Here is a 57,410-nt window from a genome sequence, read left to right on the forward strand (position 1 = left end):
TTGTCGGGTAACCTCATGATTCGTCGTGGAATGATCCCTCGCAGTGAGGGCTTGAGGTTACATTCTATAAATAATCGGGCGCTGGGGCTTTTTCTCCGCGTTAGCGGCTTCGTCCAACACTAAAGTTAAGTAGAATGGCCGCAAGCGGTGCAAAAATGCCGCTTGAGGTTGGTCCACCGAATGATTACCTCCAAAAGAGAGGCATGCATTACGCTTCATTGGGTGGATAATTTTAACTCTAGCAGTGCAGTAAAATTCAAGACAATCGTTTTGATGAACGTTTAATGCAGTTTTGATGTGTATTCTAGTTAGCAAAATGATTGCTTTTTTGAGCAGACTATTTTGAATCCTCGAACTTCTGGATCAAACGCTTTGCCATTTCATAGAAACGGAAGGCGATGCTTCAAGCATTGTTGAGTCTTTTGCTAATATTGCCGAACGCTGGCGGGACGAGGAGAGCAGGGTAAACTCGACGCGAATGTATAAATTGCAATGTCCCATAAGATGCTTTTCGCAATGCCTTTATGGGACACGGGGATCAATAAGAGGACTTAATCGTCTTCTGTTTTTTCTTCAGTTTTCAAAATATTTCCGTTGGCATCCAGCTCAAGCTCGACTTTCTTGTCATCCATTTCGATTTCCACTTCGTACCCGGCGACTGTGCCATCCGGCTTCATTAATTTTTCCGCCTCCTCGATTTTGCCTTGGGGGTACTTTTTGCTGGCAGCCTGAGTGACGGGTTCAGGCAGTGATGAGACCTCGATTTCCTCTTCCTTTTGTACAAGTGTGCCGTCTTCGCTATACAGGATGTCGTATTCTTTACCATTCTCCTTGTATTCCACTTCATAGACCATTTTGCCTTCAAACGTCTCTTTTTCGAATTTCACATCCTTGGCGTTGGGATAGCCTTTTTCAAAGGCGGAGACGACTGCTTTGGGCACCTGGTCCTTGCTTAATTTGTCTTCGCCGGCGTTCGCTTGGCCGAGTACCAATAAAGCGCTGAAAGTCGCTATCATCAGGCATTGATTTTTCATAAATCCTCCTCTGGTTGTGAGTGAAAGTTTTGATTCAATTTCATTAACCGCGTTCCTACGCGAGTTTCATTTAATCAATTTCCATTTGTTTCCTTAGATAATTTCGTCGAAGGATCGACAATGCATAAAAAGTGTTGAGGGCGGAAGGTCTCGAACATGGTAAGCCGTTTTACAATGTCCTCAGCACTGCTGTCGCCTATTGGGCCGGCAGTGATTCGGCCAGTTGCAGCGCTCACCAGATGCACGTAACTTTTATGCGGCCCATCAGCCAAGGTTGAGTTGATCAAAAACTCGGTTTCATCCGGCTCTCGTATTTTTTCCGGCGCCGCGCTGCCCGGATTGCAGGCGCCGAAAAAAATCAGGCCGTCCGCCGCTGCCAGGGAGCTCAGGGACTTTGTGAAATGAAAAAATCGCTCCGGCGATATTTCTGTGGAGGTCTTGAATTCGAACAGCGGTTCTCGGCAGACGAGTTCGCAGAGCTTGAACCTGGCTCCTCGCTGATCCTCCGGAATCGCCGCCAATTGGTTGGGCGAACAGTAGCTGTTATAGCAAGCCCGCCCCAGCGGCTGTATCTGTTTTTCCAGCCCTTTGAGCAGATCCCAGGTGTCGCTCGACTTCATCGGCCCCAGCTCCTGCCAGTGCGAAGCCATGTAATCGCTGAATTTGCGGTTTTTTTCGGTATTGTAGGTAATGGACAATACCCTTTTGAGTCCGGGCTGCGCCTCGGAGAACTTGATAAATTCGCCTTTGCCGCCTGCTGTCTTGAAGTCCTGCCAAAACACGGCGTTTTTGAGTACCGGCCCATCGAAACCGCCATGACTGATAAAAATAACCCGGTCAAAAGGAGGGGACTGCTGAACGAGTTGTTCGACCTGATCATAGTAGTCGCTCCAGCTCCAGATATCCCGCATCTGAGTAACGGCCGCCTTAAAGCGGTTGCGATAAAAGGCTTCCACAATGCGAGCGGGCTGCTCGGACCACCTCGGACTCTCATTGGTATGCGGGTCCCTGCTCAGTAAAGGCACAAGCAATACTCGCTTCGGCGGTTGCTGCACATTCAAGTCCTTCAATTTGCTGTAAAAGGACCGGCACGATTTTAAGTGATTTGCATCGCCGTAAACATTGGCAGCACAGATCCCCATTAACAATGAAACCAGTAACCGGATGCGCATAACAGTGTCTCCGAAAAGTTATGTCGTTAAAGTATGCCCGCAAAATATAACTAAAAGCCATGCCTGATCCATTCTGGCCACGGATGCGCGCCGCATAGCATTACCCTGGTATAGCAACAGCTTCAGGATTTTAAAACAACATCCAATATTGTCCATTTTCGGCTTCAAATTTTTACCAGGCAGAAAAATAAGTTATTGATGGGAACAAGGTCGTGTATATTATGGCTGTTAATTCTTGATACCTCTTACTGGTAAATATTCAATGCCGTTTCACAACTTATGGACATCTTAAACGCAGCAAATTGTTCCTTGAGTTTTAAAAAAACGCATATTTTCACGGCCTCGCGCCCTACTGTAGGGCATTGGCCCATCCTGATATTCAGATGAAATTTGGTTGTTTTTCTAGCAAGTTCCTACCCATGATTGCCTTGCGCTCGCTTTGTTTGCTCACTTTCTTGTTTTTTACGGCGGTGCCGTCCCATGCCGCAGTCGCGCCAGACACGCATATTCATGTCATTGTGTCCCTGGTCGACAACGTAGCTCAAGGCATAGTGCCTGTTCCTGCAAAAATCGGCAATGGCGATGATCCGCGCAGCAATCTTTACTGGGGCGCGGCTTACGGCGTGAAAACCTTTCTGAGTAAAGCGGAAGGTTGGCGTAAGCTGGGGTGCGAGAATAATATTAACGATACCATTTTGGAACGCTGCCAGTTTGCCTGGAAGGATAGACTGACCGTTACCGCCGATGCCTACCGCGGCAGCCGGATTGACCAGGCAATGCTTGATTTTATGCAGGAAGCAGCCAATCCGCCCAATGCGGCAGAGCGTGAAATGGTGGCGTTCATCGGTCATGATGGCTTGATGGACGAACAAAACCAGCCCATCATAGAACGCTTTCCAAAACATGCCGGGCACGATAAACAAGCGGTTGTCCTGGCCTGTATGAGCGATGAGTTTTTTACCGGTCATTTGCTTGCCGCAGGCTCAAAGCCGGTGGTAACCACTTTCAGCTTCATGGCGCCGGAAGCCTATGTATTGGAAGCAATTGCCAGGGGATTTGCCGATCAGGCGAGTGAAGCGGAATTGCGCAGTTCTGCCGGTATTGCTTATGCCAAATACCAGCGTATATCAGCCAAAGCGGGAAAGGCGGTTTTTGGCGTAAAAAATTCAAACTAGCCTATAAATATAGAATCCCGCCTCATCCTGACCAAGCTTCCTGTTTCTGAAAATTTTCAATAGCGGCACTGACAAAAATTGGACAGTGATTGGCAAACATTAAGCGCTAATATACGTTTTCGTACTACTGGACTTCATATCCCTATATTGTCATCCTTGTCATCTCATAACCGGTTAAATCTCTTGCTCCTCTAATCACTCAAACGATAGGCAAAGGAGGCGATATGGTACCGAACTGTTCACTACATGTGACGTTTGTCAACTTCAGCAGACTATTCGTAGGAATTCTTCTAGGCAGTTGGTTCACGGTTGTCCAGGCTCAGGAAGCCGCCGCGCGCAACGATGCGGTGGCTGCAGCGCAGACACCGGAATCAGTGCCCATCGAGCGGCCCGAGCAGAAGAAGACCCAGCACGACCTCTCGGATATTTTTAATGCGACACGTGCCAATCCCTCTTCGCCTGCCGTTGGGGAGCAACCCAAGCAAGGCAAAATCTCAGGTTTCGATTTTTACAGGGATCCACTGAATGCCGATCAGCCGTTTCAACAGCCTACGGCCATCATGAAGAAGGAGATTGAGAATAAGCCGGCTGTGATGTCGGCCCAGCGTCAATTGCTGGAGCGCCGGTATGACCTCAAGCCGAAGTTTGATCCGGAGGTCAAGATGTCGCGGGGCAAGCCCGTTCTAGTGGGGCCTACCGCCAGACTGGCTGACGGCGTGAGCTGGGATGAGCTTGCGTCAATGAATCCTGACGAGATCAAGGAACGCGGAATTTTTCCCTATCCCTCACTGCCGCATCCGCTGCATTCCAATGGCGGACAGGTCTTCCCGAAGATGCAGATCAAGATGTTTCCGCGGCTTGAACGCTTCGATGTGGAATTTGATTTGCCGGAGGCGTTTCTGCCCGAGTTCCCGCCGGCCATCTTCCTGCATAACCGCCCCGAGCTGGGCGATGTATCTCGCGGGGAAGTGGTCTCCATCAATAATTTCTACCGATTGTTCAAGGACATCCTGACTCCTGTGCAGCTCAACGGCCTGCAGTTTCTGCTAACGCCGTTTCCGCAGGAGGAATTCAATCCGACCGATGACCGCAAGAGCGCTCAGCCCAGCCTCGGCGTCGCCTGCTTCGATTGCCATGTCAACGGCCATACCACGGGGCAGTTTCACCTGAATCCGGACGACCGGCCGCAGGAGCGGCGCTTCCGGCTGGACACTACGAGCCTGCGGGGGATGTTCAACCAGCAGATCCACGGCTCCAAGCGCAGTTTGCGCTCGGTCGAGGATTTCACCGAGTTCGAGTTCCGCACCGCTTATTTCAACGGCGATCCGATCCACGCGATGAAAAAAGGCTTTCCGATTCTGGACCGCATCCATGTCAGCCACATGGCGCAGTTGCAGAATATGCTCGATTTTCCTCCTGCGCCTAAGCTCAATCCTTCAACTGGCCGGCTCGATCCCGCCAAAGCAACGGAAAGTGAATTGCGGGGCGAAAAAGTTTTCTTCGGCAAGGGCCAGTGCAGCAACTGCCATACGCCGCCGGCCTATCTTGATCACCAGATGCACGACCTGCATCTTGAACGCTTTTTGAAAAACGAGCCCGGCGACGGCCAGATGAAGACCTTTACCTTGCGCGGCATCAAGGAAAGCCCGCCTTATCTGCACGACGGCCGGGCATTGACGCTTGAAGATACGGTGGAGTTTTTTAATCTCGTGCTGCAGCTTAAACTCGAGCCCCAGGAGAAGCAGGATCTGGTCGCTTTTATGCGGCAACTGTAGCTGATAGCGGAAGCCGGCTAATCCACCGATGTGATAAGGCTGAGCGTTTTCCCGAAGCATTTTCTGCGCAGGGAAGACGCTCAGCTATTGCCGATGCCTTTGCACGTGCGGGTCGAAGGCATGCAAAACAGGCCATCCATTTCATACAGGTATACGATTGGATACCTCAATCAGATTCATATCCGGATCACGAAAATAGACCGATAGAATAGGCCCTGTTGCGCCTGTACGTTGTACCGGCCCTTCTATTATCCTCACTGCGCAGGCATCGAGATGATTTATCACGTCAGGCAGAGGCACCGAAGTGATAAAGCATAAATCGGCAGAGCCCGGCGCCGGTAGTTGAGCTTTGGGTTCAAACTCGCTGCCATGCTCGTGCAGATTAATCTTTTGTGAACCGAATGACAGCGCCTTGCGTCCTTCGCCGAAGTTGATGATCTCCATTCCCAAGGCTTTCCAATAAAAGGCGCAGGTGGTCTCAATGTTTTTGACGGTCAGCACCAGGTGATCAAGGCTGTCTATTTTCATAAGGGCTAGTTTACCGTTAATGCTTGCTTCGCAGGGCAGTACATATTCAGTCTGGAGCTAGCGGCTGCGTTTGATGATGAAACCGTTTTCAACTTTCTCGAAGCCGACTTTGGGGTAATAAGCCATGGCATCAGGCGCCGACAAGAGGATAAGCGCTACTTCATCACTGATAGCGGCGCGGATACGGGCGATAAGCTCACGCCCGATGCCATGTTTCTGGTAAGCCTTAGCCACGGCAAGGTCGGACAAATAGCAACAATAACTGAAGTCGGTCAGAGCGCGGCATACTCCGATAAGTTTGCCGTCGTGCCAGGCAGACAGGCAGAGGTCGGCATTGGCAAACATACGCTCGATCCGAGCCAGATCGTTGGTGGGACGGCGAATGCCGGAGGCGTCAAAAACCGCAGCTACGTCAGCGGCAGCCAGAGGGAAATTGTGGCGGTATTCAATTACAGACATAGAAGCATAACTTTAAGGTTGATCCATATAGCATGGCGGCTTCGGCCAGCCCATAACCGGACGTCCTGAAAGAGCCATAAATTACATTCAATTTGAGGTAAAAACGGAGTCGAACTCTAACACCGCCTTAACGTCCAGGACAAGCGTTTTTTGCCGTGTATTTAGTCAATCGATTGCCATGGCCCGGTATACAGATAGCATTAATCTTCTTATAAATCTGTTTGGCCGATATGGGCACCGTAGATCGACTAATGCTGGTTGCTGGTATTTTCGGTTTGCGTCTGGCTTGCCGATATCGCCATTTTCGGTCGAATTTTACAGAGCAAAATCACCTGTCTCGATGATCGGTTTCAAAGGGCTTTTTGAGCTATTGGAGCAGCTGTGGATGGCCGTAAAATTCGATAGAAATTTCATGATAAATGATTAAAATTATTGTATTTTTCTGTTAAAATATGAATATATTCATAATGATGGGTATCAATATCTGCTTGTTTTTCTCTACAGTCAGAGAGCCTAAAAAACGGTAGAAAACAAGGGCAATTTTTTCGAATTAGTGGGCTTACAAATGTGATTCAATCCATAGATAAGGAATCGGTTCAAATTATGAGTATTTTCATGATTTGAGGTTTCTAATCTTCCTTTGAGAAATTTCATGCCAGTTGAATTAGCGGATAAACAACGGCGGGCGGTCAGCGTCGTAGAAACCGCTTTGCTTAATGTCGGCATTAGCGGGCGTTCGGTGTGTGTCGTTGTCGATAAATGGGCGTTTAGCTATAGCTGTTACAGCGGCGAAAACGCTAACGTTGGCGTATTTGTGTCTGCTCCGGTCGGGGCGGATGTCGAGCCGTACTTTGTGACGGGTAAAACCATTGTGGAGGCCGTAAAAAATATGATTGATTCAATCAAGGGCAGGGCGAATGGCGCCAAATCGGAAGTGTTCGAGTCAGCGCCATTCTAGTAGGTGTTTCCTATGTGGCTCAGGGTAGCCGCCCTGGCTCACATTTTCCTAAATTCGCACATTAGGAGCTGAAAGATTATGTCAACTCAATCAATAAATCAAGTTAAGCCATTGTTTTGCTTCGAGTCAATCATTGCCAAAACAAGGCGGAATGACGATTGGACCGCAATCGGAAATTTCGCCGTCGGCATTGTCAAGCCGTCATCAGTGCGGCGATTGGGTTTGGGGATATACCAAAGCCGATCGTTCGGCAGCGGCCATTTTTAATCGAGGAATACCAAGCAAATTGGCGGGGCTTGTAGCCGCTCGCACCGCCGTATTATTTATTTCGCACTTAGGAATTGTATTTTATGTATTCATCAACCCAATTAGTCGACCAGGCAAAGCCGGTCAAAAATGAACATAACCCATTGCCGGTCATTTCCGCGAACCCGCTGGATCTGCCGGCCGATACTTTCAGAGAAGGTCTGGACCGGCGCAGAGCCAATCGCGCCGTGCTTATGGCATGGGTGCACGATGCGCTGGTGGAAGGCATTGATTACGGCAGAGTTCATGTTGTCAGCCGCAGCAAATGCCATGCCGGCAAGGATTGCAGAAATCCGGCGCATTTCAGCAAACCCAGCCTGTTCAAGCCCGGCGCCGAGAAAATCTGCGGCATGCTGGGATTGACGGTTCGGTATCCGACCTTGCCGGATTATGAAAAGGCCGCGCTCACGGGCGCGAAACTGAGCCAGATCATTATCCGTTGCGAGATTCTGGACCCTTCCGGCCGCGTGGTGGCCGATGGGGTCGGGGCCCGTCTTCTTGCCCAGGATTACGGTGACATCAATAAGGCATTGAAAATGGCCGAGAAATCGGCCCACATCGATGCAACGCTGAGGATGGCGGGCTTATCCGAAGTCTTCACGCAGGACATCGAAGATATGATGCAGCGCCGCGCAGAAGAAAACGCCCAACTGCCTGAGATTGAGCCGGACAGCAGTGTTCAGCGCATTACCGAGGATCAGCATCGGCAGCTTGAAGCCAGGATTGAAGAGCTGGGCCTGGACCGGGACAGAGTTAAAAACTGGATGATCAAGGCTTCGAAGAAACGCTTCGCCGACTTTGAAGAACTTGACCCGGAATTTTACCAGGTCCTTTACCGCAAGCTTGATCAGTTCTCGAGGTCGGCACAGTGAGCCGTTTGACTCTCTATCAGTTGAGCGCCAATTACCTTGAAGCGCTGGACGCCTTGACCGATCCGGAGGCCGATCTTCCGGCTGAAGTCGTTAACGGCACGCTGGAAGCCTTAAGCGGCGAACTGGAAGATAAGGCGATCAACGTGGCCAAATTCCTGCGCAATATGGAAGCCACGGCCGAGGCGATTAAAAATGCCGAAGCGGATATGAACAAGCGCCGGAGAATCTTGGAAAGCCGCGCTAAATGGCTGAAGGATTACCTGAAAGGCAATATGGAGCACACCGGCATCAGTACGATTGAATGCCCGTATTTCAAGCTGTCGATCCAGGATAATCCATCGGCCATTCATATCGTGGATGAAAACGCGATTCCGGACCAGTTCAAGGAACCGGTCACTACCTGGAGAATCAATAAAGCCGCGATCAGGGATGCAATCAAAGCAGGCGAAACGGTGCCCGGCGCTGAACTGGTCAACAGCACGCGCCTGGCTATCCGATAATCTTTTTCCATCGATATCAGAGCCGCTTCGGCGGCTTTTTTTTGCCTTCCTTATGAATATATTCATATAATGTCGCGTTTCACTTAGGGCTGGCTATCCGATGCAAATTGGCGACATTATAAAGCGCAAGCGACTTGAACTGGGCTTGGTCCAAAAAGAGCTCGAGGTTCGTTCGGGCGTAACCCAATCGATGATCAGCAAGGTTGAAGGCGGCAGCGCCGAAAATGTGTCCATTGATGTGCTCAGGCGATTGGCCAAAGCCTTAAACTGCACCTTGGTGGATTTGCTCCCCGAAACCGATAAAAAGCAAAGATGATTTCCCAAAAATGGAGATAAAGGCCAATATCTTCCGCATATCGTTTATTTCCCCTTCAAAAGATACAGGCGAACTCTCATTGCCAAGGTTTTAATTCCCTCGTTCAGGGCTCAATATCGAAGAGCGTATTTGCAGAATGCCGCTGGCAAGGATTAGAACGCAGCCTGTCGTTTGAAACCATGACAGGGATTCATCGTAAATCAAATACCCTGCTGTGGTTGCGATAATCGGCTCCAGATAAGAAACCGTCGCGTATTCATAAGCCTGTAGATGGCGCAATGACAGAATCATTAACGTAAGCGCGATAAATCCCTGCAGAAAGCCGATCGCGAGCAGCCAATACCCATCACGATACAAGGTCTGCAAGTCAATTTTCCCCGTAAATAAAAGTAAAACCGAAGAACTGATCAAAAGCTGATAAAAAGCCCGGCTAAAGCCCGATATCGTTGGAGCTATTTTGCGGTTGGCAATGATAAAAAATGCGTAACAAAGAGCGGCGGCTAATCCGAACAATTGACCGTTGGATATGGTTTTGCCAAGAGAAAAGTCAAAATCGAGCAGAAACAATGAGCCGAAGAAAGTGCATATAATCAATATCGCCTTGAAGCCGCTGATTTTTTCCCTTAGAAAGAAATATCCCAGCACGGACGCAATCAGAGGAGCGAGATAGAGCAGGAACACCGCATTGGCCAATGTCGTTGTTTTGATCGCTTTGCAATAAAACAGAACGCAAAGCGCTAAAAAGACGCCACTTGAAAAAAGAGCAGCAGAGATCCTGATATTAAACGTCTGCCAGCGCTTGCTCAGCAGCAAATAAACCATCAGGCATAAGAAGCCCAGGCCAAAACGCGAAAAAGCAATAACATCCCCTTCGGCAGAGACATTGCGGACCAGCACTCCGAAACATCCCGTGATAATAGCCGAGATAATGGCCGAAACAAATCCTAGGTACTGGGTATTCATTTTGTTTTTTGTATGCATCGTTATTCTAAGTGATCACGCAAAATTGATTTTATACATTAAATCGCTGTTTGCGTGGATTCAGGCCCCTACAGATCTTTACGGCAGCTTATTCAGGCTTGTGTAAAACACATCGAATAATTTGATTAATACACCTGCTTAATCGAAATTGTGCGAAAACACATTGCGCGAATATATCTCACCCTAAAGTTTAAAACTTATCAATATTGGATAAAAGTTCGGCCGGGGCAAATGCCCCGGCCGGCATGGTCCAGACAGTCTCGACTGCTTGACCTTTGGTTATCATATAAAGTTTAGGGAACCACACGCCAGTTCATTATGCGCAGTAGCGATTGACCTGATGCCAGATTTTTTAGGCGAATGGTCACGCCTTTATTATTTTCAGGATAAAGTTGTAACTTGGCAGCATCCAAGTCCCGGCAAAGGAACTTGATTTCAGATTGTCCGTAAGAAGCTGGCACAATTTCACAGGGGACAGCCAATGGTTCCGGCATCGAATTATTGAAGAACTCTATGACATCAGAGCCTGCCGGTGCGGTAACAAGCACATCAAATTGCTGGGCTGGGTGCATAGCGCCATGTTCCGGCCAGACGGCAAATGGTATATTTACAATCGAAGTGACATCCGCGATAAATGAATAGCCATTCGTATTGACATGCAGGTGTTTCATTGAAAATTTGCTTAAATCAGGCGTTAACCATGGTGTATAGGTTTGATACTGAGAGTCGCCACCGCCAAGTTCAAAATTAATGAAATACACATCCGGAGCAGGATTGCCGTTGTTTTCAAAAGGGCCAGAGCTCATCACACTGTAAAATTGGACACGGTTACCATTATCGGCATCAACGCCAATATAATGATCAATCATCGATTGAGATGCTGAGGTTTTTAGCGTTACATTCGGCCAGCCAACCTCCATACTGCCTTCGTTTTGATTGAAACTGTAGTGAATTGACCAATTGTCCTGATAGTCAGGGGATTTTTGGTTATTTAGAAAATAGGTCATGGTGACTTCATCGCCGGCTCTGGGCGGTGTGGGTAAAGCGCCACTGAAGTTTTCATACACATCTGTAACTCTTGCCGTGACTTTAAAGTTCTGCGGAACAACCCAGGCCGATGGTTGATCGCCTTCCCTCACTATAGAAATCACATCCGCATCAAATGAGTATCCATTCGCACCGACAAACAGCTTTTTGAATGTAAACTTGTTTAAATCAGGCGTTAAAAACTTTAGCCATGGCATATAAGTTTGATACTGAGAGCCATCACTGATCAGGTCAAGGCCAATAAAATTGATATCCGGAGCAGGATTGCCATTGCTTTCAAAAGGACCGGAGCTACCCATGTGATAGAACTGAATGCCACTTCCATTATTAACATCTATACCAATGTGATGATCAATCATCGACTGCGAGGCCGAGGTTTTAAGCGTTACATTTGACCAACTGATCTCCATGCTGCCTTCATTTTGATTAAAGCTGTAGTGAATTGACCCATTGTCCTGATAATCGGGGGATTTTGCGTCATCCATGACATAAGTCATGACGACCTCATCACCGACATTCAGTGAGGCAGGTAAAGTGCCCGCTGTGTATTCAGATACAGATGAAACTCTTGCCGTGACTTTATAGGTCTGTAGCGCAGCCCAGGCGGGAAGCGAAGTGATAAAAATGATGAATGAGATAATGAAATTTTTGAACATATTTAACTCCCTCTTTTGTCTTCTTGCTTTAATAAAAATATAAATTGATAACTAACCTATATCCTCAGTCACATCATTATGGTGGCGCCAAATGTGCCAGATAGGTGATCATCGCAAATTCTATTTCTGCGCCGGTTTTAAAAAGGATGGTCCTGGCTTAATCGAAGTCGCTGGAAGTGTTCCGATTGATTGAGACTGATATGGAAAGCAACAGAGCAAATGGAATATAGGAAAAATTAAAAAAGCCTTGCATTCCTTTATCATAAAATTCCTTGTCCCTTAAGCAGATCCAGAAAGCTACCTTTTGGCAGCTTGCTTTTTTAAGATATATTTAAGATATATTTAAGATTAAAAACTATAGGGAGTTGTGTTTTGCGTCAAATCGGGTTTAGAAGAGTGTGATAGATTTCTCATGCCGAAGCTCTGGAAAGTGGCTCTTAAATTAATTGCATTCGAAGGGGGGGCAATATGACGTCGTTAGTGCTCTTGTTTACTATTTCATGGCGTCTCTGCCGGGTAAGATGCTTTGACCCATCAAGGGGGCGTTTCGATTACAGTTGAATAGTTAGGAAGCCTGTCTTTCAAATTTTAAGAAGACAGGCTGTGCGCGAGATTGCGAGAAAATTAGGGAACACGGCAAAAAAGCATTATGTGTCACAAAGAATACGAGAAAAATAGCAGGTTTAATCAAAATCTTAAAGCTTCTTGTCCTTCGTAGTTAAATCTCTTGCAATGAATACTTTCAAACTTCCGTTCTCTACTTGGTTTCAGAAATACTGGACTTTAGCGGCCAGCGTTCCTGGAAATAAACGTCAAAGACTTTGCAATTCTATTGTAAGCGCTGCCCGAACCGCTCAAGGCGTAGAATCCAGCTTCCCTTGATATCGGCAGACACCAGTATTCGCTGGGCCTGTCCGATCAGCAGATGGCGAGGCACAAAGCCAAAATAGCGAGAATCTGCACTGTTGTCGCGGTTGTCGCCAAGCATCAAAAAATTTCCTTCGGGAACTTCCATTGGGCCGAAAGTGCTTTTAGCAAACAGGCCTGCAAGCAGCTGAATTTGCCGCTTGTTCTGGCCAGAGGTTTCGGTTAAACGTAATGCCTTGATGCCGCCGCTTTCACTTGGCTCCCACAAGGCTTCCGGTTCACTGTATTCGGCGGCCTTGCCATTGATGAACAGAATCTCGTCCCGCATTTCAACCCGGTCGCCCGGCAGGGCGATAATGCGTTTGATTAGTCGCTTGCCATCTTTGGGCGATGAAAAAGTAGCAATATCCCCGCGCCTTGGCTCACCAATGTGCGCAACGACGATATCCGTCAGCGGGAGCTTGAAATCATAGGCAAGACGGTTAACAAAAACAACGTCTCCTTCAAGCAAATTGGGACGCATTGAACCCGATGGAATTGTATTCCAATCCGCAATTGCTGTGCGGAAAAAAACGAAGCAGAGTAAGAAGGCGATGAAGCCTCCATTGTCTTTGATCCAGTTTCGCATAATGCTCCTGATTAATGAAATTGTATGAGCGGCTAGCTCTTAAATTCAGTTGCCTTGCCCCGCGCCGGCCGCATTAAGATGCGGCAATAAAATTATATTCCATAGGCTGCATTGGGTCTGGACTCTATCACTGCCAGAGGTCTGAGACAAGCGTTTTTATCAACCCTTTTCATTTAGTGAGCGCCGCATTAATGGGATATTTTCCGGCCGGAGGGCGGCTATGCAATTAAAAGCCTTAAGTACCGGCCAAGCCCGCCGACTCTGAACGTTATAGTTGGTAGTGGAACTTTTAGCGGTTATTCGGAACTTTATGGTTCCCGGGAAAATCTTTGTCTGTAATTACAGAGACTGATTCTGCCCAGTTAAGTTCTTAATGAAAATCGATAAACTTCAGAAAAGACCGTGTTCTGATTTTCGAAAAAATAGCGATACAAAAAGTTAATAGTTGATACAATCGAATATTGGGATTCTTGGCCCAAAGCTGAGATTCACCGTTTTATCAGGGTTAAAAACAATAATAAAATCATTAACTATGGGACAGCACTTATCAAGTAATTCTCTTGATATTTGTGCTTTCCATTGATAAGCGTTGTACTTTTAAAAACTAGCAGATTTTGGATTTATAGTCTTAATAGAGGTGTTTATATGTGTCAAGCTAGTCATCAGGTTTCATTTGGTTTCAATGAGCAGACATTTCCGGCAGGATTGCACATCTGTTATTTGTACAATAATGAAAATGAGCGGCGGCGCACTATTGCGGAATTTGTCCAAAGCGGACTGGCTGCCGGTGAAAAAGTCACCTATTTTGCAGATATTCCCTCCACACCTTCCTCAAATGAAATGGGTGAATGTCTTTCCCAGCTAGGAATTACGCCTCCCGGCAATATCAAACCGGAACAACTGATTCTGGCTCAGGCGGAGACATCTTATTGTCCCGATGGCACCTTTATGCCGGAACGCGTGATTGATCATTGGCGTGCGCTTTATAGGCAAGCCCAGCATGAAAGATTTGCAGGAGTACGCATGACTGGAGACACGAGCTGGCTGCGCAAGGGCATGCCCGGCGCTGAACGCTGGGTCGAATACGAAGCGATGCTTAACACTCTGGTGGAAGAATATCCTGTCCACGGTGTTATCTGCCAGTATGACGTTAACAAAATAGACGGTGCGACTCTTTTTGATGTGCTGAATGTTCATCCCATGATGATCGTAGCCGGACAAGTTGTGCATAACCCCTATTATCAACGACCTGAAAAACATAATGTGTTAGCTTCCGCATCATAAGAACGGATTTTTTTGGGTTTCGGTTAGCAGACGGTATTTCTACATGCCAAATCATTGTTTTATAGCCAGCTTTATCCATGATGACTACTCAATGTAAAGCCGAAGTTCTTGGCAAATTATTTGTTATTCCCGGCACCTTGTGCATTCTTCCGGACCAAAAGACCATTGTTGATTTTGTCAATAAGGCGCTGAACCGGATAGTGCCGGGGCTTGCGGCGGTATATTTCTGTTTGGAAGGCACCGTGAAGTCGACAATTTCGGAGCCCCTCATAAACTGCTCCATGTGTGCCAACAATTGGGACATGCCGTTTGATATTGTCGGACTTTGCTCGACGGAGCAGGTGAGCTTGCGTCGCTTGCCGCTACGCACCTCATCAAAACTGTATGGTTTTTTGATCTACTCGATTGAGAACTTTGATGAGTTTTTGCCTTACGAGCCTTATATAGCGAATCTTGCCAATATCGTCGCTGTGGAACTGGAAAGGCGCTCACTGGAATTGACAAGGCGAGCTGTCCAGGATCAGCTTCATCAGGTATTGCAGGAACTGGAATCTGAAGTCGTTGATCGTACGGCTGAGCTGGCTCAGCGCAATGCTGAACTTGAGAGGGAAATTCAGTCCCGGAACAGCCTGGAAAAAGCGTTGCGGCTCAGCGAGGAGCGATACCGGTCCTTGGCTATTGCTACCACCCAAATTGTATGGACCACTAATCCCCTGGGCGAAATTGTTGAAGATATACCTAGCTGGCGGGCATTTACAGGCCAAAACGAGGCCGAAGTCAAAGGCCATGGATGGATCAATGCCGTTCATCCGGAAGACCGCGATAATACTATGATGCGTTGGTTGCAGGCTGTGAGGACATGCTCCATGCACAACGCAGAGTATCGCCTGTACAGGCATGACGGCGAGTATCGCCATATCTCTGAGCGCGGGGTGCCGGTATTGGAAGCGGATGGAACGGTCCGGGAATGGATAGGAACCTGCACGGATATCACTGAGCAAAAGTTGGCGGAAGAAGCGCTTCAGAAGTCTCACGAAGAGTTGGAAATTCGTGTGCGGGAGAGAACTTCTGAGCTTGCGCATACCAATGAAGTGTTGAGCAACGAGATTGCCGAAAGAAAACGGATGGAACAGGCGCTACGCGAAACCGACCGCCACAAGGACGAGTTTCTGGCCATGCTGGCCCATGAGTTGCGCAATCCGCTGGCGCCCATCCGTCATGCGCTGCATGTGTTAAAAAAGCAGAATCATCCGGATGCTACGCTTGAATGGGGGCATACGTTGATTGACCGACAAGTCACCCATATGGCGCGACTGCTCGATGACCTGCTCGATGTGGCACGCATCATTCAGAACAAGATCCGCCTGCAAATGGAACGCTGCGATTTAACCGATATCATCGTGCACGCAGTGGAAGATTGCCTGCCTTTGATTGAAGAGCGAAAACATCAACTCGTGGTTTCCCTGCCGGATGAACCTCAATGGGTGGAAGGCGATGCGACGCGGCTGGAACAGATCATAACCAATCTGCTGAACAACGCTGCAAAATATACAGAGGAAAACGGCAAAATCACGATCAGCGTTGTACGGACCGGCATTTACGCGCTGATACGCGTGGAAGATACCGGCATCGGCATTGCCCCGGATCTTCTTGCGCATGTTTTTGATCTCTTTACCCAGGCCGACCGTTCCCTGGCCCACTCACAGGGAGGGCTTGGGCTTGGGCTGACACTGGTGCGCCGGCTGGTAGAGAAGCACGGCGGCACCGTCACGGCCTCGAGCGCCGGCATCGGCCAGGGCAGCACCTTTACGGTGCGGCTGCCGCTCTTGCCGGCCAGTCAATCCGCCATCGAATCAATGGGCACGTCTATGGGCAATACATCAGCTTCTTTATTATCCGAACGCCGCATTCTGGTGGTCGATGACTATGCCGATGCGGCCGAAAGCCTGACGATGCTGCTGCAAGCGGAAGGGCACGCGGTGGAAACCGCCGACTGCGGCCTGAAGGCGCTCGAGCGGGCGCAGGCGTTCCGGCCGCAGGTGGTGCTGCTGGACATCGGCCTGCCCGACCTGGACGGTTACGAAGTGGCCCGGCGGCTGCGCGCCCTGCCCGAAACGCATGATGCGATCCTGGTCGCCCTGACCGGCTACGGCCAGACCGAAGACCGCGAACGCTCGCGCTCGGCCGGCTTCAACCACCATCTGCTCAAGCCGGTAAATTTCGAAAAATTATCGGATCTGCTGGCCTCTGCATAACTGGCTGGTATTGCCGTTATTGATTAACTGATGTTACGCAAAGGCCGTTTCATCCCGTTTGCCGCGCCGAGCACTGCAGCTTTTAGCGGCGGTAGGCTGGGTTGCTAAACCCAGCATTTGGAGTCTCCCTATCTTCGTAGGGTACGCATCGCGTACCTTTCCGGACTTGTGATGTGCCGAAAAGCCCTGAACAGGTACGCGATGCGTACCCTACAGTGGATTTCGCCTTGATTTTGGCAGGGCAGCGGGGTAGGCCAGACTGCTAAACCCAGCATTTCGGCCGCCCTACACAGGCTGTTAAAAGAAAGTAACTCGCCTTCGGGTGCGATGAACCCGATTAACATAACCGTCGCGCTAGCGATACTTTAGTTATTAATGCACATATCTTGGGAAAGCGTTTCAGGCCGAATGAATTCGACCCTACAGAGTGCGTTTGACGAATGCTTCAGCTCACCGCATAGCCTCAGTTAAGCAGAGGAGCCTTCAGATTAGAGCAAGGTATTTATAGAGTGCTCGCCGCTTGTAGTAATAACAAATTTCTATGAGGCTGTCAGTAAGGCCGATAATTTTTCGAAATTTACCGGCTTGAGCAGATGGTGGTTGAAGCCGGCCGAGCGCGAGCGTTCGCGGTCTTCGGTCTGGCCGTAGCCGGTCAGGGCGACCAGGACCGCATCATGCGTTTCGGGCAGGGCGCGTAGCCGCCGGGCCACCTCGTAACCGTCCAGGTCGGGCAGGCCGATGTCCAGCAGCACCACTTGCGGCCGGAACGCCTGCGCCCGCTCGAGCGCCTTCAGGCCGCAGTCGGCGGTTTCCACTGCATGCCCTTCCGCCTGCAGCAGCAGGGTCAGGCTCTCGGCCGCGTCGGCATAGTCATCGACCACCAGAATGCGGAATTTGGGCATCGGCAACACGGATTTTGCCTGCACGGATTTAATAGCGGAGGATGGCGCCGGTAATGCTGGCAATCGCACCGTAAAGGTGCTGCCCTGGCCGATGCCGGCGCTCGAGGCCGTGACCGTGCCTCCGTGTATTTCGATCAGCTCCCGCACCAGCGTCAGCCCGATGCCCAGTCCGCCTTGGGCATGGGCCAGAGAATGGTCGGCCTGGGTGAAGAGGTCGAATATCTGCGGCAGGATATCGGGAGAGATGCCTATGCCCGTGTCCCGTACCTCGATGACGGCAGAGGAATCTTCCCGCATTACGCTGAGCGTGATTTTTCCGCCTTCGCTGGTGTATTTGGCGGCATTGTTCAGCAAATTGGACAATACCTGCGCCAGCCGAATACGGTCGCCTTCGATCCATGGCGGCGTCGTAGTCTGTGAGATGATCAATTCCTGGCCGCGTGATTCGATCAGAGGGCGGCTGGTTTCAATCGCATTATTCAAAATCTCGGTAAGCTCGAACCTCTCCATATTCAGCCGGATTTTGCCTTGCATGATGCGCGCCACATCGAGCAGGTCATCAAGCAGCCGGGCCATATGAGTCACTTGGCGATCAATGACATTGCGGCTCCATGCCAGCTTGGGATCAGTCGGTTCCAGCATTTTCAGCAACTGCACGGCATTGCGGATGGGCGCCAGCGGATTGCGCAGCTCGTGGGCCAGCATCGCCAGAAACTCGTCTTTACGTCGGTCCGCCAGGCGTAGCGCTTCTTCGGCGCGTTTGCGCTCGGTAATATCGGAGGCTACGCCCAGCAGCTTATTACAGCTATTGTCGTCCTCAAATAGCGGAATCTTGACGGTGCTGTACCAGCGGATGACGCCATCCCGACAGGTGACTTTCTCTTCAGGAATAATTTTGGGCTTGCGGTTGTGTATCACATCGAGGTCATCTTGACGGAAATGAGTTACTTCGTCACCATCGAAATTGAAGTCCGCATCAGTCAAACCGATCAAGCCTTCCGGATCTGTACCATAGCAGTGAGCCAAGCTATTATTGGCTAAGATGAACCGTCCTTCTTTATCTTTGACGAAAATCATGCTAGGGGCCGCGTCGATGACTTGTCTGAGGAAGGCGCGTTCATGATGCAGTGCTTCTTGAGCCCCTTTGATATCGGTAATATCTTCAGTTGTGCCGAAGGCGCCTAGCAGCGAGCCATGCTCGTCGAATTCCAGTTCAGCCAGTTCACGTACCCATTTGATTTTTTTTCCCACTATCAGCCGGTGCTCAAGGTCGTAGTGCTTGCCGGCAAGCGCCTCTTTCCAGGTTTTGTCGACCAATTCCCTGTCTGCGGGATGGACAGCGTCAAGAAAAGACTCATAGGTCAAAGGCGTGCCTTTGGAGACACCAAAAATTCGATAATTTTCGTCTGACCATTCCAGTATGTTTTTGTGAATGTCCATGCGCCAACTGCCAACATGAGCAACTGCCTGGGCGCGATTCAGATCGATTTGGCTTTCTCGCAAAGCTTCCTCGACTCGCTTGCGGTCAGTGATGTCCATGCTTACTGTGGCCAGGCTAGCTATTTTGCCGTTTAAGTCCTTTAGCGTGAAGACATTGTAGATAATCCATACAGCTTCGCCGGTTTTAAAGTGCCGCAGGCGGATTTCACTAACATTACGGCCGTTCTTCAATACCATGGGGAAGAACTCATTCATGACGAATTCCTGATCTTCCGGAAAAAAGAATTCTTTGACCGGTGTTTTTAGCCCTTGCTCGAGACTATCCAGACCTACGAGGCGCAAGCCGGCATTGTTGATAAAAAAAGGCATAAATTCCATATCGCACATGCCGATAAATTCGGTGCTGCTTTTGGCGAGTTCGACATATAAGTCGCGCTCCGCTTTTGCCTTGTTGCGCTCAGTGATTTCCTTTTTAAGCTGTTCCTCTCGCTCCATGACCTTATGCAATACCTGCTTTTCCCGCTTGTATAAGATTGAAACTATCAGGCTGAATATTGCGCCTATACTTACTAAAAGGGCAATGCGCAGTTCTTCGCTGGCTTTGGCGATATAAAACGATTCGTAAGGCTCGATTAAAAAATAAACGCTTGCCGCCGCGCTCAACAGTGTAGTGAAAAGCCCCGCGATCAATCCACCTTGCCAGGCGGCGAAAGCAATTACAACTAAAAAGAGCAGCAGCGGCGGTGAGCCTCCGAAAGTGAATTGGAGGTCCTTCAAGATAATCAGGATAGCTGTCACAGCTAATATCGAGATTATATAGACGTTACTGAGAAAAGATTTAATATGAATCATTTTTATCTGTAGCGATCTATATCGTTGTTCATGGGCTTAATCCATTGCATGAGAGCTCCAAAAAATAAGATAGACGAAGTTTAAGTCAATAGGCTTTTAATGTTAATGATGAAAATACTTATAAATTAATCGATGAAGGCGGATGATCATCTTTTCCTTCCATAGTAAAGCCTATGGAAACATGCGATGATAGTCTAACTTGTTTTTACGATCACATTTTTTAAAGTAGAGAATTTTTTAAAGCCCAGGTTCAATGATAAAAAGCATAATCATTGACCAATACAGAAATTGCGGAGAAATTGATGCTCAATAAAGTGATGTTGATAGGCAACTTAGGGGCAGACCCCGAAGTTCGGTATATGCCTTCAGGTGGTGCCGTCACCAGTATTAGATTGGCGACTACTTTTAGATGGAAAGATAAACAGACGAATGAAAGACGCGAAGCCACTGAATGGCATCGGGTTGTATTTTTTAATCGTTTAGCTGAAGTAGCGGGCGAATATCTTAAGAAAGGCAGTCAGGTTTATGTTGAAGGCCGCTTGCAAACCAGAAAATGGCAAGGCCAGGATGGGCAGGATCGTTATACGACTGAAATCATAGCGGAAGAAATGCATATGCTGGGCAGCCGTAGCGGAGGCACTTCCAGTTTTGGAATGGATCAGCCTCAGTCCGGTCACGCCGCACCGCCTTCAAGACCCCAACCGTCCCAGGGCAACGCTCCGTCGATGCCGCCGCCGCCAGATTATGATGATTTTGATGACGATATTCCGTTCTAGCGGGTACCTGAAGCTAGTTTTGTAAATGTCAGCCACATGGTAATGCTAGGAGAATGTGGTGCAGGGTGGTTTCGCCGAACCTTTAGAATGGGGGGAGAGCCAGTGATTCCTGATGGATGACTAACCATATGAAGTCAGGACAGAAACTCGGGGTATTGAGGATGGGATGTGCAGAAAGAACTGAGTGGAACGAACGAGACCTCTACCCGTCATGGTTTAATCTGCCATGTAATCAAAGAAATAAAAAACTTGCTATAAACTAACTTCTTGTTAAGCACTATGAGCCTGTTTCCATCGTGCCCAAGTCTTATTCAGAAGATTTATGCAGCCAAGTGGCTGAAGCCGTTGCTTCAGGCAATACTGTGCGGGCCGTGGCTTTGCAGTACAAGGTCAGCTAGGCCTTTGCCTTTACCATCAGATGTCGTATTGTTTCAACGAATAGTAAATAAAGATGCGTGAAAAAAAAGAAACAATAACACAGGGTCTACCGAGGCCATCCCTAGCCAAAACGCCGACCGGCATCCGGGGGTTGGATGAGATTGTACAGGGCGGTCTGCCCAAAGGCCGCGTTGTCCTGGTAGCAGGAGGGCCCGGCTCGGGCAAGACGTTGCTGGCCATGGAGTTCCTGGTACGCGGCGCCATCGATTACGGCGAGCCTGGCGTCTTCGTAGCTTTCGAGGAAACCGTTGAGGAGTTGAGCTGCAACTTCGTTTCTCTCGGCTTCAACTTGGAGCAGTTGGTGCAAGAGGGAAAGCTGATCATTGATTACGTGCACCTGGATCGTAGCGAGATGGAGGCGACGGGCGAGCATAACCTGGACGGCCTCTTTGTCCGCCTGGGGTATGCCATTGATTCGATCGGCGCGAAACGGGTCGTGCTGGATACCCTCGAAATGCTCTTTGCCGGCCTGCCTAATGAAGGGATTGTACGTGCAGAGCTTCAGCGTTTGTTTCGCTGGCTGAAAACCCGAGGCGTCACAGCCATTATGACTGCCGAGCGCGGCAATGAGACACTCACCCGCTATGGCATGGAAGAGTACGTCTCCGACTGTGTCATCACGCTCGACCATCGCGTTCACGAGCAGATTTCCACCCGCCGCCTGCACGTACTGAAGTACCGCGGTTCCACGCATGGCACGAACGAATATCCCTTCCTCATTGACGAAGACGGCATTTCCGTGCTGCCGGTCACCTCGATGCGCCTTGATCATGCAGTCTGTACCGATCGCATCTCTACCGGCATCGCAGGTCTTGACAGTATGCTCGGCGGCAAGGGCATCTTTCGGGGCAGCAGCGTGCTGCTCAGCGGCACGGCGGGCATGGGCAAGACCACTTTTGCGGCCTCTTTCGCAGACGGCGCGTGCCGCCGAGGGGAACGCGTCCTCTACCTGCCGTTCGAGGAGGCGCCCCAGCAGATCATTCGCAATATGCATGCCGTGGGTCTTGACTTGGCGCCATGGGTACAGCAGGGCCTTCTGAATTTACATGCAGTGCGGCCTACGCTCTACGGTCTGGAAATGCACTTGGCTAAAATCCATAGGCTGGTGGAAGATTTCCGGCCCAGCCTGGTGATAGTTGACCCGGTGACCAACCTGATAGCCGCAGGGACTCTCGCCGAGTCCGAGGCCATGCTGGCGCGCTTAATCGATTGGCTGAAAAGTCAGCAGATCAGTGCTGTTTTTACCAGTCTGACCCCGGGCGGAGCAGCATTGGAGCGCTCCCAAGTAGGCATCTCCTCATTAATGGACACTTGGCTGATGCTCACTGCCATCGAAAGCAGTGGCGAGCGCAATCGAGGCATTCAGATTGTAAAGTCGAGAGGGATGGCCCATTCCAACCAGATCCGCGAATTCCTTATTGGTGATCACGGTATCGAACTGTGCGACGTCTATACTGGCCCGATGGGCGTTCTGACGGGTGCTGCCCGTTTTACCCAGGAGGCGCGGGAAGAGGCGGAGCGCGTTTTACGCGAGCAGGAGATCAAGCACCATCGCAATCAATTGAAGCGCAAGCAAGCAGTTCTTGAAGCGCAGATTGCTGCCCTGCATGCCCAGTTCGAGGCAGAGCGGTCAGAGATCGATCTGGCAATCGCGCAGGCGCAACATCTGGAAACCACGTTAGCAAGTGATCGTGACGAAATGGGCCGTCTGCGTCACGGTGATGCCGCATCAGGCCCTCAGCAGAGCGAAAACTGAACCATGTCAGGCCATCACGAGCATATAGTAAACGAGCCATCTGAAGATGAAGACATATGGCAACTGCGGCTTTATGTGGCAGGACAGACGCCCAAGTCACTGACAGCCTGCGCCAATCTGAATCGGATCTGCGAAGAATATCTCAAAGGCCGCTATAGCGTTGAAGTGATCGACCTACTGGAAAAACCGCAATTAGCTGCAGGTGATCAAATCCTGGCCATCCCGACACTGGTGCGCCAGTTGCCTGCGCCGGTACGCAAGATTATTGGAGACTTGTCCAATACCGAGCGGGTACTGGTAGGTTTGGATCTGCGTCATCCGGAAATGCCCAAATGAAACTGCACCCTACAGAACAGGCGAACGCAAACTTAGCACGGGCCAACCGTGATCACGAAGGCGCCCCCCGTGCATTGACCCATTGCGGAGGCCGCTACAGGCAGCGCCACTGTGCAGGGGAGGGCGCCCTGTTGTTCTCGGCTCGGGCTCTCTTTAATAGCCACCGCGTAGTTGGACCAGCGTTAGCTGGCCGCCATGATTCGGCCGTTATCGATAGCGGCCACTGCCAGGCACCGGAACGATCAAAGAACACGCATAGCATTGCCGTTCATGCCCATGCTAAGCAAGCCGGCCGACACGCTCTCTGGCCAAGAGCGCACTCTCATGAAGCTGTATCGCCGCCCGAAACCGGTCCTGGAAAAGGAGGCGCACAGTGAATCCTGACAATAAAAAGAATCAGGAGCTGCTGCTCAAAATCCACGACCTGACGTTGCGCCTGGAGGAAGCGCAAGACACCCTGAACGCCATTCGTGCCGCTAACGTGGATGCCGTAGTCGTCTACAATGACGGTCAACATCGTGTTTATACCCTGGAAGGGACGGATACCATCTATAAACGTCTTTTTGATACGCTGAACGAAGGGATACTGGTCGTTTCTGCCGACCGGACAATTCTCTATGCCAACCGATGGTTTGCAGACCTGATAGGCGTTGCAATGGCTAAAATGACTGGTGCAGACATCGAGCGCTTTGTGCATCCGCTCCATGCAGCAGATTTTGCGGCATTGCTTGAAAGCGCTGAGGAGAAACCTCACCGCGACGATCTGTCCATGATCCGCGCCGATGGTAGTTCGATACCCGTAATGTTGGCGATCAGTCCTGCCCCTATCGGAGGAGTTGAAGCGGGTTATGCCATTGTGGTTAACGATCTAACAGAGTTGCGCCAGGCGCAGGATGCTCTGAGCAAGGCCAATGAGGAACTGGAGGCACGCATTGAGGCACGGACTATGGAACTGCAATCTGCCAATATTGCGCTTGAAGCCGAGATTGCCAAGCGCATGCACATTGAGGAAGCGCTTCGGAACGAGGATCGACGAAAGGATGAGTTCCTGGGCATGCTGGCTCACGAGCTGCGCAATCCCTTGGCCCCGATCCGCAACGCCGCGCAGATCCTGAAACGTCCGGATCTGGACGAAACGCGGCTGGCCTGGTGCCGCAATGTCATCGACCGTCAAGTCGAACATTTAGCGCGTCTGGTGGATGACCTGCTGGATGTCTCGCGCATCAGTCGTGGCAAAATCGAGCTCAAGAAGGAGTCTCTTGCAGTATCGGCTATTGTGCAGCGGGCCATGGAAATCACTCAGCCCTTGATCGAAACTCGCCGTCATGAACTTACGGTACAACTGCCGCCTGAACCGGTCATCGTTGAAGGCGATCTGGTCCGGCTGGCGCAGGTCGTCTCGAACCTGCTCAATAATGCGGCCAAGTATACCGATGAAGGCGGGTCCATCTGGCTGACCGTTGAGCATGTCGGCAATGATGTCTTCATCCGAGTCCGTGACAACGGCCGGGGCATTGTACCTTCGGCGCTGCCGAACCTGTTTCAACTGTTCTACCAGGTGGACCGTACCCTCGACCGTTCCGAAGGCGGGCTGGGCATTGGCCTGTCGCTGGTCAAAAGCCTAGTGACCATGCATGGGGGTGACGTCTGGGCTACCAGCGCAGGCCGGGGCCAAGGCAGTGTATTCATCATTCGCCTGCCTTGCCTGCCGCAAGCCTCAGTCGTTTCGGTTTCCTCTCCGACAGCACTGAAGCCGGCGGAAGGGCCTCTGCGCATTCTCGTCGTCGATGATAACCGCGATGCTGCTCAGAGCCTGTCTGTGCTGCTGACTGGCGAAGGGCATACTGTAAGTTTGGCCTATAGCGGACCTGCGGGCTTGGTCGCCGCACTGACTGAGCGGCCGCAGGTCATACTGCTCGATATCGGCCTGCCGGGCATGGATGGCTATGCGGTGGCTCGAGCCCTTAGAGAACATCCCGAGCTGAGAACGACGCAGTTGATCGCGTTGACCGGCTATGGACGGCTGGTTGATCGCGAACAGGCACGGGCGGCCGGTTTCAATGGTTATCTGACCAAACCGGTTGATTTTGAGGCATTACAGCGCGCTCTGGCTCAGCCATTATTTCCCGGTCCGATACTACCCGGCTAAGCTCGTTTTTCTACGCTGTAGCTGTCTATAAAAACGCTACTCAACCTATATCCGCTCCTAAGCAAGTAGGGCGGTTTCGCGCAGCAAACCGCCATTTCAAACAAGCCGGTTCATAGCGGGACATTACGGTTTTAAGGCTCCGTTTGTTGGTGGATTGCCAAGGCAAATCCACCATACGAAATACGAAACATCCGCCATACGGCCATATGACCGTCGCAGTGAAGAGGAGTCCATATCATCCTATGGCTCTATGCATAAGTTATGTCAACAATTGTTTCACTATCTTTTCCGTTTTTCCCATTTCATTAAGGAAATCTTGTTGATAGTTACTAGACGTTTCCATATAACCTCTCGCGCAATTTAATAGTTTATTTGCGAGTTTATGAACATCGCTTTCAGAAGAACCATTTTCTATAGCTTTTAGAACATCTTTATATTTCTTAAGATATTCATCAATCACTGGTTCGCTAGATGACTGACGTTTTAACTCTAATGCCTTTATTGTTACTTCTACTTGGCCTTTCAAATTAGCAATATTTGACATAAATGTATTTTTCTCGGTTTATCATGGTTTTACATCTCTTACACTCTGAATCCACTCTTTCGGCCAATTTTGTGGCATTAGGGCCGTAGGATGCGCTGAGGCACGAAGCGCATCGTTCGAGTCATTCCACTTACATGGTTATCGAAATTGCCGGAATGTCCCCAATTCATCGGATAAACGCCCTGATCAACGTATCGATGAAAACTCGAATGCGGCCAGTCGACAACTTTTCGTACATAGCCATGCTTGACAGGATTCCAATGGATGTAATCCATGTGGTTGTTAAAATCGGCTTGGTTGCATAATAAACGCGCCCAGAATCGGCGCTGCCACAAACCGCGTTCCCGGCGCTTGCTCCGGCTTGAGGAAATTCTTTCGCCTTGCGGTATGGCACGAGAAAAATGACCTTTGAGCAGATTCCAGCGCATGGAAAAATCCCCATCCCCAGGTGGCAATGTCCAGATGCAGTGCAGATGGTCAGGCAGGATAACGACGGCATTGATCCGGTAAGGTTTGCGTTCCTTGACGTAACGAAAGGCGGCTCTCAGCCGATCGATCTTTTCCACCAGCAGATAATTATTCCGGCGTTCGGCAAGATTAACAGTGAAGAACCAGGTTGAGCCAGGGATGTAGATCCGGCGGTAGTCTGTCATTGGTTTGTCTGATGATGCTCGAACGATGCGCTACAAGACCTGACCCCGTTCTTCTCATACGAAACATCCGCCATACGACCATACACTTTTCATGACGTGGTTAAGTCGGATACGTTGAAAAATATCAGACGAATGTAAATTGTACAGCTTGACCCTATAGCCCTTACAGTTGATAAATTAACCTAGTAAATCAGGCCGCAAACCAGGAACTGAAGTGGTTCCTGTTTTTAAAACAAATTCATAGCCTAATATGCGATCATCAAGAACAAAACATGTTCCAAGGTATTGAGTGTTTTCTAAATTGAAAAATGTAACTTTTTGAGTTTGATCGTATTTAGAGAGTGCGCTTATTAAGTCTTCAAGACCAAATGTTTTTTTTCCAGCTTTTTTTGCTGATTCCAGCCTAAACTTAGCTCGATTAAGCGCAAAACTAATTGCAAAATTTTCCGGGCTTCCAACCTTTTCATAAGCGCTATCAGAGTTCAAAAAATTCTCTAAAAACTCTATACAAAAAGGAACATCATCTTTTCGTACATCTGTAAGTAAATTTTTTAAGTAATCTATTGAATCTGTATTCATTTGCTTGTCACCTCTGTGACGTTTACACCTGTTCTGGTTCCAGTCTGAAGCATTTCAGCTTCTCCCCACTCATTGATATGAGTCCAGCCCCAAGCCCAAGATTCATTTGGGCCGGGAGCTCCAACAGGTACAGAAAGTGGTAATGGGTCAAATATGTGATTTGCTCATATAATATGGAGCATGACCTGTTATCAAGAAATTACCTGCCCGGATTGTGGCAGCAACCAAATTATGAAGTCCGGCCGTAGTGCATCGGGTACACAGCGTTACCGTTGTCAAAATCCGGATTGCGGAACTAAAACGTTCATGTTGGCATACCGCTATAAGGCTTGTAGCCCCGGTATCAAAGAGCAAGTTGTAGAGATGTCCATCAATGGTAGCGGTATCCGTGATACAGCCCGGGTTCTCAAGATCAACAAAAATACCGTGATTAGCACTTTAAAAAAAAGTCGAGCCGCATCGTCCAAGTCAATCCGAACTTTCAGACTTTAAAAGTAGAAGCCAATTTAACGGTGAGATTGGAATTGGCTTGTGAACAGGCTGAAATGGATGAACAGTGGTCCTATGTCGGTAACAAATCCAATCAACGCTGGCTGTGGTATGCCATTGATCATGCCACGAACACGGTATTGGCTTATGTATTTGGCAAACGCAAGGATGAGGTGTTCAAAAAGCTGAAAGCCTTGCTTGAGCCCTTTGGCATTAGCCGTTATTACACCGATGATTGGGGCGCTTATGAACGTCATATTGAAGTCGATATGCATCAGGTGGGCAAGCGCAACACTCAAAAGATTGAACGCAAAAATTTGAATTTCAGAACCTGGATTAAGCGACTTACACGAAAAACAATCTGCTTCTCAAAGTTGGAAACCCTGCATGATACGGTCATCGGATTACTGATTAACAAGGTTGAATTTGGCTTGGATATTCATGCCAAATTACAGATTTAACCCACTACCGATTTACGGAGCTGATCAAAACCTTATCAATCCGCGTTCCGTCGATGTCCACCACTTCAAAACGCCAGCCATCGTACTCAAAGCTGTCCGCCACGTGCGGAACTCTTTCCAGATGGAACAGAATGAATCCCCCGATAGTATTGTAGACATTGTCAGTCTCGCCAGGGAATTCGATGTCCATATCAAGGACCGACTTCAGCTTCGCTATCGACACGCCGCCGTCAATGAGCCATGAACCGTCATCCCGCTGGACGACATCAGGCTCGAGCTCGGACTCCTCAGTCGGAAAATCGCCGACGATGGCCGTCAAGACGTCGCTGAGCGCCACAAGGCCCTCCATTTCGCCGTACTCATCGACAATCAAAGCAAAATTGGCATGCTCTTCCCGGAAAAGCTCCAGAAGATGCGTAAGCGTTATGGAATCGGGAACGTAGAGCGCCGGCCGCACGGTTTTCTCAATATCAAACACGCCCTCCATCATCGACTTCAATAAATCGCCGCGGTGCAGAATGCCCAGCACGTTTTCCAGGCCATCCCGGCAAACCACTAAGCGCGTACACCGGCAGTCGGCGATTTTACGCCTAATCTCATCCTCCGGAGCCATCAAATCGATGGCGATAATCTCTTTGCGCGGCGTCATAATCGCGCCGACGCGCAGCTCGTCCAGTCTCAGCACATTGGCAACCAGCCTTTCTTCGCTGGCATGGAAAACGCCGGCTTCGGAGCCCATTTCCATTAGCAGCTTGATCTCTTCATTGGTGACTGAAGTCTCCCGAGGACGGTGAGCGCCTGCGATTCGAAGCAGCAGATTTCCGGAAGAAGACAGCAGCCAGACCAATGGGCTGGCAATTTTGGCCAGGCCTCTCATCGGGCGGGCGATAACAACCGCGATGTTTTCCGGATGCAGTAAAGCCAATCTTTTGGGGAAAAGTTCGCCGATCACCACGGAAAAATAAGTGATTAAAACCACCGTCATTGTCAGGGCAATGCCTTCGGCGTGAGGCGCGAGCATCGGAATTTTCAAAAGCTGCTCATGAATAGGCGCTTTCAGCGCATCTTCACCCAAGGCGCCGCTCAAAATGCCGACGGATGTAATGCCTACCTGAATGGTAGACAGAAAATGCGAGGGCTCTTCATGCAGTTTCAGCGCCGCATTGGCGCCTGGCCGCCGCTCGGAAGCCAACTTCTGCAGGCGGGCTTTTCTGGAAGAAACAACCGACATTTCCGACATTGCGAAAACGCCATTGATAAGAATCAAAATAAGGATTAGACCAATGTCCATTATATAGGCCGCTCTTACCGTTACCGGCGCGGCGGAGTAGTTAAATTGACTGGATAATACCACATAATCTCATGTTAATGGTGGAACTGCCGGGAAAATAACCTTTCGAATCAAATAACTAAATAATTTATAAAGGCAATTTCATGAAAGCGATGCTATTAAGACAGCTCTGCGATTTAAAAGACAATCAGGCGCCGCTTGAATGGGTAGAACTTCCCGTTCCCGAGCCCGGCGACAGAGAAATTCTGCTCAAGGTTTCTGCCTGCGGTGTTTGCCACACCGAACTCGATGAGATCGAAGGCAGAACACCGCCGCCGCATTTGCCTATCATCCCGGGGCATCAGGTCGTGGGCCGCGTTGAAGCAATTGGCAACAAGGTCAAGCGCATCAAAGAGGGCGACCGGGTCGGTGTCGCCTGGATCTTTTCCGCTTGCGGGACATGCAAGTTCTGCTTGAGCGGTCATGAGAATCTGTGCCCTGTCTTCGAGGCCACCGGCCGCGATGCCAATGGCGGCTATGCGCAATATATGACCGTCAGCGAGAATTTCGCTTATCGGATTCCCGAGGCTTTTTCCGACCTTCAGGCCGCCCCTTTGCTGTGCGCCGGCGCCATCGGCTACCGGTCCTTACGGCTGACAGGGATCAAAGACGGGCAGCGTTTGGGCTTGACGGGATTTGGCGCGTCCGGCCATCTGGTCCTGAAGATGGCGAAGCACCGTTATCCGAATACCGAGGTGTTCGTGTTTGCCAGAAGCGCCGAAGAACGCGCGTTCGCACTGGAACTGGGCGCCGTGTGGGCCGGCGAAACTGTTGATCGGGCGCCCAGAAAGCTGGACAGCATCATTGATACGACACCGGCCTGGCAGCCCGTCGTGGAAGCATTGGCGAACCTGGAGCCGGGCGGCCGGCTCGTGATAAACGCGATCCGCAAGGAAGGCGACAAGCAGAGCTTGCTGCAACTGGATTATCCGCAGCATCTCTGGCAGGAAAAAGAAATCAAGAGTGTCGCCAACATTACCCGAACCGATGTACAGGAATTCCTGAGCCTGGCCGCCGAAATAAACTTGAATCCCGAGATTCAGGTATTTGCCCTGGAACAGGCGAACGAAGCCCTGGTCGAGCTGAAAACGGGAAGAATCCGCGGCGCCAAGGTCCTGAAAATTGATTGATAACTTTTATAAGCTGCCGTAGGGTATGCGTTGCGTACCTTTACCAAAGTCGCAATGAATCGGCAAACGCTGAAAATGGTATGCGATGCATACCCAGAGCTTAAATTTTCAATTGTAAAACTTTAACTCACGATAAGGACACAGTCATGCCAAGAGTCGACAGCAGCATAGCGACAACCACTTACACCTGTCCCATGCATCCCGAAGTGCAGTCGGCCCATCCAGGAAGTTGCCCGAAATGCGGCATGGCGCTTGAGCCTGTCGAAACGCCCCGCCCTGTCTCCCGGACGGAGTGGGTTTGCCCGATGCACCCCGAGATCGTCCGCAACGAGCCGGGAAACTGCCCGATCTGCGGCATGGCGCTTGAGCCCAGGACCATTGAGGCCGAGCAGGCTGAGCAGAATCCCGAACTGAAGGACATGAGCCGCCGGTTCTGGTTTGCCGCCGCGTTGACCGTGCCGCTGGTCCTTGTCGCCATGGGCGATATGCTGCCTGGGCGGCCTGTCTCGCAGCTATTCTCGCAACGTACCCGCTTGCTCATCGAACTCGCGCTGGCGACGCCAGTCTGTCTGTGGTCGGCATGGCCTTTTTACGTCCGCGCCATGCAATCGGTGAAGAACCGCAGCCTCAACATGTTTACACTGATCGGGCTCGGTGTGAGCGTGGCCTATTTGTACAGTCTGATCGCGGCACTGTTTCCCGACATTTTTCCCGCTTCGTTTCGGGAAGACGGTAAGGTTGGCGTCTACTTCGAAGCCGCCGCCGTGATCGTGACCCTTATCCTGCTCGGCCAGGTCATCGAACTGCGCGCCCGCAGCCGGACGAGCCAGGCCGTCAAGCAACTGCTCGGCATGCAGGCCAAAACGGCGCGCCGTCTGAGCGACGATGGCACCGAGACAGATGTACCGCTGGATGCGGTGCAAATCGGCGACAGGCTGCGCGTGCGGCCGGGCGAGAAAATACCCGTGGACGGCGTCGTGCTGGAAGGCGCCAGCGCGGTGGATGAGTCGATGGTCACCGGCGAGTCGATCCCGGCCGAGAAGCACGAAGGCGACCGCGTCATCGGCTCGACCATCAACAGCACCGGCAGTCTGGTCATGCGTGCCGAGAAAATCGGCGCTGAGACGCTGCTGTCGCGTATCGTGGCGCTGGTGGCCGAGGCGCAGCGTACCCGCGCGCCGATTCAGAAGCTGGCCGACATTATCGCCGGTTATTTCGTTCCCATCGTAGTGGTTATTGCGATTGTCACGTTTATCGTCTGGTCTCTCGTCGGCCCCGAGCCGCGCATGGCTTACGCGCTCATCAACGCCATCGCCGTGCTGATCATTGCCTGCCCGTGCGCTCTTGGCCTGGCAACGCCCATGTCCATCATGGTGGCGACGGGCAAAGGCGCCGGCGCCGGCATATTGTTCAGGAACGCCGAAGCCATCGAACTGATGCGCAAAATCGATACATTGGTCGTAGACAAGACCGGGACGCTGACCGAAGGAAAGCCGAAACTCGTCAGTATCATAGCTGCCGACGGTATTCAGGAAAACGATCTCCTGCGCTTCGCGGCCAGCATCGAACGCGGCAGCGAGCATCCGCTGGCCGAAGCCATAGTTAAAGGCGCTGAGCAGCGAGGCATTGATCTGGCCCATGCCGAAGATTTCGAGTCGATCACCGGCCAGGGCGTCAAGGGCCGTGTCGATGGCCGGGAAGTTGCGCTTGGCAACCGCGCCCTGATGGACAGCCTGGGCGTCGACCCGGGCCAGCTTGCAGCCCGGGCCGAAGAACTGCGCGGCGACGGCCAAACCGTCATGTTTGTTTCGGTCGACGGCAAACCGGCAGGGCTCGTCGGCGTGGCCGACCCGATCAAGGACAGCACGCCCGAAGCCATCCGGTCTCTGCATAGCGAGCACATCCGCATCGTCATGCTCACAGGCGACAGCCGGACCACCGCCCAAGCCGTCGCAAGAAAGCTGGGCATTGATGAGGTCATGGCCGAAATCCTGCCCGACCAGAAGGCCGACATCATCAAGCGCCTGCAAGGCGAAGGCCGCATTGTGGCCATGGCCGGCGACGGCATCAACGATGCGCCGGCGCTGGCTCAGGCGCACGTCGGCATCGCGATGGGCACGGGCACGGACGTTGCCATGGAAAGCGCCGGCGTCACGCTCGTGAAAGGCGACCTGCGCGGGATCGCCCGCGCCTGGCGGTTGAGCCGGCATACGATGGCCAACATCAAACAGAACCTGTTCTTTGCTTTTATTTACAATTTTGCCGGCATTCCGATCGCCGCCGGCGCCCTGTATCCGTTCTTCGGCCTGCTGCTCAGCCCGATGATTGCCGCAGCCGCCATGAGCTTCAGCTCCGTTTCCGTGATCGGCAATGCCCTCAGATTGCGTGGCGTAAAATTGTAAAAAAACACCATTCCACTTTCCGCAAGCGCAAGGAACAAGATAGCCATGCGCGTAATTCTGGAAATTAACTATCAATGATAAGTACCGTATTTTCTATTGAAAAACCGGTCTCAATCTCCTATGCTCAGCAATAAGGTTTCGATTGTTATTCAAAATCTTGCTATTCAATTACTCCTAAATAACTCAAACAACAAAGGGGACTGTATGAAGATCGGTATACCCAGAGAGATCCATGAAGGTGAAAAACGTGTAGCTACAACGCCTGAAGCCGCTGAAAAAATCATTAAAATGGGCTTCGAAGTCAGTGTGGAAAGCGGTGCCGGCGACGGCGCCGATATTTCTGATGAGGCTTATAAAGAAGTTGGTGTCCAAATCGTCAAATCGGCCCAAACGTTATGGAATGACTCTGACATCATCATGAAAGTCAGGCCGCCAGAACGCCATCCTGAACTCGCCATCGATGAAGTTGAACTGCTGCCTGAAGGCGGCCATCTGATCAGCTTCATCTGGCCGGCGCAAAATGAAGACCTGCTGCAGAAACTGGCCGCCAAAAAAGCGACCGTGCTGGCTATGGACAGCGTGCCGCGCATATCCCGGGCGCAGAAACTCGATGCGCTCAGTTCCATGGCCAATATCGCCGGCTACAGGGCCGTCATTGAGGCCGCGCAGCATTTCGGCCGATTCTTTACCGGCCAGATTACCGCCGCCGGCAAAATCCCGCCCGCCAAAGTACTGGTAATCGGCGCCGGCGTTGCAGGCCTTGCCGCCATCGGCGCTGCCAAGGGCATGGGCGCGATTGTCAGGGCTTTCGACACGCGGCCCGAAGTCAAGGAACAAATTGAAAGCATGGATGCCGAGTTCCTGATGCTGGATTTCAAAGAAGAAGGCTCCGGAACCGGCGGTTATGCCAAAACCATGTCCAAGGAGTTCATTGAAGCCGAGATGGCGCTGTTCGCGCGCCAAGCCATGGAAGTCGACATCATCATCACGACCGCCCTGATCCCCGGCAAGCCTGCGCCCGAGCTGATCACGCAAGGCATGGTCGAATCGATGAAGCCGGGCAGCGTCATCGTCGATCTGGCGGCCGAGCAAGGCGGCAACTGCGCCCTGACCGAGAAGGATAAAGTCGTAGTCAGGCACGGCGTCACGATTATCGGCTATACCAATCTGCCCAGCCGTCTGGCCAACCAGTCCAGTCAACTGTACGCCACCAATCTCAGGCATTTATTGACGGAGCTGTGCCCCGAAAAGAACGGGGTGCTCAACGTCAACATGGACGATGAAGTGATACGCGGCGCGACGGTCATCAAGGAAGGCAAGATAACCTGGCCGCCGCCACCGCCCAAATTATCGGTCGCCCCTCCCCCGCAAACAGAAGCCCCCGCCTACCCCGCCGTCCAGGCACAAGAAAAAAAATACGCCATCCCCGATGGCATCAAGCCTTTTATACCGCTGATCATCGGCGGACTTGCCCTGTTTGGCATCGGCGCGGTCGCACCGGCTTCTTTCATGTCGCACTTTACCGTCTTCGTGCTGGCCTGTTTTATCGGCTATCAGGTGATCTGGAATGTGACGCCGGCGCTGCATACGCCACTGATGAGCGTCACCAATGCCATCAGCGGCATCATCGTGATCGGCGCGTTGGTGCAGATTTCGGCGCCGGGAAAAATCGCCATGATTCTGGCCGGTCTGGCCATACTCATCGCATCCATCAATATTGCCGGCGGCTTTTTAGTCACGCGCCGCATGCTTGAAATGTTCAGAAAATAAGGGGAAGAAGATGTCTCAAAGCTTAATTACGATGTCTTATCTGGCCGCCACGATTCTGTTCATTTTGAGTCTGAGCGGCTTAAGCCACCAGGAAACCGCCCGACGCGGCAATTATTACGGCATGATAGGCATGGCCATCGCCATCATCGCTACTGCTTTAACGCTAAGCGGCGCGGTTAACGCCTATGTCGTTTTGATCCTGGCATTGCTGATCGGCGGCGCGATCGGTGCTGTGGCGGCCTTAAAGGTTGAAATGACGCAAATGCCCGAACTGGTCGCCATCATGCACAGCTTGGTCGGCATGGCCGCAGTGCTGGTCGGTTACGCCAACTTCATGGAAACCGGCTCCACGCTTGTGGGTGCCGAGAAAACGATCCATGAACTGGAAATTTACATCGGCATTTTAATCGGCGCCGTTACCTTCTCGGGCTCGGTAATCGCCTTCGGCAAGCTCAGCGGTAAAATCAACGGCAAGCCGGTCCTGATACCGTTGCGGCACTGGCTGAATCTGGGCCTGTTGATTTTCGTCATCGGTTTGGGCCAGGTGTTTCTGGAACAGGCTAAAACTGGCGGCGGCCTCTACCCCTTATTAATCATGACTTTCATCGCGCTGGTATTCGGAATACACATGGTCATGGCCATCGGCGGGGCTGACATGCCTGTCGTTGTATCGATGCTGAACAGCTACTCCGGATGGGCCGCCGCGGCCACGGGATTCATGCTCAGCAACGATTTACTGATCGTGACCGGCGCCCTGGTCGGCAGCAGCGGCGCTATCCTCAGTTACATCATGTGCCGCGCCATGAACCGCAATTTCATCAGCGTCATCGCCGGCGGTTTCGGCACCGGCACGGGCGGCGAGGCGGCGGCCGTTGAAGGCGAGGTCTACCCTATCGATGCCGAGGAAACCGCGCAATTGCTGCTGGCGGCCAAAAACATCATGATCATCCCCGGCTACGGCATGGCGGTGGCGCAGGCCCAGCACACGGTCAATGAAATCACTAAGCTGCTGAGAGAAAAAGGCAAAAAAGTCCGCTTCGGCATCCATCCGGTGGCAGGACGCATGCCCGGGCACATGAACGTATTGCTGGCGGAAGCCAAAGTGCCTTACGACATCGTTTATGAAATGGATGAAATCAACGAGGATTTCCCCAACGTCGACGTCACGATCGTGATCGGCGCCAACGACATCGTCAACCCGTCGGCGCTCGATGACCCAAACAGCCCGATCGCCGGCATGCCGGTGCTGGAATGCTGGAAAGGCGGCGCCACGGTCGCACTCAAGCGCAGCATGGCATCGGGCTATGCCGGCGTCGGCAATCCGTTGTTCGTGCTGGAAAACACACGCATGCTGTTCGGCGATGCCAATGAGACGATGCAGGCTGTGTTGAAGGCATTGCAGGGTTGACCAAAGTAAAGGCTCAAGGAGAAAGCGGTATTGCTTGAGCCTTATTTCCCACCTTCCCGACCGTTATTCTATTCTTAAGCAATGAGCCTGGAATAAATCAGAAAATGGTAGGTGCGAATTCATTCGCACTGCGCGGATATAAATCTACACCTGCACCGGAAATCCTCCGCGTACTTGAAGCAGTTATTTTATGCTCATTCCTAAGCATTCGCCGGACTTGCTGACGGAAAATGCTTTCGGTCGGCTCGACAACTGCTAACCTGTACAAGCCGGCAAAGACGTGTCGCAGCATCGTTACTCTGCGGACAGGTACATTGCGCCAATATCAAATGCTTCCTCGACCGGGCCCAAAAAGCCTCCGGAACGATACATGCACAATTCATAACGCTCATTGCTATACGTATAGAAAGCCAGCCCCCACGCCTCTTCATCGCCGAAATACCGCAGTCGGCAAAGATGAACCGGCGTATTCCTCAAACGATCCATGAACTCCTCACGAGTCTCGCCGGTAATATTTAGCAGTTCGGGGGATGGCTCAGGAGGCTCTACGTAAGCATCGATATAACAGAAAACGCCTCTGTAGCGGATATCCAGGCGCGAGTATCGTCCGCCATACTGCGCCTCGGCATATCGGGTAATTCGCTCGGTGGTTCGGCTGCGGACCGGCGGGGGAATTTTTACACCACCGGCATCAGGTGTATGCATCCAGACTTTTTTAGTGTTCATATGACGCCTTCTCGAAATTAAACGACCTGACATAAAGCCAAGGGCACGCTGCCGACGGATGCTCAGCGGAACCGCCCAACCTGATTCAAAAGCAAACTTTCAAAACTGCATTAAAGCGGCGCATCGCTCGCGATTGATGCGCTTCGTTTCTCAGCGCATCCTGCGGCTCTAACCTTATTCGTTAGACGAAGACAGCAATAGCCTGACTTACTTTCTTGCGAATTTCATATCTAATCCATTCTGGGATTTGAGATTCTCTTACGGGACTTGCATCGACAATGAGAGATGCTGCTTGCACCTCACCGAATAAACGGTGCAGAATCTGTGGTAAATTCAACGACGCAACCCCGTACATAATGATTGGCATGATTTGTAAGGTTCCTTCAAACACAAAGGGGCGATCATCACTATCGCTTCCCGTCCACCTGACTCGAATTTGTGAATCACTGGCGCCGAGAAATTGAAGCTTGGAGTCATAAATTGGGCCATTATCATTGCCCATCCACGCACTCCAGCCTTCCCATTCTCCATCATCAGTGATCGTAAGCCCCTCTGGAATGTTCCAAGGAAGAAAGTAATGATCCGTGGCTTCGATTAATGGTTCGAACAACTCTAGAGATGGTTCAATGCCGCCATCCATGCCTGCATTTTCGTCTGACTCAGTACTGAGATAAATGGCATTGTGAACTCGGAGGTCTGGAAATCGTTCAATTGGATTGGCAAAAGTCCCCATTCCAGAATAACTTGTTTCTATTTTTAGTCTATATATGGCTTTCGTGAAATGCGTATAGGTATCGTCTCCCAACGTAAGGGTTGAGTTTTTAGGCTGCATGGTCTTGATATCCAATTCGTTTATGTTTATGACCTAACGCTAAAATTAGTGCCGCATTCAGCGCCCGCTGGATTTATTCGTTAAACCTTACGCCCCGCAATACATAAACGAATAACAACCGAAATTCCTATTAAAGAAATGAAAATAGTAGCAAACCATGAAGTCCAAATACCGAGGGCGTAAAAGTAGTCAAAAGAGCAAGGGTCTAAACTATCGTTTTTGCAGAACTCACCCATTGCATTGTGCTGTATGCCGACGTAAAGCGGGACAAAAGCGACAAGAAAGGATGCCGCAAATGAACCTAATATAACTGTTTTCATTTCGCACAGCCCTCTTTAGTCCAAGGTCTGGTGATATATAATTTTGCTACACGAGCACCATAATCATTTACCTTTTCCGCGCCTAAGAAATTATAAATAGTGGCAATCTTGGCAATAGTAAGCTGTTCTATCCTCGCCTGAATACGCGCAAGCAGTATTATACCAAATTCTATGTTGTAAAATGGACAACCTAAATTTTCTTTGGTTACACCTAGCTCTCGCCAATATTTATAATGCAGATTCATCGGCAGGATAGTTTTCCGTATTGGGTAGTTTCCATATATATGATTGCCTCAACTAGCCGAGAGTCTACACCATGCTTTTGAGAAAGATGACTATAATGCTGCACCATTTGCCAACCTCACTTGCCTCTTCTATCTCGTAGAAAGGCACGGCACTTACTGCGTTTGGGTTGTCTACAATCTCAAAAATGTTGATGAGTCATCAATACCCCGCAAGCTATGTAACATGCACAAGATAACTCTCTAAGCTGCACAGTGCGAATGAATTCGCACCTACAGTCTGAGTTATTTCATGCTCATCACTATATTGTTATTACAATTCCCTCGTCGCGCTGAATTTGATATCAGGCCAGCGTTCTTCAGTCAGTTGCAGGTTGACCCGGCTAGTAGCCAGATAAACCAGATAACCGCCGCCGTCTTCTGCCAGGTTGTCGAAGGCTTTATTCCTGAATTCCTCCAGTTTGCCGGGTTTGTCCGAGCTGACCCAACGCACCGTCGAAACCGATACGGCGTCGTACACGCACTCGACATTGTATTCGGCCTTCAGGCGGTAGGCAGTGACGTCAAACTGCAGCACGCCCACGGCGCCCAGGATCAGGTCGTTGTTTTTCAGCGGCCTGAACAACTGCGTCGCGCCTTCTTCGGTCAACTGCACGAGGCCTTTTTGCAGGGCCTTGGCTCTGAGCGGATCTTTCAGCACTACGCGGCGGAACAGTTCCGGCGCGAAATAAGGAATGCCGCCGTATTTGAGGACTTCGCCCTGGGTAAAGGTATCGCCGACCTGAATCGTGCCGTGGTTGTGCAAACCAATGATATCGCCCGGATAAGCTTCCTCGACGCTTTTGCGGGTGTCGGCCTGAAACGTGATCGCGTTGGACACCTGAACGTTTTTGCCGATGCGGACATGATTGATCTTCATGCCTTTGTCGAACTTGCCCGAGCAGACGCGCAGGAAGGCCACGCGGTCGCGGTGCGCCGGGTCCATGTTGGCCTGGACCTTGAATACGAAGCCGCTGAATTTGTCTTCTTCGGGCGAAACGGTGCGTTGTATGGCTTCGCGCGATCTGGGCGACGGGGCATATTCGGCGAACGCATCGAGCAGTTCCAGAATGCCGAAGTTGTTGATCGCGGAGCCGAAGAAAACGGGCGTCAGTCTGCCGGCCAGATAGGCATCCAGATCGAACTCATGGCTGGCGCCTTTCACTAGGTCGATTTCATCCCTTAATTCCTGCGCCTGATCGCCTAACAGCTCGTCCAGCTTGGGATTGTCCAGGCCTTTGATGACTTCGGCTTCGGCGATTCTGCCGCCATGCTGCGGGCTGAACAGGTGAATCTCATCCTTGTACAGATGATAAACACCCTTGAAACGCTTGCCCATGCCGATAGGCCAGGTCATGGGCGCGCAATTGATTTTCAGGACGTCCTCGACCTCATCCATCAGTTCGATCGGCTCGCGCCCTTCCCGGTCGAGCTTGTTGATAAAGGTCAGAATAGGCGTCGTACGCAGGCGGCAGACTTCCATCAGGTTGATGGTTCTTTCCTCGACACCCTTGGCGACGTCTATGACCATCAGAGCTGAGTCGACGGCCGTCAGCGTCCGATAGGTGTCTTCGGAGAAGTCTTCATGGCCGGGCGTGTCTAACAGATTGATAATGCAGCCTCTGTGCTCGAACTGCATGACCGAGGTCGTGACCGAGATCCCACGCTCCTTTTCCATCTCCATCCAGTCAGACGTCGCATGGCGTGCGGCTTTGCGCCCCTTTACGGAACCCGCCAGCTGAATGGCGCCGCCGAACAGCAACAGTTTTTCAGTCAGTGTGGTTTTACCTGCGTCAGGGTGGGAAATAATAGCGAACGTGCGCCGACGCCGCAGTTCTGAAAGTAATTCTGACATGCCTTTGATTTAGTGGAATTTGCTAACGAAACCGCCAATTATAACTTATTATTCAAGGTGATGTATTTCCAATATAATGCATCGATCTGATAACAGGAGTTTTTATGACTTTTTTACGGCGTTTTATTTTAATCGGCTCAATGTGCTCTTTGACTGCCTGCTCGAGCATGTATTACGGCGGCCTGGAAAAAATAGGCATCCCTAAACGCGAGGTCATGGTTTATCGGGTGGAAAAAGCCCGCGACACGCAGGAAGAAACCAAGGAGCAATTCAAGTCGGCGCTGGAACAGTTTACCGCCCTGACCAATTTTAAAGGCGGAAATCTCGAAGCGACTTATAACAAACTGAACGGTGAATACGAAGACAGCGTCAGGAAAGCCGAGGAAGTCAGACAACGCATCAGCGACATCGAGGATGTCTCCGATGCCTTATTCCGCGAATGGGAAGATGAACTGAACCAATACAGCAACGTATCGCTGAAGCGCAGCAGTCAGCAAAAGTTGACGGCTACCAAGGCGCACTACAAGCAACTCATTACCGCCATGAAACGCGCCGAAGCAAAAATGGCGCCGGTGTTGAACGTGTTTAAGGATCAGGTGTTATATTTGAAGCACAACCTGAATGCCCAGGCGATCGCATCCTTGAAAGGACAGCTAAGCTTGGTGCAATCTGACGTATCGACCCTGATTGCGGCCATGGAGAAATCGATTCAGGAAGCCAATGCCTTCATTAAGACTGTAGAAAAGCAATAGGCCCCTGTCCCTGCGCGGCTTTATGCCGTGCAGGGATTAATGGCTTTACTTTCGGGTCTGGGTTCGCCAGAAGTTGACTATTTCATCGACATTCAGATCGGTCGGGCCTTCCCGCCAACTGGTGAAATAATCGACGTCATTGCTTTTCGGTTCCGGATTGGGCCGATAAATCTGTACGCGCGTCGGCAACGGCGCCGCCTCGCCCAGCACCAACGCTTCGCCTCTGCCGAGCGAAGTCAGAATATCGGTTAAATCGCCTTCAGCCTCAGGAACAAGCCCTCTGATATAAGCCTGGTCGTCCGGGTTTGTGGTGCGCAGGCAGATAAATGAACTGCATTGCGACAGCATCGTTTCCGACAGTTCAGTGGGCCGCTGGCTGACGACGCCGATCGATACCCCGTATTTACGCCCTTCCTTGGCTATACGTTCCATCATCCTTTTAGTGCCTTCGAACGGGCCGTTCTTTTCTCTCGGAATATAGGCATGCGCTTCCTCGCAGATCAGCGTGATCGGAAAATCGCGCCGGCGCGGATTCCAGTAATTGAATTCATAAGCCAGACGGCCGACCTGGGCAGAAACGGCGGGCCTGACGTCGGTCGGCACGGAACTTAAATCGACGACGGTAATGTTGGCTTTTTTATCGCCAAGGCCAACAAACTGCCGCAGCAAATCGGACATGCTTTCGGAGGTGTTGCGTAATTTCGGTTTCAGCAGGAAATCATAGCGGACGTCGTTGAAACGGCTTTGCATCCGGATCAGGAATTCGTCGAACTGGCCGAACAAGGCGCCCTGCACTTTGCCGAAGTCTTTTCGCTCTTCATTGGCGGCCTTGAATTGCATATACATTTCGGCCAGCGAAAAATAAATCGGCGTATCGATCGAAACCGTCGGCAGGCCGATCCTTCTGGCTTCCTTGCGCTTGAGCTGCTGCAACACTTCGCGCAGGAATGACATTTGCAACGTGGCGCCCTTGTCGTCCCGGTCTATGAACAAATCGACCAGTTCGGCATAGGTCATCATCCAGTACGGCATTTCCATTTCCATGGCATCGACATAGTTGACCAATTCGTTAGGAAACGCCGATTGAATCATACCGTCATTATCTTTCCAGCAATACTCGCCGTGCAGGTCCAGCATGATGATATGGCTTTTGGGCATCGCCTTGATCGTATTTTGAATCAGGCTCGTGACGGTCCATGACTTACCCGAACCCGACTGCCCGACGATGGCGAAATGGCGGCCGAAAAGCGCGCGCGGGTCCAAGCTTAAGTGATAATCTTTATGCGAAGCCAATTGGCCGATAAAAAATCTGTACTCGCGGAATTTCGAGAAAATGGCGTTGATTTCACTCAAGCCCACGGCATAGACTTTCGCACCCGGTGTCGGGTAGTGGCGCACGCCTCGAATGAAGGTTCCGTTATCCTGAATCTCTCCAACCGGAATCAGGGAAATAAACCGATCGGACTTGCGCCTGTCGTTATTGTCGAAACGATCCTGTTCCCACATCTTGAAGACCAGCGCCAGAACACCGATATTGGCCTGCCGGATAACGACATAAGATCCGATATGACCGGCCAATATCTCTTCGTCGCCTACTTTGATGATAGGTGAATCATTTGAATGCTCTTCGGTTATTCTGGCATCCATGCCGTCGCCGCGGACTTCGGATAAATAGCCGATCAGGATATCGGATTGTTGCTCGGACATTGTTATGCTCGTCTATGAAGTAAATATAACAAGCTTAGTCCAGTTTCCGAAAGGCACAAGAGGCAGGGTATCAGCCAGCCTCTCCTATAACCGGCGTATTTCGGCGCCTATCAAAAAAACTACTTTAGAATTAGCGATCCATGGAAAGTGAAAGCCATTTGATTAATGAGCCGCGAAGAACCAACCAGAATACAATCTTCGTACTTTCTGAGTTCTTCGTGGTTTTTCTGTCTTGAATTGATGATTAGCTATTTCTCATCAATCCATTCATAAAGCTCTGTCAAAGCCGGATCACATTTGCAGCAACTGGTGCCGCAGGACGATTCCAGCGACGTTTTGCGCACTCTGCCTTTGCTGACCCATTTGCTCAACATGCCGCGAAGCGCATCGGCATCGGTGCCGAAATGATTGACCAGGTCTATCAGGGCGGCCCGGCGCTGCTGTTGTAAATAGTTTCTTAAATCAGACAGTATCATGATAAGACTCCCGGCTAATTCGTACGTCGCTGTTTCGTCCGACCAGCCACAATCCGATCAGGACAGACGAAAAGGCCAGCATCAGCCCCGCCATCCAGTACAGGGAATACTCCGGATGCCGACTGTAAGTCATGGACTGGTAAAACAGAGTGGCCGTCATATAGGCCATGCCGGTAGTCCAGAGCACGACAAACACAGTCCAGCCCAGATTAGTTTCCCTGTAAATGGCGGCAGTTGCTGCTACGCACGGCGCATACAATAAAATAAACAATAGATAGGCAAAAGCGCCTTCCTGACCGTCAAAACTGCTTTGCATGGCGGCAAAGGTAGCGGTTTTGACTTTCTGTTCATCGGCAGCAGTATCGATATTGTCGACCGTACCGATATTTAACCCCAAAGGATCTAAAAGATTATCGGCTACTGCCCGCAAGTTTTCAGGCACAGTCAAACAGGCAGCGATCAAGGCCTCTTTGAGGTCAAACTCTGGCTTATCAGACGCATCCTGCTCAGTCGCTCCAAGTTGACTGTACAAAGCGTCCAATGTGCCAACCACGGCTTCTTTCGCCAGTACGCCGGTAAAAATGCCGACTGTTGCCGGCCAGTTGTCATTCTCAATGCCCATCGGTTTAAAAGCGGGCGTCAGGCTTCGCCCGATTTCGCTTAACACCGATTTATTACTGTTTTCCTGGCCAAAACTGCCATCCGTACCCCAGGCATTAAGAAAATTGAGCACCAGCACCATCGGTACGATAACTTTGCCGGCATTGAATAAAAAGGATTTGAGCCGGTCCCAGGTGCGGATAAAAACGCCGTTCAGCGTCGGCATATGATAGGTCGGCAGTTCCATGATAAATGGCGCTGACTCGCCTTTAAACAGCGTATGACGCATGATCAGGCCGGTCATTACAGCCACAATGATGCCCAGGAGGTACAAGCCGAAAACCAGATTCTGGCCGCCGACAGGAAAGAAAGCCGCCGCAAACAAGGCGTAGACAGGCAATCTCGCGCCACAGGACATGAACGGATTCATGAGATTGGTCAGGATTCTGTCCCGCTGGTTTTCCAGAGTCCGTGTAGCCATAATCGCCGGCACATTACAGCCGAAACCGACAATCATCGGCACGAAGGATTTGCCCGGCAGCCCGATCATGCGCATGAAGCGGTCCATGACAAAAGCCGCTCTGGCCATGTAGCCGGAATCTTCCAGAGCTGACAGGAACATAAACAGAAAGCCGACGATAGGAATGAAGGTGGTAACGACCTGGATGCCTCCGCCGACACCGTTGGCCAGCATGACGATCAGCCATTCGGGCCAGTTAAGCCCTGCCAGCACCAGATTCAGGCCATCGACCAGCAAAGCGCCCGCGGCCTGATCGAAAAAATCAACAAAAGCGCTGCCGATATTGATCGTAAACATGAACATCGCGTACATGACCAGCAAGAAAATCGGAATGCCTAAAAATCTGTTCAGGACAATGTAGTCGATTTTATCGGTCATGTGCCGGCTGACTTCATGCAGCTTGCAGACCGCCCCCTGAGTCAGCTGGTTAACAAATCCGTAGCGGGCATCGGCGGCAAGAATGTCGATTTCATCGCCGGTCTCGTCCTCCACTCTCCGTTGCAGTTTCGAAACTGTCGGCAATAACTCATTTCCAGCCAGCCTTATAGCCAGCGTATCGTCTTCGAGTAACCGAACTGCCAGCCATCGCCGGTCGCACTGGTGCCGTTCGGCCGCATCGGCCAATAAAGGCGAAAGGTCGTTTATGGCCTGTTCCAATGCAGACGAATAGGTAACTTTTACCGTCGGTATCGGCTTCGCCATGGCCGAACTATTGATGGCGGCTTTTAAAACCTTGATGCCGCTCTTGTTTGAAGCACTTATTGGAATGACTGGGCAGCCCAGCTGTTCGGCAAGAAAATCAACGTCAATTTTAATCCCGCGCTGTTTTACGACGTCCATCATGTTGAGCACCAGAATCATCGGCACTCGCATTTCAATCAGCTGCGATGTTAAATAAAGATTTCTTTCTATACTGGATGCATCGATGATATTGATGATCAAATCTGCTTCCTTGGAAGCAACGTAATCGCGCGCGACTTTTTCATCCAAAGAAACCTGATCATCGGCGGCTTCTAAAGAGTAAGTTCCCGGCAAATCAACCAATTCAATAACTTTGTTATCGAATGTATATTGACCGGTTTTTTTCTCGACTGTAACGCCAGGCCAATTGCCTACGTACTGCTTGGCGCCGGTCAATGCATTGAAGAGCGTGGTCTTGCCGCAATTGGGATTGCCGACCACGCCCACCGTGAAATCGGCACTCATCAGATTTTCTCAATCAACAGAATTGCGGCTTCGTCCTTGCGCAGGGTCAGTGAAAACCCGCGCAGCTTAATTTCAACCGGATCGCCCATGGGTGCAAAACGGGTAATACTAAAATCAGTGCCTGGCGTTAACCCCATGGCCAGCAATCGTTTACGATAGGCTTTGCCTGATGCATCGAAGCCTATTATTTTCCCTGAGTCTCCAACAGCAAGATTTTTTAAGCGTAACCACATAATTGAGCCTTGGGTATTAGGAGTTATTGAAATCTATGAATGGAACAGACTCTAATCAATAATCGTTCTCATTAAGAATGACTATATCATAATAACCTAACACACTCAAAAACTCGTGTTCCATTGCTTGGAATAAATCAATTTTCATTGATTTGCGTAGTGGTCAGATTAAAGGCGAGAGAATAAAAAGAATGGCTTGCGGCCCCGCAAAGACATGCCTGAATTTTAGCAACTTTTTGCTTAAATAAAAGCAAACTGAGACTTCAGCTTAATCAAGAAGCCAGCAACACTATTGGCAAAAAGACCGAGAGTGTGTATCAGCATTGAAGAAATCAAAGAAGGCGGTGAAATTGCACCGAGTATGGGGGAAATTGGAAGAAGAAAAAATCAACGCAATGAAAAAAACATCAGAAAATATACCCTAGCGGTTCTATTACAAATTCCGGCTTGGTTCCTTGCGTTGATGATTATTCAATCAATTATTTTGCATCTTGCGCGCGACTCATCAACTCTATCACGGAGTTCTTTGCCCGGCTTGAAATGCGGTACATATTTTTTTGCCAATGCCACAGAATCACCCGTTTTAGGGTTGCGACCCATGCGCGGCGGGCGTAAATGCAGGGAAAAACTGCCAAAACCTCTAATCTCAATGCGTTCACCGGAAGATAATGCCTGATTCATTTTCTCAATGATGCATTTTACTGCCAGCTCCACATCTTTTTGTGCAAGATGAGGTTGTTGTCTAGCAAGCGCTTCTATCAATTCAGATTTTGTCACATTCTATCCTGTGCAAATAAATAAAATCAAAGGGGGTATGCATGGCTGCATACCCCGGATGGTTTTTATTTTTCCATTTGTTTAAAGATATCACCCAAGGTCGGTGTGCCAGCTTGTTGCTGGGAGTAATCTTTAATAGCGTGCGACTCTTCTTCCTGATCCTTGGCTTTGATGGATAAAGAAATAGTTTTGCTTTTCTTATCCACACCAATGAATTTGGCTTCAATTGCATCGCCTTCTTTCAACAGAGTGCGTGCATCTTCAACGCGGTCACGTTGGATCTCGGAAGCGCGAATGTAGCCTTCAACATGATCCGCCAAGGTAACGACAGCGCCTTTAGCGTCGACTTCTTTGATTGTGCCTGTAACCAGGCTGCCTTTCTCATGAGTCGCCAGGAAGTTCTGGAACGGATCCTGCTCAAGCTGTTTGATACCCAGAGAGATACGCTCGCGCTCGGAATCAACCGCTAAAATGACAGTTTCCAGCTCGTCGCCTTTTTTGAATTCGCGAACCGCGGCTTCGCCGTCATCAGCCCAGGAAATGTCAGACATATGAACCAGACCGTCAATACCGCCTTCCAGGCCGATAAAGATACCGAAATCGGTAATTGATTTGATTTTGCCGCTAATCTTGTCGCCTTTGTTATGAGTCGCAGCGAATTCATCCCAAGGATTGGTTTTGCATTGTTTCATGCCCAAAGAAATACGACGGCGCTCTTCGTCGATTTCCAGTACCATGACTTCAACTTCATCACCCAATTGCACAATCTTGGATGGGTTAACGTTTTTGTTAGTCCAATCCATTTCAGACACGTGCACCAGACCTTCTACGCCTTCTTCGATTTCAACGAAACAGCCGTAATCGGTCAGATTGTTCACTTTACCGAATACGCGAGTGCCGGCTGGGTAACGACGGTTGATGTTTTGCCATGGATCTTCACCCATTTGCTTCATGCCTAATGAAACACGGTTTTTGTCTTTGTCGTATTTCAGCACTTTAACCTGAATTTCCTGGCCGATTTCCACGCACTCGGAAGGATGACGCACACGACGCCATGCCATGTCAGTGATGTGCAACAGACCGTCAATACCGCCCAGATCAATGAATGCGCCGTAATCGGTCAGGTTTTTAACCACACCGGTAACGATCGCGCCTTCTTCCAGCGTTTTCAGCAACTCTTCTCTTTCCGCGCTGTATTCTTTTTCTACAACTGCACGACGTGACAGAACAACGTTGTTACGTTTCTGGTCGATCTTGATAACTTTGAAATCCAGATCACGGTTTTCCAGGAAAGCCGTATCTCTGATTGGGCGCACATCAACCAGTGAACCTGGCAGAAACGCACGCAACGCGCCAACAGCAACGGTGAAACCGCCGCGCACTTTACCGGTGATGCGGCCTGTAACTGTAGCATCTTTTTCAAACGCGGTTTCCAGCTCAGACCAGGCTTTGTTTTTCTTCGCTTTATCTCGGGAAAGAAGTGTAGCGCCTAAACCATCTTCAAATAAATCAAGGGCAACTTCAATCTCGTCCCCGACTTTAACTTCCAGTTCGCCGTCATTGTTCAAAAACTGCCATTTTGGAATGACACCTTCTGATTTGGAATGAGTGCTGACGATGATCATATCGTTTTCGATATCGACCACAGTACCCATTAACATGGCGCCAGGACGCATTTCTGTCTTGGTTAGACTTTCTTCAAATAATTCCGCAAAGCTTTCGCTCATTTTCAATTTTCCCAAGCCTGATCGAGATTCGAACAAGCCTTCTCGTTGTCAAAGTTAAAAGAATGCTGCATAGTCTGCATGCAGCTGTAAAAAAATCCTTAACGGATTAAATTCACTACCTCTTCAATGACCTCATCAATCGTCATATTAGAGGAATCGATATAAAGCGCATCGCTGGCCATGGACAATGGAGCCGTTTTTCGCTCCGTGTCGCGGCGGTCACGCTCTTCTATCTCATTTGTTAAGAGAGCTAGGTTAGCATCAATTCCTTTTTCTATCAACTGTTTATATCGTCTTTGGGCCCTCTCGGCTGCGCTGGCCGTTAAAAATACCTTTATTTCAGCATCGGGAAAAACCACCGTCCCCATATCGCGGCCGTCAGCGACCAGCCCAGGCATCTTCTTGAAATCCTTCTGCTTCTGCAACAGAACGCTGCGCACTTCCGGCAAGACAGCAACGATCGAAGCCGCATTCCCCGTGCTTTCAAGCCCCAATTGCGAGGTAATATCCTCGCCATCAAGCTTTACCACCAGCTCATCATTGCACTCAAACTCTAACGCCATGGATTGCGCCACTTTCACAATCTCAGGCACATCAGTCAGTTCGACCTTCTGTTTCAACACGGCTATCGCCAGTGAGCGATAGATAGAGCCGCTATCGAGATAGTGCCAGCCCAGCCTTTTTGCCACAGCCCGGCTGACCGTGCCTTTGCCCGCTCCGCTAGGCCCATCGATCGTTAAAACCGGTATTGCCATTACATCGCCTCGCAAGCCAAATCAAGCCCCAAATTCTTGGCCAGATCCTTGAATCCCGGAAAAGACGTATTCACATTCTCGCAGTCATGAATGGTAATAGGCGCGTTAGCGCGTAATCCGGCAATTGAAAACGACATCGCGATGCGGTGATCGCCGTGCGAAATCACTTCGCCGCCGCCTATCGGCCCGCCCTGAATGATCATGCCGTCTGCCGTAGGCTGCGCATCGACGCCTAGCGCCTGCAAGCCATCGGCCATCACCTGAATACGGTCCGATTCCTTGACCCGGAGCTCTTCCGCACCGGTCAGGCGCGTCTGCCCTTGCGCACAGGTGGCGGCAATAAACAGCGCTGGGAACTCGTCAATGGCCAGCGGCACCAGCGCTTCAGGTATATCGATGCCTTTCAACGGGCTATAAATCACATGCAGATCGGCTACCGGTTCGCCGCCGACAATGCGCTCGTTGAGCACTTCGATACGCGCACCCATCAGCTTTAGAATATCGATAATCCCGGTACGCGTCGGGTTGATGCCGACATGTTTCAGCAGCAGGTCAGAGCCTGGCGCGATGGAGGCGCCGACCAGGAAAAATGCCGCCGATGAAATATCGCTGGGCACATCGATTTCAGTCGCTGTTAAAAAGCCATTGGAATTAATGCTGACTTTGTTTCCCTGCTGTTTTACAGGATAAGAAAAACCGGCCAGCATGCGCTCGGTATGATCGCGCGTCGGCGCAGGCTCAGTCACACTGGTTTCGCCCTGCGCATACATCCCTGCCAGCAGTAGACACGATTTGACCTGGGCGCTGGCCATCGGCATGACATAATCGATGCCGGTCAATTGCCCGGCCTTGCCGGTAATGTGCAAAGGCGCTGTGCCCTTCTCTGTGGTTTTTATATCGGCGCCCATTGCCGCCAGTGGCTCGGTGACCCGCTTCATAGGCCTGCCGGATAGCGATTTGTCGCCCGTCAGAACTGAGTTGAACGCCTGCCCAGCCAGCAAGCCGCTCAACAAACGCATGGATGTGCCGGAATTGCCCAGGTAAAGTTCTTTCGCGGGCGCTTTCAAGCCATGTTTGCCGACGCCGTGAATTGTCAGTTCACCGTTGACCGGCCCTTCAATCCGTACGCCCATATCGCGAAAAGCCTGCAGCGTTGCCAAAGCGTCTTCCGCTTCAAGGAAACCTTTGACGTGCGTTACGCCCTCAGCCAGCGCCCCCAGCATAATCGAGCGGTGCGAGATGGATTTATCGCCCGGCACGCGCGCCTCGCCCTGCAGTTTCCCGCCCGGCTGAACTTTAAATGTTATTGTTTTCGACATTATTACCTTCAAACTGATCAAGAAAGCGTTGCCGCGCATTTCGGGCATACGTGAAAGTTTCAAAAAGCTGCCGGCGGTCATCGTTTGCCAGCATTTGTTCTATTTTATCCAGTTCACTCTTTAATTGTTGAATTAACGGGATAATTTGTTCCTTATTGGCCGAGCAGATATCCAGCCACATGGTCGGATCACTGGAGGCGATACGGGTAAAATCCCTGAAGCCGCCGGCGGCATACTTGAAGATTTCGCTTTGCTCGTCCTTGCGCCCGAGCATGTCCACTAAAGAATACGCAAGGATATGAGGCAGATGACTGGTCGCCGCCAAGATCGCATCATGATGGTCAACATCCATGATGGATACTAAAGACCCCAGACTTTCCCAAAAACGCTGGATTTTCTGTAACGCATCCGGCCGGGTATTTTCCATCGGCGTGATTATCAGGCGCTTGTTCAGAAACAAATCATCCAAGGCAGCCTCTACGCCGCTTTTCTCCGCCCCGGCAATCGGATGAGCCGGCACCAGATTATCCGGCATGGCGCCGAAAACCTGTTTTGCCGCCTCGATGACGCTGCCCTTGGTGCTGCCTACGTCCGTATAAATGGCGTTTTCCGTCCAGAACGGCTTCAATAAAGCCAATATGCCGGCCATTGAACCAACCGGCGCGGCAATCACCACGCAATCGGCGTTTTCCAGCGCCTGCCCGATATTCAGATAGTAATCATCGATGACCTGCAGCCGTTTTGCCGTCTGCAGATTTTCCAAATCCTGCTCACGCCCATAGCCGACAATCTGCCTGCTTAATCCGCATCGCCTTGCGGCCCGCGCCATCGAGCCGCCGATCAGGCCGACGCCAATAATACAGAGTCGGTCAAACATTGCTCAGCACATCTGTTAATGCATCAAGAAAAATCCGGTTTTCCTCTTCTGTGCCTATGCTGATACGTAAATGGTTGGGCATTTCGTAATTGGCTACGGGCCTGACAATTACGCCTTTTCTCAGCAGGTTTTCATAAACTGGCTGGCCCGGCCGTTTTAAATCAACCGAAACGAAGTTGCCGTGCGAAGGAATCCACTCCAGGCCGAGGGCTTTGAAGCTATCCGTCAACTGCCGCATGCCCTGCGCATTGACGGCAATCGTCCTCTGCAGATGCTCGGCATCGGATAAAGCGGCTTCTGCAGCCGCCAAAGCCAGCATGTTGTTGTTGAAAGGCTGACGGACCCGGTTCAGCATATCGGCAAGCTCTGGACTCGACAGACCGTACCCCACGCGCAATCCGGCCAACCCGTAAGCTTTCGAGAAAGTACGGGTAATCAGCAGGTTGGGATATTTTTTCAGCCAGCTTATCGAATCGACAGGATCTGTGCTGTGGACAAACTCATAATAGGCTTCATCAAGGACGCACAGACAGGTTTCAGGCAAAGCCTTGATGAAACGCTCCAGGCTAGCCTGATCGACCAATGTCCCGGTTGGATTGTTGGGGTTGGCGACAAAAACGAGCCGCGTTTTTTCGGTAACGGCCTGCAGCATGGCGTCCAAGTCATGGCCGTAATTTACGGCCGGCACGACCACAGCCTTGGCGCCGACTGCTTGCGTCACGATCGGATAGACGGCAAAAGCATGCTGCGAGAACACCACTTCCAGTTCCGGCGTTAAAAACGCGCGGGCAACCAGTTCCAGAATTTCATTGGAGCCATTGCCCAGCGTGATCTGAGCGGCTTGGACGTCATATTTGCGGGCCAGCGCCTGTTTTAAGTTGAAACCATTGCCATCGGGATACAGCGCCAATTGCGGCAAAGTAGCCTCAATAGCCTCCAACGCCTTCTTTCCCGGACCCAAGGGATTTTCATTGGAAGCCAGCTTGATAATCCGGCTCAGTCCCAGTTCCCGTTCCAGTTCTTCAATGGGTTTACCGGGCACATAAGGAACAAGTTGTTGCACGCCGGGTACGGCAAGGTTGTAAATACTGTTAGTGTTGTTCATTGGTTTTGCTTAAAAGGCATGCGCCATGTCATAGGAATAAAAAATTAAAGAACGGCTTTAGGATAAGAGCCCAGAATATTGAGCATATGCACATTGCCTTTCAGCAACTCCAGGGCTTGCGCCACATCCTCATCCTCGCAATGGCCTTCAATATCAATAAAAAAGACATAATCCCACAAGCCCTGCCTTGAAGGCCGGGACTCGATATGCATCATGCCGATGCCGAATCTTGCAAAAGGCTCGAGAATTTTATGCAAAGCGCCGGGCTGATTGCCTGTAGAGACCACCAGCGAGGTTTTGTCGTTGCCCGTGGAAGCCGATGTTTGCTGGCCTATGATAATAAAGCGCGTTGTATTGTTGGGTTCATCTTCAATGTTCTTTTCCAGAATATTGAGTCCATACAACTCGGCAGCCACCTGACCGGCAATCGCAGCCGCCTGTATCTTGGTCGACACCAGCCTTGCCGCCTCGGCATTGCTGTTGACTGCAATTCGCTGAGCATGCGGCAAATGCCTGTCCAGCCACTGCCGGCATTGGGCCAGCGATTGCTGATGGGAGAAGACCTCGGTAATATCGGCCAGGCTCTCCACATTCCCCATCAGGTTATGATGCACCCTGATTTCAACTTCGCCGCAGATTTTCAACGGTGATGACAGAAACCGGTCCAGAGTATGACTGATAACGCCTTCGGTAGAATTCTCGACCGGCACGACGCCGAACTGGCAATTGCCGCTTTCGACCGAATTAAAGATTTCGTTAATAGTGGCGGCAGGCACGGTTTTGACGGCATGCCCGAAATGCTTGAAAGCCGCCTGCTGGGTAAATGTGCCCTCTGGCCCTAAAAAAGCCACATCGAGCGGCTTTTCCAGCGCCAGGCATGCCGACATCAATTCCCTGAAGAAGCGCATGGCGGTGTCATCGGACAGAGGCCCTTCATTTAATTCCTTGATGCGCCGTAAAACCAGGGATTCGCGATCAGGCCGGTAAAAAGTGCCGTTCTCGCCTTGAGCAATTTTGGTTTTGGCGACTTCCATCGCACAGCACGCGCGTTGATTGATCAATTGCAGAATCTGCTTATCGATCGCATCGATTTTGTCTCTTAATTCGGAAAGTGGGGTGACTGAGGTCATCAGGGCGGCTCTCGTTTAATGGGTTCTCTCAAATTCTGCCATAAAATCGCACAGCGCCCGCACGCCTGCCTCGGGCATGGCATTATAGATACTGGCGCGCATGCCGCCGACCGAACGATGCCCCTTCAATTCGAACAGCCCGTTCGCTTCGGCTTCGGCAAGAAACGCCTTATCCAGATTCTGGTCAGCCAGAATGAACGGCACATTCATTCTCGAACGACAGGAAGGCTCCACCGGATTCCGGTACAAGGAAGATTGGTCAATAGCCTGATACAACAATTCGGCTTTGGCAATATTGCGCTGCTCGATGGCATCAACGCCGCCCTGCTTCATCAGCCATTTCAGCACCAGCCCGACCAGATACCAGTTATAAGTCGCCGGCGTATTCAGCATGGAATGATTTTTTGCCTGTTCGGCATAACTGAAGACCGGCGGCACTTGTTTGCCGACATCGCCTATCAGGTCGTCCCTGACGATCACGACCGTGACGCCGGAAGGCCCCATGTTTTTCTGAGTCCCGGCATAAATCAAACCGTATCGGCTCAGATCGAATTTGCGCGACAGGATATTGGAGGACATATCCGAAACCAGCGGCAAGCCGTGGCTTTCGGGAATATCGGAAAACTCCACGCCGTGAATGGTTTCGTTAGACGTATAGTGTAAGTAAGCTGCCTGCTCGTCCAGAACCCAGCCTGCGGGATCAGGAATAGTCGTAAAGCTTGACGCCTCCGAGCTCGCGCTGACAACGACTTCGCAATAGTTTTTCGCATCCTGTATGGCTTTTTCCGACCAGGCGCCGGTATTGACATAACAGGCTTTGGTCTTGCCGCGCAGAATATTCTGCGGAATGAACGAAAACTGGGCCGTTGCACCGCCCTGCATGAACAGAACCTTGTAATTGTCGGGAATCGCCAGCAAGGTTCTGAGATCGCTTTCCAGCTCTTCCGCGATGATGGAAAAAAACTTGCCGCGATGGCTCATTTCCATGACGGACATGCCGCTGTCGCGCCATTCCATTAATTCTGCCTGAGCCTGATGCAATACCTGTTCAGGAAGCGCCGATGGACCTGCACTGAAATTATATACTCTGGACATTAGGATTCTTCTCCGGATTCAACTTCATCAAGTGCTCCCGTTTCCGATTCCATCACCTCTTCGTCTTCTTCGCCGGCCAGTCCGCCTTCAATGCGGTCGACTCCGACGACTTTCTCTTTTTTATCCAGACGAATGACTGTGACACCTTGGGTGTTTCTGCCGACGACCGAAATGCCGTCAACCGGTGTACGCACCAGCGTGCCGGCATCGGTAATCAGCATAATTTCATCATGATCGTTGACCAATACAGCCCCGACCACCGCACCGTTGCGCTTCGACGTTTGAATGGCGATCAGGCCCTGGCCGCCGCGTCTGTGGCAGGTGAACTCCTCAAGCCGGGTCCGCTTGCCGAAACCGTTCTCAGTAATGTTCAGCACCGTGCCTTCGGTACCGATAATCAGGGAAATGACTTTCTGCCCTTCCTGCAGCCGGATGCCGCGCACACCGGACGCCGTTCTGCCCATAGAGCGCACATCGGTTTCGTTGAAGCAGACCGCTTTGCCGTCACTGCTGAACAATAGCACGTTTTGCTGACCGTCGGTCACATCCACGCCGACCAGTGCATCGTTTTCCTTCAATTCAATCGCGATCTTGCCGCTGGTACGCTGACGCTCGAATTCCATTAGCGGCGTCTTTTTGACTGTGCCGCTGGCTGTCGCCATAAAGATGAATTTATTGGCGGAAAATTCCCGGATCGGCAACATCGCATTGATTTTTTCGCCCTGCTCCAGCGGCAATAAATTCACAAACGGCTTGCCGCGCGAGGCGCGGCTGGCTACCGGCAACTGGTAGACTTTAAGCCAGTAGACCTTGCCTGACGAGGAGAAGCACAAAATCGTGTCGTGCGTATTGGCAACGATCAGCTTATCTATAAAATCGGTTTCCTTGGTTGCCGTTGCCGATTTACCGCGGCCGCCGCGCCGCTGGGCCTTGTAATCGCTCAACGGCTGAGCCTTGACATAGCCTTCGTGCGACATGGTCACAACCATGTCTTCCTCGGTAATCAGATCTTCATCGGACAGATCCAGCTGCGTTTGAATGATTTCAGTGCGCCGCTCGTCCGCATATTGCTCCTTGATGGCGACCAGTTCTTCCCTGATGACTTCCATCAACCGCGCATCGTTGCCGAGGATCGCCAGGTATTCGTCAATCTGTTCCAGCAACTGTTTGTATTCATTGACGATCTTGTCCTGCTCAAGCCCCGTCAAGCGATGCAGGCGCAAGTCGAGAATAGCTTGAGCCTGTGCTTCGGAAAGCCGGTAAGCGCCATTGACCAGGCCAAATTCGGGAAGCAGATCCTCGGGCCGTGAACGGTCGGCATCGGCCCGCTCGAGCAATGATGAAACCAATCCTGCATTCCAGGTTCTGGCCAACAGCCCTTCTTTGGCTACTGCCGGGTTGCTGGCTGCCTTGATCAGATCGATCATCTCATCGATATTGGCCAAAGCGACAGCCAGACCTTCCAAAATATGCGCGCGCTCGCGTGCTTTGCGCAGATTGTAAATCGTTCTGCGCGTGACGATTTCGCGGCGGTGATCAATGAAAGCATTGAGCACCTCTTTCAGATTCAGGCAGTGCGGGCGGCCGTCCAGCAACGCCACCATGTTGATGCCGAAAACGGTCTGGAACTGCGTCTGTTTGTAGAGATTGTTCAGGATGACTTCCGGCACTTCGCCGCGGCGCAGCTCGATCACCATGCGCATGCCGTCCTTGTCGGACTCATCACGCAGGCCGGAGATGCCTTCGAGCTTGCCGTCCTTGACCAGTTCGGCGATTTTCTCCAGCAAACGCGCCTTGTTGACCTGATAAGGCAACTCAGTCGCGATAATCGCCTGCCGGCTGCTGTCGCCTATGTCTTCGAAATGGCAACGCGCGCGCAGATAGATTTTGCCGCGTCCGGTCGTATAAGCGCTGTAGATGCCGGAAGCGCCGTTAATGATGCCCGCAGTAGGGAAATCAGGCCCTGGGACATGCTGCATCAATTCGTGGATCGTGGTTTCAGGCTGATCGATCAAGGCCAGACAGGCGCTGATCACTTCGGCCAGATTATGCGGTGGGATATTCGTCGCCATGCCGACGGCAATACCGGATGAACCGTTAACTAACAATGTCGGAATACGCGTCGGCAGTACAGTAGGCTCGGATTCGGATTCGTCATAGTTGGGCGCAAAATCGACGGTTTCCTTATCGAGGTCGGCCAGCAGCTCATGGGCAATTTTCGACATGCGCACTTCGGTATACCGCATCGCGGCGGGTGAATCGCCATCGACGGAACCGAAGTTGCCCTGCCCGTCGATTAACATATAGCGTAAGGAAAAAGGCTGCGCCATGCGGACGATGGTGTCATATACGGCCGTATCGCCGTGCGGGTGATATTTACCGATGACGTCCCCGACCACACGCGCTGATTTTTTATAAGGCTTGTTCCAATCGTTGCCCAGTTCGCTCATCGCATATAAAACACGACGGTGAACCGGCTTAAGGCCGTCTCTGGCATCTGGAAGGGCTCGACCTATAATCACGCTCATCGCGTAATCAAGGTACGACTGTTTCATCTCGTCTTCGAGATTTACCGGGATAATTTCTTTAGCGAAGTCTGACATTGATCCGTATATATACGTAAATGCCGCGCACGGCGCGGGCATGATTTTCCTTCATAAAGCAACCGCGCCGCGTTCAAAATTCCTTTTAGCCAGCACCGGTTACATGAGATTAATAACCGGTCGATTATAACAAATTATCGCTGTAGAGTCGAAGTGTTGCGGCTATTAGCAGGGCAAGCGCATATAAATCTCAAGAAGAAAAAATGACCTGCTCCCTAAATTGATCATTTAATGCCGCTCGAAACCGCTTGCGTTTGATACTCAATTGGGAGGGTTCATTTTTCAA

General features: G+C 50.9%; 47 protein-coding genes and 2 pseudogenes. 19 read left to right on the top strand and 30 right to left on the bottom strand.

Features of this window, described 5'->3' with window-relative positions; translation table 11 throughout:
- Positions 1–551 precede the first annotated feature (551 nt).
- Both V2P20_RS05450 and V2P20_RS05455 read right to left on the bottom strand, forming a co-directional pair.
- A complete protein-coding gene (locus tag V2P20_RS05450; protein ID WP_331816899.1) occupies positions 552–1,034 on the bottom strand; it encodes a PepSY-like domain-containing protein in 483 nt (160 codons plus the stop codon).
- Positions 1,035–1,108: 74 nt separating this feature from the next.
- Positions 1,109–2,206, bottom strand: a complete 1,098-nt coding sequence (locus V2P20_RS05455) for a hypothetical protein (protein WP_331816901.1) — start codon at positions 2,204–2,206, stop codon at positions 1,109–1,111.
- Positions 2,207–2,625: 419 nt separating this feature from the next.
- On the opposite strand from V2P20_RS05455, the gene V2P20_RS05460 reads away from it, so the two are divergent.
- Positions 2,626–3,381, top strand: a complete 756-nt coding sequence (locus V2P20_RS05460; RefSeq protein WP_331816903.1) for a hypothetical protein — start codon at positions 2,626–2,628, stop codon at positions 3,379–3,381.
- 224 nt (positions 3,382–3,605) lie between these two features.
- Complete coding sequence (locus V2P20_RS05465) at positions 3,606–5,156, top strand: cytochrome B6 (RefSeq protein ID WP_331816905.1); 1,551 nt, start codon at positions 3,606–3,608, stop codon at positions 5,154–5,156.
- A 141-nt stretch (positions 5,157–5,297) separates the two neighbouring features.
- Here the strand turns inward: V2P20_RS05465 and V2P20_RS05470 are convergent, their stop codons facing one another.
- Both V2P20_RS05470 and V2P20_RS05475 read right to left on the bottom strand, forming a co-directional pair.
- A complete protein-coding gene (locus V2P20_RS05470) occupies positions 5,298–5,684 on the bottom strand; it encodes a VOC family protein (RefSeq protein WP_331816907.1) in 387 nt (128 codons plus the stop codon).
- A gap of 57 nt (positions 5,685–5,741) precedes the next feature.
- A complete protein-coding gene (locus V2P20_RS05475) occupies positions 5,742–6,143 on the bottom strand; it encodes a GNAT family N-acetyltransferase (RefSeq protein WP_331816909.1) in 402 nt (133 codons plus the stop codon).
- 652 nt (positions 6,144–6,795) lie between these two features.
- Between V2P20_RS05475 and V2P20_RS05480 the strand changes: the two genes are divergently transcribed.
- The 4 genes and pseudogenes from V2P20_RS05480 to V2P20_RS05495 form a co-directional block, all read left to right on the top strand.
- Positions 6,796–7,101 carry a hypothetical protein gene (locus tag V2P20_RS05480; RefSeq protein WP_331816911.1) on the top strand — a complete coding sequence of 102 codons (306 nt, stop codon included), beginning with the start codon at positions 6,796–6,798 and terminating at the stop codon, positions 7,099–7,101.
- A gap of 350 nt (positions 7,102–7,451) precedes the next feature.
- Positions 7,452–8,279: a hypothetical protein gene (locus tag V2P20_RS05485; RefSeq protein ID WP_331816913.1), complete on the top strand. Its 828-nt coding sequence runs from the start codon at positions 7,452–7,454 to the stop codon at positions 8,277–8,279.
- On the top strand, positions 8,276–8,779 hold the full coding sequence (locus V2P20_RS05490; RefSeq protein WP_331816915.1) for a siphovirus Gp157 family protein: 504 nt from the start codon (positions 8,276–8,278) through the stop codon (positions 8,777–8,779). Before V2P20_RS05485 ends, V2P20_RS05490 begins: the two co-directional genes overlap by 4 nt.
- 94 nt (positions 8,780–8,873) lie before the next feature.
- A pseudogene (locus tag V2P20_RS05495) lies at positions 8,874–9,095 on the top strand (helix-turn-helix transcriptional regulator); the annotation flags it as partial.
- 90 nt (positions 9,096–9,185) lie between these two features.
- On the opposite strand, the gene V2P20_RS05500 reads toward V2P20_RS05495, so the two are convergent.
- The 3 genes from V2P20_RS05500 to lepB all read right to left on the bottom strand — a co-directional run bounded on the left by V2P20_RS05500 (position 9,186) and on the right by lepB (position 13,274).
- Positions 9,186–10,076 carry a DMT family transporter gene (locus tag V2P20_RS05500; protein ID WP_331816916.1) on the bottom strand — a complete coding sequence of 297 codons (891 nt, stop codon included), beginning with the start codon at positions 10,074–10,076 and terminating at the stop codon, positions 9,186–9,188.
- A gap of 293 nt (positions 10,077–10,369) precedes the next feature.
- Positions 10,370–11,779, bottom strand: coding sequence for a hypothetical protein (locus V2P20_RS05505; RefSeq protein ID WP_331816918.1), 1,410 nt, complete (start codon positions 11,777–11,779; stop codon positions 10,370–10,372).
- Between the two features lie 829 nt (positions 11,780–12,608).
- Complete coding sequence (lepB, locus tag V2P20_RS05510) at positions 12,609–13,274, bottom strand: signal peptidase I (protein ID WP_331816920.1); 666 nt, start codon at positions 13,272–13,274, stop codon at positions 12,609–12,611.
- Positions 13,275–13,919: 645 nt separating this feature from the next.
- On the opposite strand from lepB, the gene V2P20_RS05515 reads away from it, so the two are divergent.
- Both V2P20_RS05515 and V2P20_RS05520 read left to right on the top strand, forming a co-directional pair.
- On the top strand, positions 13,920–14,558 hold the full coding sequence (locus tag V2P20_RS05515) for an MEDS domain-containing protein (RefSeq protein ID WP_331816922.1): 639 nt from the start codon (positions 13,920–13,922) through the stop codon (positions 14,556–14,558).
- 77 nt (positions 14,559–14,635) lie between these two features.
- A complete protein-coding gene (locus V2P20_RS05520) occupies positions 14,636–16,813 on the top strand; it encodes an ATP-binding protein (protein ID WP_331816924.1) in 2,178 nt (725 codons plus the stop codon).
- A 539-nt stretch (positions 16,814–17,352) separates the two neighbouring features.
- Here the strand turns inward: V2P20_RS05520 and V2P20_RS05525 are convergent.
- Positions 17,353–20,007 carry a PAS domain S-box protein gene (locus tag V2P20_RS05525; protein WP_331816926.1) on the bottom strand — a complete coding sequence of 885 codons (2,655 nt, stop codon included), beginning with the start codon at positions 20,005–20,007 and terminating at the stop codon, positions 17,353–17,355.
- A gap of 302 nt (positions 20,008–20,309) precedes the next feature.
- On the opposite strand from V2P20_RS05525, the gene ssb reads away from it, so the two are divergent.
- The 5 genes from ssb (at position 20,310) to V2P20_RS05550 (ending at position 25,462) form a co-directional block, all read left to right on the top strand.
- A complete protein-coding gene (gene ssb / locus V2P20_RS05530; RefSeq protein ID WP_194972124.1) occupies positions 20,310–20,783 on the top strand; it encodes a single-stranded DNA-binding protein in 474 nt (157 codons plus the stop codon).
- Positions 20,784–21,234: 451 nt separating this feature from the next.
- On the top strand, positions 21,235–22,977 hold the full coding sequence (gene kaiC, locus V2P20_RS05535; protein ID WP_194972121.1) for a circadian clock protein KaiC: 1,743 nt from the start codon (positions 21,235–21,237) through the stop codon (positions 22,975–22,977).
- A gap of 3 nt (positions 22,978–22,980) precedes the next feature.
- Positions 22,981–23,313, top strand: a complete 333-nt coding sequence (gene kaiB / locus V2P20_RS05540) for a circadian clock protein KaiB (RefSeq protein WP_194972122.1) — start codon at positions 22,981–22,983, stop codon at positions 23,311–23,313.
- A gap of 195 nt (positions 23,314–23,508) precedes the next feature.
- Complete coding sequence (locus tag V2P20_RS05545; protein ID WP_331816931.1) at positions 23,509–23,697, top strand: hypothetical protein; 189 nt, start codon at positions 23,509–23,511, stop codon at positions 23,695–23,697.
- On the top strand, positions 23,687–25,462 hold the full coding sequence (locus V2P20_RS05550; RefSeq protein ID WP_331816933.1) for an ATP-binding protein: 1,776 nt from the start codon (positions 23,687–23,689) through the stop codon (positions 25,460–25,462). Before V2P20_RS05545 ends, V2P20_RS05550 begins: the two co-directional genes overlap by 11 nt.
- A 259-nt stretch (positions 25,463–25,721) precedes the next feature.
- Here V2P20_RS05550 and V2P20_RS05555 read toward each other — a convergent pair whose 3' ends face one another.
- The 3 genes from V2P20_RS05555 to V2P20_RS05565 form a co-directional block, all read right to left on the bottom strand.
- Positions 25,722–26,006 carry a hypothetical protein gene (locus V2P20_RS05555; RefSeq protein ID WP_331816935.1) on the bottom strand — a complete coding sequence of 95 codons (285 nt, stop codon included), beginning with the start codon at positions 26,004–26,006 and terminating at the stop codon, positions 25,722–25,724.
- A gap of 77 nt (positions 26,007–26,083) precedes the next feature.
- The gene (locus tag V2P20_RS05560) at positions 26,084–26,659 is read right to left on the bottom strand and encodes a transposase (protein ID WP_331816937.1); all 576 of its coding nucleotides are present in this window, start codon (positions 26,657–26,659) and stop codon (positions 26,084–26,086) included.
- Positions 26,660–26,836: 177 nt separating this feature from the next.
- Complete coding sequence (locus V2P20_RS05565; protein ID WP_331816939.1) at positions 26,837–27,238, bottom strand: hypothetical protein; 402 nt, start codon at positions 27,236–27,238, stop codon at positions 26,837–26,839.
- A 180-nt stretch (positions 27,239–27,418) separates the two neighbouring features.
- Between V2P20_RS05565 and V2P20_RS05570 the strand changes: the two are divergent.
- Positions 27,419–28,188: pseudogene (locus V2P20_RS05570) on the top strand (IS1 family transposase).
- 4 nt (positions 28,189–28,192) lie between these two features.
- On the opposite strand, the gene V2P20_RS05575 reads toward V2P20_RS05570, so the two are convergent.
- Entirely contained in the window at positions 28,193–29,428 is a 1,236-nt protein-coding gene (locus V2P20_RS05575) for a hemolysin family protein (protein WP_331816941.1), read from the bottom strand.
- Between the two features lie 194 nt (positions 29,429–29,622).
- Here V2P20_RS05575 and V2P20_RS05580 point away from each other — a divergent pair, with 194 nt between their 5' ends.
- From V2P20_RS05580 to pntB, 4 genes are all read left to right on the top strand, one after another.
- Positions 29,623–30,648, top strand: a complete 1,026-nt coding sequence (locus V2P20_RS05580) for a zinc-dependent alcohol dehydrogenase family protein (protein WP_331816943.1) — start codon at positions 29,623–29,625, stop codon at positions 30,646–30,648.
- Positions 30,649–30,794: 146 nt separating this feature from the next.
- Complete coding sequence (locus V2P20_RS05585) at positions 30,795–33,050, top strand: copper-translocating P-type ATPase (RefSeq protein ID WP_331816945.1); 2,256 nt, start codon at positions 30,795–30,797, stop codon at positions 33,048–33,050.
- Positions 33,051–33,254: 204 nt separating this feature from the next.
- The gene (locus V2P20_RS05590) at positions 33,255–34,820 is read left to right on the top strand and encodes a Re/Si-specific NAD(P)(+) transhydrogenase subunit alpha (protein WP_331816947.1); all 1,566 of its coding nucleotides are present in this window, start codon (positions 33,255–33,257) and stop codon (positions 34,818–34,820) included.
- Positions 34,821–34,830: 10 nt separating this feature from the next.
- Positions 34,831–36,228 (top strand): Re/Si-specific NAD(P)(+) transhydrogenase subunit beta, encoded by a 1,398-nt coding sequence (gene pntB / locus V2P20_RS05595; RefSeq protein WP_331816949.1) that lies wholly within the window; start codon positions 34,831–34,833, stop codon positions 36,226–36,228.
- Between the two features lie 294 nt (positions 36,229–36,522).
- Here the strand turns inward: pntB and V2P20_RS05600 are convergent, their stop codons facing one another.
- From V2P20_RS05600 to V2P20_RS05620, 5 genes are all read right to left on the bottom strand, one after another.
- Positions 36,523–36,954, bottom strand: coding sequence for a hypothetical protein (locus tag V2P20_RS05600; protein ID WP_331816951.1), 432 nt, complete (start codon positions 36,952–36,954; stop codon positions 36,523–36,525).
- Positions 36,955–37,135: 181 nt separating this feature from the next.
- Positions 37,136–37,786 (bottom strand): hypothetical protein, encoded by a 651-nt coding sequence (locus tag V2P20_RS05605; RefSeq protein ID WP_331816953.1) that lies wholly within the window; start codon positions 37,784–37,786, stop codon positions 37,136–37,138.
- 80 nt (positions 37,787–37,866) lie between these two features.
- A complete protein-coding gene (locus tag V2P20_RS05610) occupies positions 37,867–38,106 on the bottom strand; it encodes a hypothetical protein (RefSeq protein ID WP_331816955.1) in 240 nt (79 codons plus the stop codon).
- On the bottom strand, positions 38,103–38,351 hold the full coding sequence (locus V2P20_RS05615; RefSeq protein WP_331816957.1) for a hypothetical protein: 249 nt from the start codon (positions 38,349–38,351) through the stop codon (positions 38,103–38,105). Before V2P20_RS05615 ends, V2P20_RS05610 begins: the two co-directional genes overlap by 4 nt.
- Before the next feature lie 310 nt (positions 38,352–38,661).
- Positions 38,662–40,242: a peptide chain release factor 3 gene (locus V2P20_RS05620; protein WP_331816959.1), complete on the bottom strand. Its 1,581-nt coding sequence runs from the start codon at positions 40,240–40,242 to the stop codon at positions 38,662–38,664.
- 104 nt (positions 40,243–40,346) lie between these two features.
- On the opposite strand from V2P20_RS05620, the gene V2P20_RS05625 reads away from it, so the two are divergent.
- Entirely contained in the window at positions 40,347–40,994 is a 648-nt protein-coding gene (locus V2P20_RS05625) for a DUF2959 domain-containing protein (protein ID WP_331816961.1), read from the top strand.
- Positions 40,995–41,039: 45 nt separating this feature from the next.
- Here V2P20_RS05625 and V2P20_RS05630 read toward each other — a convergent pair whose 3' ends face one another.
- From V2P20_RS05630 to gyrA, 13 genes are all read right to left on the bottom strand, one after another.
- Positions 41,040–42,701 (bottom strand): DUF87 domain-containing protein, encoded by a 1,662-nt coding sequence (locus V2P20_RS05630; protein WP_331816963.1) that lies wholly within the window; start codon positions 42,699–42,701, stop codon positions 41,040–41,042.
- A gap of 248 nt (positions 42,702–42,949) precedes the next feature.
- Positions 42,950–43,177 (bottom strand): FeoC-like transcriptional regulator, encoded by a 228-nt coding sequence (locus V2P20_RS05635; RefSeq protein ID WP_268120231.1) that lies wholly within the window; start codon positions 43,175–43,177, stop codon positions 42,950–42,952.
- A complete protein-coding gene (feoB, locus tag V2P20_RS05640; protein ID WP_331816970.1) occupies positions 43,164–45,503 on the bottom strand; it encodes a Fe(2+) transporter permease subunit FeoB in 2,340 nt (779 codons plus the stop codon). Before feoB ends, V2P20_RS05635 begins: the two co-directional genes overlap by 14 nt.
- Positions 45,503–45,736, bottom strand: a complete 234-nt coding sequence (locus V2P20_RS05645) for a FeoA family protein (protein ID WP_194968842.1) — start codon at positions 45,734–45,736, stop codon at positions 45,503–45,505. The genes feoB and V2P20_RS05645 overlap by 1 nt, the downstream gene beginning before the upstream one ends.
- A gap of 471 nt (positions 45,737–46,207) precedes the next feature.
- Positions 46,208–46,513, bottom strand: coding sequence for an integration host factor subunit beta (locus tag V2P20_RS05650; RefSeq protein ID WP_194968843.1), 306 nt, complete (start codon positions 46,511–46,513; stop codon positions 46,208–46,210).
- 65 nt (positions 46,514–46,578) lie between these two features.
- A complete protein-coding gene (gene rpsA, locus V2P20_RS05655; protein ID WP_331816977.1) occupies positions 46,579–48,240 on the bottom strand; it encodes a 30S ribosomal protein S1 in 1,662 nt (553 codons plus the stop codon).
- A 98-nt stretch (positions 48,241–48,338) separates the two neighbouring features.
- Positions 48,339–48,995 carry a (d)CMP kinase gene (gene cmk, locus V2P20_RS05660; protein WP_331816979.1) on the bottom strand — a complete coding sequence of 219 codons (657 nt, stop codon included), beginning with the start codon at positions 48,993–48,995 and terminating at the stop codon, positions 48,339–48,341.
- The gene (gene aroA / locus V2P20_RS05665; RefSeq protein WP_331816981.1) at positions 48,995–50,314 is read right to left on the bottom strand and encodes a 3-phosphoshikimate 1-carboxyvinyltransferase; all 1,320 of its coding nucleotides are present in this window, start codon (positions 50,312–50,314) and stop codon (positions 48,995–48,997) included. The genes cmk and aroA overlap by 1 nt, the downstream gene beginning before the upstream one ends.
- Positions 50,292–51,191 (bottom strand): prephenate dehydrogenase/arogenate dehydrogenase family protein, encoded by a 900-nt coding sequence (locus tag V2P20_RS05670; RefSeq protein ID WP_331816983.1) that lies wholly within the window; start codon positions 51,189–51,191, stop codon positions 50,292–50,294. The genes aroA and V2P20_RS05670 overlap by 23 nt, the downstream gene beginning before the upstream one ends.
- Positions 51,184–52,296, bottom strand: a complete 1,113-nt coding sequence (gene hisC, locus V2P20_RS05675; protein ID WP_331816985.1) for a histidinol-phosphate transaminase — start codon at positions 52,294–52,296, stop codon at positions 51,184–51,186. The genes V2P20_RS05670 and hisC overlap by 8 nt, the downstream gene beginning before the upstream one ends.
- Before the next feature lie 44 nt (positions 52,297–52,340).
- Positions 52,341–53,426: a prephenate dehydratase gene (gene pheA, locus V2P20_RS05680; RefSeq protein ID WP_331816987.1), complete on the bottom strand. Its 1,086-nt coding sequence runs from the start codon at positions 53,424–53,426 to the stop codon at positions 52,341–52,343.
- Positions 53,427–53,441: 15 nt separating this feature from the next.
- Positions 53,442–54,521, bottom strand: coding sequence for a 3-phosphoserine/phosphohydroxythreonine transaminase (serC, locus tag V2P20_RS05685; RefSeq protein ID WP_331816989.1), 1,080 nt, complete (start codon positions 54,519–54,521; stop codon positions 53,442–53,444).
- Positions 54,521–57,124 (bottom strand): DNA gyrase subunit A, encoded by a 2,604-nt coding sequence (gene gyrA, locus V2P20_RS05690; protein WP_331816991.1) that lies wholly within the window; start codon positions 57,122–57,124, stop codon positions 54,521–54,523. The genes serC and gyrA overlap by 1 nt, the downstream gene beginning before the upstream one ends.
- Positions 57,125–57,410 lie beyond the last annotated feature (286 nt).

Origin of the sequence: Methylobacter sp. Wu1, assembly GCF_036553575.1 — a bacterium.
GTDB lineage: Bacteria > Pseudomonadota > Gammaproteobacteria > Methylococcales > Methylomonadaceae > Methylobacter.

What these genes read in the sequence shown, in the direction of transcription:
- ssb (WP_194972124.1), top strand. Translation starts at nt 20,310, where the DNA reads ATGCTCAATAAAGTGATGTTGATAGGCAACTTAGGGGCAGACCCCGAA.
- V2P20_RS05470 (WP_331816907.1), bottom strand. Translation starts at nt 5,684, where the DNA reads ATGAAAATAGACAGCCTTGATCACCTGGTGCTGACCGTCAAAAACATT.
- rpsA (WP_331816977.1), bottom strand. Translation starts at nt 48,240, where the DNA reads ATGAGCGAAAGCTTTGCGGAATTATTTGAAGAAAGTCTAACCAAGACA.
- feoB (WP_331816970.1), bottom strand. Translation starts at nt 45,503, where the DNA reads ATGAGTGCCGATTTCACGGTGGGCGTGGTCGGCAATCCCAATTGCGGC.
- V2P20_RS05605 (WP_331816953.1), bottom strand. Translation starts at nt 37,786, where the DNA reads ATGCAGCCTAAAAACTCAACCCTTACGTTGGGAGACGATACCTATACG.
- V2P20_RS05555 (WP_331816935.1), bottom strand. Translation starts at nt 26,006, where the DNA reads ATGTCAAATATTGCTAATTTGAAAGGCCAAGTAGAAGTAACAATAAAG.
- V2P20_RS05620 (WP_331816959.1), bottom strand. Translation starts at nt 40,242, where the DNA reads ATGTCAGAATTACTTTCAGAACTGCGGCGTCGGCGCACGTTCGCTATT.
- V2P20_RS05455 (WP_331816901.1), bottom strand. Translation starts at nt 2,206, where the DNA reads ATGCGCATCCGGTTACTGGTTTCATTGTTAATGGGGATCTGTGCTGCC.
- kaiC (WP_194972121.1), top strand. Translation starts at nt 21,235, where the DNA reads ATGCGTGAAAAAAAAGAAACAATAACACAGGGTCTACCGAGGCCATCC.
- lepB (WP_331816920.1), bottom strand. Translation starts at nt 13,274, where the DNA reads ATGCGAAACTGGATCAAAGACAATGGAGGCTTCATCGCCTTCTTACTC.
- V2P20_RS05575 (WP_331816941.1), bottom strand. Translation starts at nt 29,428, where the DNA reads ATGTCGGAAATGTCGGTTGTTTCTTCCAGAAAAGCCCGCCTGCAGAAG.
- V2P20_RS05505 (WP_331816918.1), bottom strand. Translation starts at nt 11,779, where the DNA reads ATGTTCAAAAATTTCATTATCTCATTCATCATTTTTATCACTTCGCTT.
- cmk (WP_331816979.1), bottom strand. Translation starts at nt 48,995, where the DNA reads ATGGCAATACCGGTTTTAACGATCGATGGGCCTAGCGGAGCGGGCAAA.
- V2P20_RS05645 (WP_194968842.1), bottom strand. Translation starts at nt 45,736, where the DNA reads ATGTGGTTACGCTTAAAAAATCTTGCTGTTGGAGACTCAGGGAAAATA.
- V2P20_RS05635 (WP_268120231.1), bottom strand. Translation starts at nt 43,177, where the DNA reads ATGATACTGTCTGATTTAAGAAACTATTTACAACAGCAGCGCCGGGCC.
- V2P20_RS05670 (WP_331816983.1), bottom strand. Translation starts at nt 51,191, where the DNA reads ATGTTTGACCGACTCTGTATTATTGGCGTCGGCCTGATCGGCGGCTCG.
- kaiB (WP_194972122.1), top strand. Translation starts at nt 22,981, where the DNA reads ATGTCAGGCCATCACGAGCATATAGTAAACGAGCCATCTGAAGATGAA.
- V2P20_RS05520 (WP_331816924.1), top strand. Translation starts at nt 14,636, where the DNA reads ATGATGACTACTCAATGTAAAGCCGAAGTTCTTGGCAAATTATTTGTT.
- V2P20_RS05485 (WP_331816913.1), top strand. Translation starts at nt 7,452, where the DNA reads ATGTATTCATCAACCCAATTAGTCGACCAGGCAAAGCCGGTCAAAAAT.
- V2P20_RS05585 (WP_331816945.1), top strand. Translation starts at nt 30,795, where the DNA reads ATGCCAAGAGTCGACAGCAGCATAGCGACAACCACTTACACCTGTCCC.
- pntB (WP_331816949.1), top strand. Translation starts at nt 34,831, where the DNA reads ATGTCTCAAAGCTTAATTACGATGTCTTATCTGGCCGCCACGATTCTG.
- V2P20_RS05525 (WP_331816926.1), bottom strand. Translation starts at nt 20,007, where the DNA reads ATGATTCATATTAAATCTTTTCTCAGTAACGTCTATATAATCTCGATA.
- V2P20_RS05630 (WP_331816963.1), bottom strand. Translation starts at nt 42,701, where the DNA reads ATGTCCGAGCAACAATCCGATATCCTGATCGGCTATTTATCCGAAGTC.
- V2P20_RS05610 (WP_331816955.1), bottom strand. Translation starts at nt 38,106, where the DNA reads ATGAAAACAGTTATATTAGGTTCATTTGCGGCATCCTTTCTTGTCGCT.
- V2P20_RS05465 (WP_331816905.1), top strand. Translation starts at nt 3,606, where the DNA reads ATGGTACCGAACTGTTCACTACATGTGACGTTTGTCAACTTCAGCAGA.
- V2P20_RS05545 (WP_331816931.1), top strand. Translation starts at nt 23,509, where the DNA reads ATGATTCGGCCGTTATCGATAGCGGCCACTGCCAGGCACCGGAACGAT.
- serC (WP_331816989.1), bottom strand. Translation starts at nt 54,521, where the DNA reads ATGTCCAGAGTATATAATTTCAGTGCAGGTCCATCGGCGCTTCCTGAA.
- V2P20_RS05480 (WP_331816911.1), top strand. Translation starts at nt 6,796, where the DNA reads ATGCCAGTTGAATTAGCGGATAAACAACGGCGGGCGGTCAGCGTCGTA.
- V2P20_RS05565 (WP_331816939.1), bottom strand. Translation starts at nt 27,238, where the DNA reads ATGAATACAGATTCAATAGATTACTTAAAAAATTTACTTACAGATGTA.
- aroA (WP_331816981.1), bottom strand. Translation starts at nt 50,314, where the DNA reads ATGTCGAAAACAATAACATTTAAAGTTCAGCCGGGCGGGAAACTGCAG.
- V2P20_RS05625 (WP_331816961.1), top strand. Translation starts at nt 40,347, where the DNA reads ATGACTTTTTTACGGCGTTTTATTTTAATCGGCTCAATGTGCTCTTTG.
- V2P20_RS05600 (WP_331816951.1), bottom strand. Translation starts at nt 36,954, where the DNA reads ATGAACACTAAAAAAGTCTGGATGCATACACCTGATGCCGGTGGTGTA.
- pheA (WP_331816987.1), bottom strand. Translation starts at nt 53,426, where the DNA reads ATGACCTCAGTCACCCCACTTTCCGAATTAAGAGACAAAATCGATGCG.
- V2P20_RS05615 (WP_331816957.1), bottom strand. Translation starts at nt 38,351, where the DNA reads ATGAATCTGCATTATAAATATTGGCGAGAGCTAGGTGTAACCAAAGAA.
- V2P20_RS05500 (WP_331816916.1), bottom strand. Translation starts at nt 10,076, where the DNA reads ATGCATACAAAAAACAAAATGAATACCCAGTACCTAGGATTTGTTTCG.
- V2P20_RS05475 (WP_331816909.1), bottom strand. Translation starts at nt 6,143, where the DNA reads ATGTCTGTAATTGAATACCGCCACAATTTCCCTCTGGCTGCCGCTGAC.
- V2P20_RS05515 (WP_331816922.1), top strand. Translation starts at nt 13,920, where the DNA reads ATGTGTCAAGCTAGTCATCAGGTTTCATTTGGTTTCAATGAGCAGACA.
- V2P20_RS05580 (WP_331816943.1), top strand. Translation starts at nt 29,623, where the DNA reads ATGAAAGCGATGCTATTAAGACAGCTCTGCGATTTAAAAGACAATCAG.
- V2P20_RS05590 (WP_331816947.1), top strand. Translation starts at nt 33,255, where the DNA reads ATGAAGATCGGTATACCCAGAGAGATCCATGAAGGTGAAAAACGTGTA.
- V2P20_RS05450 (WP_331816899.1), bottom strand. Translation starts at nt 1,034, where the DNA reads ATGAAAAATCAATGCCTGATGATAGCGACTTTCAGCGCTTTATTGGTA.
- hisC (WP_331816985.1), bottom strand. Translation starts at nt 52,296, where the DNA reads ATGAACAACACTAACAGTATTTACAACCTTGCCGTACCCGGCGTGCAA.
- gyrA (WP_331816991.1), bottom strand. Translation starts at nt 57,124, where the DNA reads ATGTCAGACTTCGCTAAAGAAATTATCCCGGTAAATCTCGAAGACGAG.
- V2P20_RS05460 (WP_331816903.1), top strand. Translation starts at nt 2,626, where the DNA reads ATGATTGCCTTGCGCTCGCTTTGTTTGCTCACTTTCTTGTTTTTTACG.
- V2P20_RS05560 (WP_331816937.1), bottom strand. Translation starts at nt 26,659, where the DNA reads ATGACAGACTACCGCCGGATCTACATCCCTGGCTCAACCTGGTTCTTC.